Origin of the sequence: Thiorhodococcus drewsii AZ1 (assembly GCF_000224065.1) — a bacterium.
GTDB classification, from domain to species: Bacteria; Pseudomonadota; Gammaproteobacteria; order Chromatiales; family Chromatiaceae; genus Imhoffiella; species Imhoffiella drewsii.
In genome coordinates this window covers 1-50,407 of sequence record NZ_AFWT01000035.1, presented here as the reverse complement: position 1 = coordinate 50,407, position 50,407 = coordinate 1, and the positions used below count along the sequence as shown (strand labels likewise).

At 57.0% G+C, this 50,407-nt stretch carries 40 protein-coding genes and 1 pseudogene; 8 read left to right on the top strand and 33 right to left on the bottom strand.

The features are described from left to right. Positions 1 to 93: 93 nt before the first annotated feature. The 15 genes and pseudogenes from THIDRDRAFT_RS18405 to THIDRDRAFT_RS25795 form a co-directional block, all read right to left on the bottom strand. The gene (locus THIDRDRAFT_RS18405) at positions 94 to 402 is read right to left on the bottom strand and encodes a hypothetical protein (protein WP_007042416.1); all 309 of its coding nucleotides are present in this window, start codon (positions 400 to 402) and stop codon (positions 94 to 96) included. A gap of 55 nt (positions 403 to 457) precedes the next feature. Further along, positions 458 to 2,089, bottom strand: coding sequence for an IS66 family transposase (gene tnpC / locus THIDRDRAFT_RS18400; protein ID WP_245535889.1), 1,632 nt, complete (start codon positions 2,087 to 2,089; stop codon positions 458 to 460). 48 nt (positions 2,090 to 2,137) lie between these two features. Beyond that, a complete protein-coding gene (tnpB, locus tag THIDRDRAFT_RS18395) occupies positions 2,138 to 2,491 on the bottom strand; it encodes an IS66 family insertion sequence element accessory protein TnpB (protein WP_007042414.1) in 354 nt (117 codons plus the stop codon). Further along, positions 2,488 to 2,844 carry an IS66 family insertion sequence element accessory protein TnpA gene (tnpA, locus tag THIDRDRAFT_RS26225; protein WP_007042413.1) on the bottom strand — a complete coding sequence of 119 codons (357 nt, stop codon included), beginning with the start codon at positions 2,842 to 2,844 and terminating at the stop codon, positions 2,488 to 2,490. Before tnpA (THIDRDRAFT_RS26225) ends, tnpB begins: the two co-directional genes overlap by 4 nt. A 131-nt stretch (positions 2,845 to 2,975) precedes the next feature. Continuing rightward, a complete protein-coding gene (gene tnpA / locus THIDRDRAFT_RS24835; RefSeq protein ID WP_007042412.1) occupies positions 2,976 to 3,332 on the bottom strand; it encodes an IS66 family insertion sequence element accessory protein TnpA in 357 nt (118 codons plus the stop codon). Next, a pseudogene (locus THIDRDRAFT_RS26870) lies at positions 3,263 to 3,901 on the bottom strand (methyltransferase domain-containing protein); the annotation flags it as partial. The gene tnpA (THIDRDRAFT_RS24835) and the pseudogene THIDRDRAFT_RS26870, both read right to left, overlap by 70 nt. A 77-nt stretch (positions 3,902 to 3,978) precedes the next feature. Beyond that, on the bottom strand, positions 3,979 to 5,328 hold the full coding sequence (locus tag THIDRDRAFT_RS18375; RefSeq protein WP_139058801.1) for a hypothetical protein: 1,350 nt from the start codon (positions 5,326 to 5,328) through the stop codon (positions 3,979 to 3,981). A 39-nt stretch (positions 5,329 to 5,367) separates the two neighbouring features. Next, complete coding sequence (locus THIDRDRAFT_RS18370; protein ID WP_007042409.1) at positions 5,368 to 5,925, bottom strand: NUDIX hydrolase; 558 nt, start codon at positions 5,923 to 5,925, stop codon at positions 5,368 to 5,370. Between the two features lie 3 nt (positions 5,926 to 5,928). Then, entirely contained in the window at positions 5,929 to 6,627 is a 699-nt protein-coding gene (locus THIDRDRAFT_RS24045) for a phosphoadenosine phosphosulfate reductase domain-containing protein (protein WP_007042408.1), read from the bottom strand. Between the two features lie 3 nt (positions 6,628 to 6,630). Further along, positions 6,631 to 7,860, bottom strand: a complete 1,230-nt coding sequence (locus THIDRDRAFT_RS18360; RefSeq protein ID WP_007042407.1) for an NAD-dependent epimerase/dehydratase family protein — start codon at positions 7,858 to 7,860, stop codon at positions 6,631 to 6,633. A gap of 54 nt (positions 7,861 to 7,914) precedes the next feature. Continuing rightward, positions 7,915 to 8,661 carry an FkbM family methyltransferase gene (locus THIDRDRAFT_RS24830; RefSeq protein WP_007042406.1) on the bottom strand — a complete coding sequence of 249 codons (747 nt, stop codon included), beginning with the start codon at positions 8,659 to 8,661 and terminating at the stop codon, positions 7,915 to 7,917. A gap of 36 nt (positions 8,662 to 8,697) precedes the next feature. After that, positions 8,698 to 9,474: a hypothetical protein gene (locus tag THIDRDRAFT_RS25805; protein WP_216725653.1), complete on the bottom strand. Its 777-nt coding sequence runs from the start codon at positions 9,472 to 9,474 to the stop codon at positions 8,698 to 8,700. A gap of 4 nt (positions 9,475 to 9,478) precedes the next feature. Beyond that, positions 9,479 to 10,555: a GSCFA domain-containing protein gene (locus THIDRDRAFT_RS18355; RefSeq protein WP_007042404.1), complete on the bottom strand. Its 1,077-nt coding sequence runs from the start codon at positions 10,553 to 10,555 to the stop codon at positions 9,479 to 9,481. Further along, the gene (locus THIDRDRAFT_RS25800; RefSeq protein WP_007042403.1) at positions 10,552 to 11,916 is read right to left on the bottom strand and encodes a glycosyltransferase; all 1,365 of its coding nucleotides are present in this window, start codon (positions 11,914 to 11,916) and stop codon (positions 10,552 to 10,554) included. Before THIDRDRAFT_RS25800 ends, THIDRDRAFT_RS18355 begins: the two co-directional genes overlap by 4 nt. A 27-nt stretch (positions 11,917 to 11,943) precedes the next feature. Next, on the bottom strand, positions 11,944 to 12,651 hold the full coding sequence (locus THIDRDRAFT_RS25795; protein ID WP_007042402.1) for a hypothetical protein: 708 nt from the start codon (positions 12,649 to 12,651) through the stop codon (positions 11,944 to 11,946). Between the two features lie 373 nt (positions 12,652 to 13,024). Here THIDRDRAFT_RS25795 and THIDRDRAFT_RS18350 point away from each other — a divergent pair, with 373 nt between their 5' ends. Further along, positions 13,025 to 14,131 carry an ISAzo13 family transposase gene (locus THIDRDRAFT_RS18350; protein WP_007042401.1) on the top strand — a complete coding sequence of 369 codons (1,107 nt, stop codon included), beginning with the start codon at positions 13,025 to 13,027 and terminating at the stop codon, positions 14,129 to 14,131. Between the two features lie 59 nt (positions 14,132 to 14,190). On the opposite strand, the gene THIDRDRAFT_RS18345 is transcribed toward THIDRDRAFT_RS18350, so the two are convergent. The 9 genes from THIDRDRAFT_RS18345 to THIDRDRAFT_RS18305 form a co-directional block, all read right to left on the bottom strand. Further along, positions 14,191 to 16,176, bottom strand: coding sequence for a glycosyltransferase (locus THIDRDRAFT_RS18345; protein ID WP_007042400.1), 1,986 nt, complete (start codon positions 16,174 to 16,176; stop codon positions 14,191 to 14,193). A gap of 77 nt (positions 16,177 to 16,253) precedes the next feature. Next, positions 16,254 to 16,940, bottom strand: coding sequence for an FkbM family methyltransferase (locus THIDRDRAFT_RS25790; RefSeq protein WP_007042399.1), 687 nt, complete (start codon positions 16,938 to 16,940; stop codon positions 16,254 to 16,256). A gap of 39 nt (positions 16,941 to 16,979) precedes the next feature. After that, on the bottom strand, positions 16,980 to 17,945 hold the full coding sequence (gene fcl / locus THIDRDRAFT_RS18335; RefSeq protein WP_007042398.1) for a GDP-L-fucose synthase: 966 nt from the start codon (positions 17,943 to 17,945) through the stop codon (positions 16,980 to 16,982). Between the two features lie 61 nt (positions 17,946 to 18,006). Then, complete coding sequence (locus THIDRDRAFT_RS18330) at positions 18,007 to 18,453, bottom strand: DUF29 domain-containing protein (RefSeq protein ID WP_007042397.1); 447 nt, start codon at positions 18,451 to 18,453, stop codon at positions 18,007 to 18,009. Further along, complete coding sequence (gene gmd / locus THIDRDRAFT_RS18325) at positions 18,450 to 19,580, bottom strand: GDP-mannose 4,6-dehydratase (RefSeq protein WP_007042396.1); 1,131 nt, start codon at positions 19,578 to 19,580, stop codon at positions 18,450 to 18,452. Before gmd ends, THIDRDRAFT_RS18330 begins: the two co-directional genes overlap by 4 nt. A gap of 43 nt (positions 19,581 to 19,623) precedes the next feature. Then, on the bottom strand, positions 19,624 to 23,382 hold the full coding sequence (locus tag THIDRDRAFT_RS18320; protein WP_007042395.1) for a glycosyltransferase: 3,759 nt from the start codon (positions 23,380 to 23,382) through the stop codon (positions 19,624 to 19,626). Positions 23,383 to 23,654: 272 nt separating this feature from the next. Further along, complete coding sequence (locus THIDRDRAFT_RS18315) at positions 23,655 to 24,599, bottom strand: sulfotransferase (protein ID WP_007042394.1); 945 nt, start codon at positions 24,597 to 24,599, stop codon at positions 23,655 to 23,657. Continuing rightward, the gene (locus THIDRDRAFT_RS18310; RefSeq protein ID WP_040845358.1) at positions 24,596 to 26,119 is read right to left on the bottom strand and encodes a hypothetical protein; all 1,524 of its coding nucleotides are present in this window, start codon (positions 26,117 to 26,119) and stop codon (positions 24,596 to 24,598) included. The genes THIDRDRAFT_RS18315 and THIDRDRAFT_RS18310 overlap by 4 nt, the downstream gene beginning before the upstream one ends. A gap of 100 nt (positions 26,120 to 26,219) precedes the next feature. Beyond that, positions 26,220 to 27,782, bottom strand: a complete 1,563-nt coding sequence (locus tag THIDRDRAFT_RS18305) for a hypothetical protein (protein WP_007042392.1) — start codon at positions 27,780 to 27,782, stop codon at positions 26,220 to 26,222. A gap of 193 nt (positions 27,783 to 27,975) precedes the next feature. Between THIDRDRAFT_RS18305 and THIDRDRAFT_RS24040 the strand changes: the two genes are divergently transcribed. After that, positions 27,976 to 30,600, top strand: a complete 2,625-nt coding sequence (locus THIDRDRAFT_RS24040) for a glycosyltransferase family 2 protein (protein WP_050984769.1) — start codon at positions 27,976 to 27,978, stop codon at positions 30,598 to 30,600. Next, positions 30,555 to 32,774, top strand: a complete 2,220-nt coding sequence (locus tag THIDRDRAFT_RS18295; protein WP_245535888.1) for a glycosyltransferase family 2 protein — start codon at positions 30,555 to 30,557, stop codon at positions 32,772 to 32,774. Before THIDRDRAFT_RS24040 ends, THIDRDRAFT_RS18295 begins: the two co-directional genes overlap by 46 nt. On the opposite strand, the gene THIDRDRAFT_RS18290 is transcribed toward THIDRDRAFT_RS18295, so the two are convergent. Further along, positions 32,755 to 33,711, bottom strand: coding sequence for a glycosyltransferase family protein (locus THIDRDRAFT_RS18290; protein WP_040845355.1), 957 nt, complete (start codon positions 33,709 to 33,711; stop codon positions 32,755 to 32,757). The genes THIDRDRAFT_RS18295 and THIDRDRAFT_RS18290 overlap by 20 nt on opposite strands. 101 nt (positions 33,712 to 33,812) lie before the next feature. On the opposite strand from THIDRDRAFT_RS18290, the gene THIDRDRAFT_RS18285 reads away from it, so the two are divergent. Further along, on the top strand, positions 33,813 to 35,804 hold the full coding sequence (locus THIDRDRAFT_RS18285; protein ID WP_007042388.1) for a capsular polysaccharide biosynthesis protein: 1,992 nt from the start codon (positions 33,813 to 33,815) through the stop codon (positions 35,802 to 35,804). Between the two features lie 90 nt (positions 35,805 to 35,894). On the opposite strand, the gene THIDRDRAFT_RS18280 is transcribed toward THIDRDRAFT_RS18285, so the two are convergent. The 5 genes from THIDRDRAFT_RS18280 to THIDRDRAFT_RS24825 are packed head-to-tail and all read right to left on the bottom strand — an operon-like array spanning position 35,895 to position 40,644. Continuing rightward, positions 35,895 to 36,974, bottom strand: coding sequence for a KpsE/RkpR family capsule polysaccharide export protein (locus THIDRDRAFT_RS18280; RefSeq protein ID WP_007042387.1), 1,080 nt, complete (start codon positions 36,972 to 36,974; stop codon positions 35,895 to 35,897). A gap of 3 nt (positions 36,975 to 36,977) precedes the next feature. Beyond that, the gene (locus THIDRDRAFT_RS18275; RefSeq protein WP_007042386.1) at positions 36,978 to 37,682 is read right to left on the bottom strand and encodes an ABC transporter ATP-binding protein; all 705 of its coding nucleotides are present in this window, start codon (positions 37,680 to 37,682) and stop codon (positions 36,978 to 36,980) included. Then, complete coding sequence (locus tag THIDRDRAFT_RS18270; RefSeq protein WP_040845354.1) at positions 37,679 to 38,470, bottom strand: ABC transporter permease; 792 nt, start codon at positions 38,468 to 38,470, stop codon at positions 37,679 to 37,681. Before THIDRDRAFT_RS18270 ends, THIDRDRAFT_RS18275 begins: the two co-directional genes overlap by 4 nt. A gap of 12 nt (positions 38,471 to 38,482) precedes the next feature. Then, a complete protein-coding gene (locus THIDRDRAFT_RS18265) occupies positions 38,483 to 40,165 on the bottom strand; it encodes a polysaccharide biosynthesis/export family protein (protein WP_007042384.1) in 1,683 nt (560 codons plus the stop codon). Then, positions 40,162 to 40,644, bottom strand: coding sequence for a DVU3141 family protein (locus tag THIDRDRAFT_RS24825; protein WP_139058803.1), 483 nt, complete (start codon positions 40,642 to 40,644; stop codon positions 40,162 to 40,164). The genes THIDRDRAFT_RS18265 and THIDRDRAFT_RS24825 overlap by 4 nt, the downstream gene beginning before the upstream one ends. A gap of 265 nt (positions 40,645 to 40,909) precedes the next feature. On the opposite strand from THIDRDRAFT_RS24825, the gene THIDRDRAFT_RS18260 reads away from it, so the two are divergent. After that, positions 40,910 to 41,305 carry a hypothetical protein gene (locus THIDRDRAFT_RS18260; RefSeq protein ID WP_007042382.1) on the top strand — a complete coding sequence of 132 codons (396 nt, stop codon included), beginning with the start codon at positions 40,910 to 40,912 and terminating at the stop codon, positions 41,303 to 41,305. Here the strand turns inward: THIDRDRAFT_RS18260 and THIDRDRAFT_RS18255 are convergent, their stop codons facing one another. The 3 genes from THIDRDRAFT_RS18255 to THIDRDRAFT_RS18245 form a co-directional block, all read right to left on the bottom strand. Further along, positions 41,306 to 42,637, bottom strand: coding sequence for a capsule biosynthesis protein (locus THIDRDRAFT_RS18255; RefSeq protein WP_007042381.1), 1,332 nt, complete (start codon positions 42,635 to 42,637; stop codon positions 41,306 to 41,308). 258 nt (positions 42,638 to 42,895) lie between these two features. Then, on the bottom strand, positions 42,896 to 43,693 hold the full coding sequence (locus tag THIDRDRAFT_RS24035; protein ID WP_083827520.1) for a SapC family protein: 798 nt from the start codon (positions 43,691 to 43,693) through the stop codon (positions 42,896 to 42,898). A gap of 80 nt (positions 43,694 to 43,773) precedes the next feature. After that, the gene (locus tag THIDRDRAFT_RS18245) at positions 43,774 to 48,456 is read right to left on the bottom strand and encodes a beta strand repeat-containing protein (protein WP_007042379.1); all 4,683 of its coding nucleotides are present in this window, start codon (positions 48,454 to 48,456) and stop codon (positions 43,774 to 43,776) included. 910 nt (positions 48,457 to 49,366) lie between these two features. Between THIDRDRAFT_RS18245 and THIDRDRAFT_RS18240 the strand changes: the two genes are divergently transcribed. The 3 genes from THIDRDRAFT_RS18240 to THIDRDRAFT_RS18230 form a co-directional block, all read left to right on the top strand. After that, on the top strand, positions 49,367 to 49,657 hold the full coding sequence (locus tag THIDRDRAFT_RS18240) for a hypothetical protein (protein WP_040845352.1): 291 nt from the start codon (positions 49,367 to 49,369) through the stop codon (positions 49,655 to 49,657). Next, positions 49,638 to 49,880 (top strand): hypothetical protein, encoded by a 243-nt coding sequence (locus THIDRDRAFT_RS18235; RefSeq protein WP_040845351.1) that lies wholly within the window; start codon positions 49,638 to 49,640, stop codon positions 49,878 to 49,880. The genes THIDRDRAFT_RS18240 and THIDRDRAFT_RS18235 overlap by 20 nt, the downstream gene beginning before the upstream one ends. A 10-nt stretch (positions 49,881 to 49,890) precedes the next feature. Beyond that, on the top strand, positions 49,891 to 50,407 hold a 517-nt coding region (locus THIDRDRAFT_RS18230), incomplete at its 3' end, for an ISAs1 family transposase (protein WP_007042377.1).

Sequence of the window (50,407 nt, the reverse complement as noted above, 5' to 3'; positions counted from 1 at the left end):
GATTGCCGCTCGGCGTTCTTCGGAATACCCACTCATCACTCAGTTCCTCACGCCCCCAGATGTGTTAAGAAAGATAGCAGGGGCAGGTGACACTTATCCTGACACTGAGGGTGGGCGAGCACTCAGCAGCCCGATAGCGGGAATCTGGGTCTGGGGATCGATGGCCGCACGAAACCGGGCGAAGCCCCGGACCAGCGTCAAGCGCCGAGCCCCTTCGGCGGGCGAGGTCGTCGGCGACTGCGTCGCCCACTGCAGCGCCAGCTCGCTGGTGATGTGCGCGCTGCCCTGCTGTTCGAGAAAGACCAGGAAGCGCGAAAGTAAGCGCTGCGCGTCATTCATCTTGAACCCGAGCGCGCGGCGTAAGGCCAGATAGTCTTCAAGGGAGTGTGACAAGGTCTTCATTGGGCACCTCCCGGCCAGGGTGGGGCCAGGCGGCGCAACGTAAGCGTCCGGGGAATTACAGGATTGACCCAAGCGGCTTGATGTCGTCCATTGTCAGATTGTGCGGCAACAGTGCCGCGATGGCCTCTGGGGTCTTGGCCGAAGGTAGGTATTCGAAGAGATGGTTGAGGTAGGCCCAGGGCTCGAGGGCGTTGGCCTTGGCCGTCTCGATCAGGCTGTAGAGCAAGGCGCTGGTCTCGGCGCCCTTGGGACTGCCAGCGAACAGCCAGTTCTTGCGTCCGATGACGAAGGGCCGGATGGCGTTCTCGGCGCTGTTGTTGTCGATGGCGAGGCGACCGTCTTCGAGGAAGGTCGTGAGGATCGGCCACTGGCCGAGCGCGTAGTGCACCGCCTTGCCGAGCAGCCCCTTGGGCGGGGTGCGGGTGACGGTAGCCTCGAGCCAGGTCTTGATGGCGTCGAGGATGGGGCGGCTCTGTTGCAGGCGCGCGGTATGGCGCTCGGCGGGCGTGGCCGCGCGCAGGCGTTTCTCGACGGCATAGAGCTGGCCGATGTAGGCGAGCATCTGCTGGGCGGCGGCGCTGTTGCGCCCACTGGCGGCGTCGACGAATTTGCGCCGCACATGGGTCCAGCAGCCGGCATGGCCGATCACCTCGGGGGCATTGGCCACGACGCCGTAGGCACTGTAGCCATCGGATTGCAGATAGAAGGCTGGCGGTGGATCCGTCCCGCCGGCCTGGGCTGGGGTCTCGAGCAAAACGCCCTTGGGCACGCAGGCGGCGCGGCTGTCGGCATAGGCGAACCAGCGCACCGGCTGTCCGGGCGGCCCGCCGCAGAACACCCACATGTAGGAGGTTTGGGTGTTGTCGCGCCCGGGCTCGCGGAGCACCTGAACGGGGGTTTCGTCGACGTGGACCACCGCGCCCTGGCGCAGCAGGGCCTTGAGCGCAGCGGCGATCGGGGTGAGCGGTGCGTTGAGCTGGATCAGCAGCCCGGCCATGGTCTGGCGGCTCAGGTCGATGCCCTCACGCTCGAAGATCTTTTCCTGGCGATACAGCGGCAGGGCATCGACGAACTTGGCGGTGACGATCCCCGCCAGCAGTGAGGCGTGGGCGATCGACTTGGGGATGATCTGTTCGGGACGCGGGGCGATCTTGACCCCGACCTCGGCCCCCGGGACGTCCTGCGTCCGCGCGACGTACTTGGCGCGCTTGTAGACGATGACATAGGTCTGGCGCGGCAGGATGGCCAATTGCTCGGAGGTGTCATAGCCGATGAAGCTCCAGTCCTCCCCCATTGCGGCCTTCTCGTCCTCGCCAAGATCGAGCAGACGCTCGACACGAGGTAGATGGCTTGGCAGGGGACGGCGCACGGGTTGGCGCTTGGTCGGCGTCTCCTTGTCCTTGGCGGTGTCCGGCGCGGCGGGCGCAGGCAGCTCGGCCTCGAGTTCGCCGATGAGTGCCTCGAGCTCGGTTGCGTCGAACAGGCGCAGCTGGCTGTCGGGGACCTGATCGGCGCTGCGTCCGAAACGCTTGCGCTTGAGCAGCTCGATGGTCTCGAGCAACTGCGCGATGCGCTGCTCCTGAGCCCCGCGTTCACGCTCCGCCTCGGCCAATTGCTCGGTCAACTGGGCGATGATCGCACGCAGTTCGGCGGGGGCGTCGGGGAGGGGTTGAGCGGTGCTGGACATGCCCGGCATTATACCAGATTCCCTTGTCAAATCGGCGACTTACGAACGCTAGACGAGGTCGAAATCGGCGCGTTTATGCGCCTGAACCCGGGTCGGATCCAGCCCATCGAGCAACCACTGGAATTCACGCGCCGACAGCTTGACCGGCCCTTCGCTCGCCGACATCGGCCACCAGAAGCGCTCGCGCTCAAGGCGCCGGTACCACAGCCAGAAGCCGTTGTGCTGCCACACCAGGATCTTGAGCTTGTCGCGCCCGCGATTGTAGAACACGAACACCTGGCTCGAGAAGGGGTCGGCCTCGAGCACATCGACCACCAGGGCCGCCAGCCCGTCGATCTGCTTGCGCATGTCGGTCGCCCCGGCGGCCAAATAGACTTGCGTCTGTCCCCCGAGCCTGATCATGCCGCCAGGGGCTCCTGGAGCACCGCCAAGACCCGGCGCAGCGTCCTGGGTTCGAAGTCGGCACCGACCTCCAGGCGCAAGCCATTGGCCAGAACCAGGGTCAATGCTGGACCCGCCACCGGCGCGGGAACCTCGTGCAGCTCGACAGGCACCCAGCGAACCGACCCACCTTCGCCCTGGCGTGTTTCCTGATCACCAGGATCCGCGTCCTGACGCACTTGCTCGCGCCACCGATGGAAGCTCGTCACCGAGATGCCCTGCTGGGCGCAATACTGCGCCTGGGTCAGGCCACTCTTTGGCCAGCCTTCAACAATGGATTGCCACTGCTCGCGTGTGCGCCGTCGATCTGCCATGCTGAAACTCCTGTCGTGATGGAATGGAATTTCATCTTGCAGACTCGATTCTGGGCGGGATAGATGTAATTGGCCGGACGCTTACGTCGCCCCGGCGGCCAAATAGACTTGCGTCTGTCCCCCGAGCCTGATCATGCCGCCAGAGGCTCCTGGAGCACCGCCAAGACCCGGCGCAGCGTCCTGGGTTCGAAGTCGGCACCGACCTCCAGGCGCAAGCCATTGGCCAGAACCAGGGTCAATGCTGGACCCGCCACTGGCTCGGGAATCGCGTGCAGCTCGACAGGCACCCAGCGAACCGACCCACCTTCGCCCTGGCGTGTTTCCTGATCACCAGGATCCGCGTCCTGACGCACTTGCTCGCGCCACCGATGGAAGCTCGTCACCGAGATGCCCTGCTGGGCGCAATACTGCGCCTGGGTCAGGCCACTCTTTGGCCAGCCTTCAACAATGGATTGCCACTGCTCGCGTGTGCGCCGTCGATCTGCCATGCTGAAACTCCTGTCGTGATGGAATGGAATTTCATCTTGCAGACTCGATTCTGGGCGGGATAGATGTAATTGGCCGGACGCTTACCATTCTGCCGATGGTTGATGTTCCGCAGGTTGCACCGATTACGCGCCAGTGCCGTCAGCGCCGGGTCAAAACGGCAACCGCGATCGGTGAACTCGCGCCGCCAGTCCATCTCTTCACGTTCGGCAATATGACCATGACCACCTTGGCCCGGCCGCGCGCCGGAGAACAGGATCCAGCGCGCAGCGCGCGCCACCAGGAAGTCGAACAGGGCTTCGTGGCGATCGCGCGGAATGTGCTCTGCCACCTCAATGGTAAAAACTAGATCGAAGTACCGGTCCAAGACCGAGGGCACGACGGTCTCAAAGATATCGATGTTCAGTAGACGAACGTTGCGAGCGCCGTCAAGGTGCGCGAGAACCTCTGGCTCAATACCGTACGAAGGCCGAAGCGGAAGCATCCCTGCGAGACAGTTCGCCATCGCCCCAAGGCCACATCCAAATTCCAGAAAGTCTGCAGGCCGCAGCTGCTCTGCGATGAACCTCGCGAGCCCATCGTTTAGGTTCGGTCCGTACTACAGGTCAGCGTGGGTGGTGGCATCCCAGGCGCCACCGGCTTCGCCCTTCATGGAGTTCGGCTCCTGCCCTGGGTGATGACATTCTGAATGATCTGATAATCAGAGTTATCCGTGAGCGCCCGCGCGGTCTCTTCGAACAACCCGGCATAACGCCGCACATCCTCACTGATCCTGATCGACTTCAAGGTCAACGGATCGCTGCGCGGTTTGAAGCGCCCGGCGCTGTCGCGCAGAAAGCGCTCAACGTTGGCTTGGGCGTCGGCGCTGAGGTGCGCTTGCAGCGGGCTGAGCAGCTCGCTGAGGTAGGCGTTGATGTCTTCATACCGCAGCAGGCGCCAACCGAGTTCGGAGTGCTCGAGCGCCGGCACCGCCCAGCGGCGGAGGAAGCCGCTGATGTAGGCTTGGCATTGTTGTAGCCACTGACGCAGCGCCTGCCGGTCGATGGGCCGGTAGGCGGCGTCGATCAGGCGCAGCGCCTGGCGGGTGACCTCGGGCTCGTGCAGCAGGTTGACCTTTTTCATGCTGATCCCGTGCGCCTCCAAGACCTGATAGTGCTGTTGCATCTGCTCCAGCTCGAACCAGGAGGTCAGCACAAACAGCGGGTCGCGGATCAGGATCAGGCGGCGGATGTGCGGGGTGAGCGGATAGGCGGGGTCATCCAGGTCGAAGTCGTGCGACTTGAGCAACCGCAGCTTGGCCTGCGGCGGCTGCTGGGCAGCTTCGGCATAGGCAGTCAGCGCGCAGGGCATGCGCTTGCAGCAGCCGGGCTCTTGATACCACTCGCAGAAGGAGAAATGCCCCGGCAGCAAGCGCTCCAGGGTCTGCTTGAGGTAATGCAGGCCGGAGCGCGGCAAGGACTTGGTGTCAATCAGTTGGAAGTGCGCAGCGCCTGTCTGCTGGCTCAGCGCGGCGTACTCGGCATAGGCCTCGGCGGAGAAGCGCGGGCTGTCGCGATAGTCCTCGGGCGTTTTCGGCTTGGCGGTTGACGCTTTGGCGGACGTGGGAGTGGGGCTGGATTCGCGCAGCCACCAGTCGCTGTTGGCGTTGTCTGGCCAGGCGCCGCTGGCCATGGAACGGCGCAACCGAGTGGCCTGCCGCAGCGGGTCTGGATTGAGGCGCGTTGCCAAGGGCCGTTGCAGCGCGCTCAACACCCCGCGGGAAGCGAGATAGGCGGTGATCTCGGGCGCGATCCCCCAGTCGAGGGCGCGCTCCAGGGCCTGCATAGCGTCGGTCGCTTGCTGCTGCTGGGCCAGGCCGACGGCTGCGCAGAGGGCGAGCTTGGCGCGGTGCTCAGCCGAGCTAATCGCATTGACATCAATCTGGCTCAGAGTTGACCAGTTGTGCTGTTGCCAGTGCATGCGAGCCTGGGCGAGCGTGGGTGCGTGAGGATCAGTCATGGTGCGGCTAGTTTCCGGCAACCTGTCCGCCACGTCCAGTCAGATGACAGACAAGTCCGAGCCTCTCAGCCGCTGCCGCGCCCACTCCAACAGCACCGCCCGGCATTGCAGGCAATCGAGCGCCTCCAGCAGCGCTTGCACCCCCTCAACAGTGGCCGGGGCGGTTTGACCGATGTGCTGGGGTGCGATGGGGTAGGCGGGGTCGAGGGTGGCGACGATCCCCCAAAGCCCCTGGTTGGAGAAAGCGCTGTTGATCATCCAGGGCTGCTGGTTGATCGCGCTGACCTGGTGAATGGCGGTGTGGGGTACGCCGAGTTCGCGCTCCAGCAGCAAGGGCGCCATGTCCTCGGGGCGCTTACCGGCGGACAGGCGGCCGCCGGGGAAATCGAGCGTTTCGCGCTGGATGCCGGGGCGGAAGGTGGGGCGCACGCAGATCAGGCGCCCGACCTGAACGGGCAGAACGATGACCGAATCCACCTTCTCGACCCGCCAGTACTCCAGCTCGCGGCCCTGATCGCACAACCAGCGCTCGCCAATCACCCGCACCCAGTCGGAGTCGATGCGGACGATCTCGCTCAGGCGTTTCCAGGCACTCATGGCTTAGCCCTCCGGCTCAGGCGTTGATGTGGCGCTGTGCTGCACGCCGCAGTAGTCGCCGATTAAACATTCGCCGCGTTGATCGCGTCCCTTGGTCGGGTCCCAATGGTCGGCGTTGATCGGCAAGCCGTGGAGCTCAAGGTAGTCCAGCGCATCGGCCTTCTGCCAGTCGAGAATGGGATGCACCTGGTAGACCCCGTTCTTGAACTGGATCGGCGCGGCGGCTTGGCGCTCCGGGGTCTCGTGGCGCATGATGCCGCGTAACCACATGCGCGGTTTCAGTTCGGCAAAGGCGCGGTTGAGCGGCTCGTGCTTGATCTTGCGCACCACCAGGGAGAAGTGCGGGGAGGCGGGATCGCGCCAGCCCGCGTAGTGGCGTTCGATGTCGCCTGGCGCTGGATGACTGCGATAGATGCGCAGGTCGAAGGCTTGCGCGCGAAAGTACTCGACCATGGCGTAGGTCGCGCGGCAATAGAAGCCGTGATCGACAAAGACCAGCGGAAAGTCCTTGCCGATCACCGAGGCCACCAGATGCGGCATCAGCGCCGAGGTCTCGCCGCCGGAGGTGGTCAGCAGCAAACGACCCGCCGCGTCCTGATGGGCTTGGCGGATCATCGCCCGCGCGCTGTCCAGCGTCGGGTGCGCAGGCATCTCGCGGCCTGCGCCGGTTTCGCCCCCCAGGGCGCCACGCACGACGGGCATGGGTCAATCTCCGGCGTCGACTTGCCCGTGTTCATCAAGGTGATAGCGCGCGTTCACCGCCTCGAAGCGATCATGATTCCAGGCCGAGACACAGGGAATGCGGGAATGGTCGCAGCGATCCGCGTACTTGTGCGCAATCTCGGTGACCTCTTCCATCAAGCCCTCGCTCAGGGTGATGGGCTCCAGGCCGAGATTTAGGAAGCGCTTGTTGGTGACGTGAAGCTCGTTCTCGTCGTCTTCCTTGCGCGGGTTGGGCACATGATCGATCGTCACGCCGGTCCGATCCGCGACCATCTTGGCCAGATCACGCACACGATGGGTCTCGGTCATCTGGTTGTAGATGTGCACCTTGTCGCCGGGGTTGGGCGGATTATCGATCGCTAACTGCACGCAGCGCACGGTATCTTGGATATGGATGAAGGCGCGGGTTTGGCCGCCGGTGCCATGCACGGTGAGCGGATACTGAACCGCCGCCTGCATCAGGAAGCGATTGAGCACGGTGCCATAGTCGCCGTCGTAATCGAAGCGATTGATCAAACGCTCGTCACGCTTGGTCTGCGCCGTTTGGGTGCCCCAGACAATGCCTTGGTGCAGGTCGGTGACGCGCACTGCGTCGTTTTTGTTGTAGTAGAAGAAGAAGAGTTGATCCTGCGACTTGGTCAGGTGATAGACGCTGCCGGGATTGGTCGGATACAGGATCTCGGTGTCGATCAGGTTGCCCTCGTCGGTCTGCACCTTGATCGGCAGATAACCTTCGGGGATCTTCATCCCGGCGGTGCCGTAGCCGTAGACGCCCATGGTGCCGAGGTGCACCACATGGATATCCTGGCCGCTTTCGACAATGGCCGCGAGCAGGTTGTTGGTGGCGTTGAGGTTGTTATCGACGGTGTAGCGCTTATGCCAACTGGTCTTCATCGAATAGGGCGCGGCGCGTTGCTCGGCGAAGTGCACCACCGCGTGGGGTTTCCAGTCGTTGAGCAGATCGAGCAGGCGCTGGTAGTTGCGTGCGACATTGATGCGCTGGAAGGCGATCTTTTTGCCGCTCAGGTCGCGCCAGGTGTGCAAGCGCTGGCTGAGCGGGCGAATGGGGGTCAGGGACTCACATTCGAGTTCGACATCGATTTTTCGGCGGGAAAGGTCATCGACGATGGTGATGTCATGGCCGAGATCGGAGAGATGGAGGGCGGTTGGCCAGCCGCAGAAGCCATCGCCGCCTAGGATAATGATGCGCATGGGTTGCCTCTTGTGATTTTTTGCTAAAGAGTCGTCCGCCAAATTTTAAGCCATTTAATTTTTCGATTTTTGCTTATCTGAAATCGACTTGTAATATGCTAGCGACTCTCTAATAGCTTTCTTTCCGCTGGTATACAATTCCCTAGCAGCAAGAGGAAGCTTTGCATTGGCAAAGCACAAATCAATGGAATGCAAACGATCATCATCCGGCCTTCTCAACGGCTGAACTAAGTCATACAAAATAAAGTCATGCGCATAGTAATAATCGATGTAATCTTTAAGCTCTGCTCCACCTCCCCAAGGTCCGTAAACGGGAACTTCCGTAATAACAATATCAATCTCCTTAAGCAATCTCTCCGCTCCTTTTGCTACATCGAGATCATATCCCTGAACATCAGTTTTTAACAAGATAGGATATGTTATTTCTTTATTTAAAAAAAAAGAGTCTAGTGTCGTAACCCCTACTTCGTATTTTGTGTCTTTTGGAACAGTTTTTTCCGTAAAGCAGAAAGTCGATATTTGATGCAAACCTTCATCTTTAGGAATATAAAACTCGGCAATTTCTTCTTTTGAGCCGAGAGCCAATTGTATATGCTCTCCTTTTATCGACTTTAGTATTTCGGAGATTCGTTTTTCAAATGATGGTACCGGTTCAAATAAGTAAAAATATGCAGCAGGGAATTCCTCGTACAACCAAGGCGTACCATTTGCAACGCCCGCATCAATAACGGTTTCTGGTTTAAACCCCAAATCTTTAAGGTTATTAAGTAGCTTATTATAACCAACATAGGCGGCTCTCATTCCAAATTCCTCTTGTTAATCGATGTTAAGTCACTTTCATTCAGAAGGAACACCCTGCAATGCAACAGCATTCGCTATCTGCCTAAGTACCAGCTCACCATATCTTTCAGTAGGGTGCAATCCATCCGAGGCACCCATGAGATCCGGAGGCGAAAAATAGTCCTCGCGCCCAATACCAAGTGGGTAAGACAGAAGCGTCATATTATGTTTTTCGCAAAAATTTTTCATAAATAAATCTCTCTCTTGACAAAAAAATTTATGCGCGCCAAGCACGTCTTCGTACATGCTGTTAAGCGGCCATTCTGGGTGATTTTGTATATCTTTTGACGGCAGAGGAAATGGCTGAACCAGAATATCTTTACAAAAATATTTTCTTAAAATCATCAAGAACTTAATTCCAGGCTGACTCAACAAAGTCCCTTCAATTATTTTTTTATAGCATGGAACTGAAATATATCTGCTTGTTATAGCGTTAGGTTTCGGACAAAAATCAAAAATAATGCCTTGCCTAGTTGCTGGGCTAGGATAATAAAATCCACCATCAATGTAACCCAAAGCACTAACAACAATCAAATCATAATTGTCTAATGGAATAGATGGGGTGTTTTCAGGGTAAGCGCGGGGTGGGAATTTTGGGTTTATTCCCTCCTTTATCAACTCAAGCAAGCCATTGTTTACAGTTAAATACGGACCTGTACCACCCGGTGTAACATAAAAAGATATATCACCAAATTGACCAAGAATTTCTGGCTGAACGTCGTAAGCTTTCTTTAAACAGGCGAGTTGCGAATTTCCCACAAGTAAAATATTCATCATCTCACCTGCTGAACGCATCTAATATCGCTTCTTCACAAACGAGATTTTCAAAATCTTCATCAGGTTCGGATACTTTTTCCGATGAGGAAGATCTTAGCAGCAAATTTTCATTGTTAACGAGACCTTCGTGCTCCAAAAAAAAAGCTTGCATGACAGCATTGACCCCACTCTCTCTAACTGAACGCAAATTTTCCTCAAAAAATTGATAATCTGACCAAGGATTAGAAACAATCTCATAAGATGGGAAATAATCGATATCGTGTTGGTGCATTGATAATTGACCTGCCACCGCTCTCAGTACCGACTTTGAATACGTCGTAGCTAGCATCACATGTTTATCGGATGCCGTCGCTGTAAGTGGAACAGGACTGACAGTCAAAATAAATTTACATTTATTCTTTTTAATCTGCTTTTCATGAATAATTTTTTTAAACGTATTAAAATCATGCCGAACTTCCTCAAATAAAAAGTTCTTAAATTTATACCGAGACGGGTCAAATGTTCCAGCGATTGTGCCTGGCGCAGTAGGAAACACCGTGCCGCTTTCCTTGTGCATCCATGCTTCGGTTAATCCAAGCGTGAATATGAAAAGATCCATTTTCTCAAACAATTCCCGGACTCGACCAAGATGGTACGCACGATGCGCTAAAACCTCTTCTGGAGATCCCAATCCGTCGGGCTCGACTCCCGGGCGAAATGCATCATAATAACGACCGTTTTTTCCCTCCCAAACAATTTCTCCCGGCAGCCATTCACTAAATGCCTCTTTTGCCAGCTGCAACAATTGCCGCACAGTATAAATATTACCATATCGTGCTGAATATATTGAGAAACCAAAGCGTTTTTGATCGGTTATCAGCAGCCCTTGAGGGGGGGGCTCGACATCCATAACGCGGTAAGCATTTTCTCGGAGATGGCGCCCAATATGCTGAGCAAAACAGCTACCAGCCGTCGCAATTTGATCCTTTTTGTCGATTGACCATTTCTTTTTATATAAATTTTGCGGTACAGTTGTTGCCGACTTCGCAACAGCGGCACTCCAAAAAGAGGTTTTCGGTAAATTAGTATATGGATTCATATCTTAAAAGCTTCGAGTGAATCAATCCCGTCGAGGGCAATCATTCGGTGGTGATAACCACCTATCGCATGCAAAATAGCATAGAAAGATCCTTGTGAATGCTGGTATTTTTGCCGCGCCTCAATACGTCGCAGGTAACCGCGCGGATCGTGTAGGTGGCGATTTTCTTTTGTTCGCTCGACTAACTGTTGTTGCCTCGTTTCATCGAATACATTCGTCATATCAAAAAGATATTGTATTTTTACGCTCATGTCTGATGAGACGCAATCGATATTCCGATCAGCATACAGGGCGCAAACGCTATCTGGAGTTGCGATAATCCGACAACCCATCGTCAGTGCTTCAGCCAGTATGCCACTACCCCGAACGCGATACCGCTCGTCATATAACAAAAATATCGCAGCACTTTCCTCCATTTTAGCGTGGTATTCGGCTTCCGCTAATGGTTCATTCCATAAGACAATATCCAAATCGGCTTTTAATGCTTCTAGTTCGTTAATTGCGTTTCTTATCGACGGAGTATACCCGACCTTTTGTGGTACACAGTGAATAAAAAACTGAATATTGGCTTTCGCTTTTTTGACATGATACAAGCTGTCACGATAAGCCCGTAACAACTCGACAACTTTTAGAAAACCTTTCTCCTCGCGGGCAGCACCAAGGTAAGACACAATCGGCTTTTCCGACAGATCAGCGCGGACAACCCTTTCGACTGACAAACGGCAACGAAGAGGGATATGCAGCGGAACATGGTTGACACTTGTCCGAACAGCGTAATGATTCACCAGTGACTTATTTTCCACCCAAAAATACACTTTTCCGTCTTTCAATGCACACTGGCTTGATATCATGGATATTGTTTTGCATAAATCACGCCCTCGAAGATTACCTGGCATGAGATCTTCATTGTAGGGTGTGCATAAATGTATCTCGGGAAGCGTTTTTACTTCTTTCTGATTTAGCCGATTGATTAGCAGAAGCAATCCTGCATAGACCTCGCCAATAGCTGTGTGAAACAAAACGACATCATCGGAAGCTACATGCTCCTCACGGAGAAACTGCAGAAATTCGGAATAGAAATAATCTCCTGGTTCTTTTTGCCCCTTTATTTCATCGACAAAATAGATTGAAGCAGAAAAAAGCGGAAGGAATCGGTAATGAGCGTTCTTGGATAAGGCCTGCTTCCCTCGCTTGTTTGTCAGGATAGCAACCTCGTACCCTGCCTCCGTTCCAGCGTCCGCGATCGTGACTGATAGCCCGTAATGATGTCCTCTCAAATCGTCAAGTGAGGGGTCTGCAACGAATAGTCGTTTCTGTTCATGTGGTTTGGTCTTAAAGCCTGCATATACTTTGAGGTTCATGATACCTGATTCTATCAACGAACGAATTTACACAGAAGCCTGACTGCACGAATCGAAACGCTTTACCGCTTCGAGATAAATATCATAATCTAAATTATCGTCTCGATGGCATTGAAGAAACTCTTTATCATTAAGCAATTCCATGACATTCTCTTTATGGCGCTCTGATTTATTTGTAAAATTTTCCTTGATTAAAAACTTACATTCAAGGAAAGATCCTAAACGGACCGCACTTTCTGAATATCTTTCAGAAAGACCTATAAAAGCATAGCGATCAAGAACTGTTTGAATGTCACTTATCTTTCTAATGTTTAGCATCATAGAAATATAATTTTTATTTTTCAAAACACTTTGTTTTAATTTCTTTAAATCGTTGAACCCCCCCCCTTTTTTTCGACGGATTCCAAAAAAATACATCGAGAAACTCAATTCAAGCGGTTCACGAAGATAAGTAAATACAAAAAAATCTTGCCTATTAAATAAACCTGGATAACGGTTTTGAATTGTATACCGCTCGTCGCCAAGCAGCAAACCCTCCCAATGTCCACAGAGGATTTCTTTTTGGCTAAGTGCCCTGAGATCGCGCAGAGGTCCAAAACCCAACGAATCACGCCCTTTTTTTAATTGAGGAATATCAGTCCTATAGTCATCAATTAATGTAAAATGTTGACGCAGCAATTCATTTCTGACCGCAGAGCCAGCGGTTTTCGGAATATGATGGAAACAATATCGCATTGCACACATTCTCCTAGTTTAATGTCTTAGATATGCCATTCGGCATCTGGATCACGATGTAATATCGCCACAGTGATTACGATGTGTAAGTAACGAGTGAGAAACAAAGTATACGTTGCGCTGAGCGCCTATGAAGTTTGCTAGCGGACATCTACACTCTTCCGCTCACGCAGAGCGAATGGTCTGCTTGCGCCGATCTTGCACCCGACAGAGCACCATGAATCCGTTGCCCGGCTACGACGAAGAACACGAATAGACGATGCGCCTGTATGCCGCTCGCTGCCCGAAGACCACCGTCGCCGCTATGCGGCGGTGGAAGCGCTGAAAATTGGCCATGGCGGCATCGCCTACATCGCCTGCCTGGATGCTGGGCATGAGTCGACGGACGATCTATAGCGGGATTCGTGAACTCGAGGTGATGGGAGCGGATGACTCCGATTCGCCGACGCCTCCCAGCGGGACGGGGCGCACTCGTCGTCGCGGCGGCGGGCGCTCCAAGGTCACCAAACGCCAGCCGGGGCTCGAACACGCGGCCGCCTGCGTGCTCGACGTGCACACCGCAGGGAGTCCGACCGATTCTGAGGTCTATTGGACCCACCTCACGCCTGCGGGCCTGGCCAAGGCGTTGCTGGATTGGGGGTATGAGATCAGCCGCCAAACGGCCGCACGCCTGATGGACTGGGCGGGCTATCGGCGACGGGCGCTGCACAAGACCTTGATCGCTGGCCACGTCGATCCCCAAGAACGCGATCAACAGTTTCAGCTCATCGCCCAGCAGCGCCGCGAGCGACAGGCACGACGGGCTCCTGTGATCTGCGTCGACACCAAGCACAAGGAGCGTCTGGGGTTTCTGCATCGCCCAGGGACGTGGACGTGCTATGGCACGGCGGCGCAACCGGTCTACGATCACGATTATCCGCACCTGGCCACCGGTGTGGTGGTGCCGCATGGCGTCTACGACCCGGTCGATAATGTCGGCTTCCTCACCCTCGGCAACTCGCGCGAGACCAGCGACTTCGTCTGCGATGCTATAGCCTTGGCCTGGGAGCAGCAGTTCCACGCCTGCTATCCGACGGCCACGGAGGTATTCTTGACCTTTGATGCCGGCGGGACCAATGCCGCGCGCTCCTGGCGCTTCAAGGAAGACCTGATCGCCCTCAGTCGGCGCCTCGGCATGCGTTTGCGCATCGCCCACTACCCGCCATACACCTCGAAATGGCATCCCATCGAGCATCGCCTGTCCAGTCAGGTCGAGCACAGCCTGCGCGGACAGATCCTCGATACCCCTGAGACGGTGCTCAAGGCGGTGGAGCGCACCACCACCGACACCGGACTGCGCGTGACGGCCTGCCTCCTTGATCGCGTGTATGAGGCGGGGCGCAAGTGCTCCGAGACCTTTCGCGCCATCAAAGACCAATTCATTCGTCATGATGAGGCGCTCGGAGCATGGAACTATGTTGTCGACGCCAATGGAGTTTGAGCAAACTCATCCATTCAAATGCACCATTTGTTAGTGAATCGTTCCTAAATATAATGAACTCAGAACTTGTTCCAAGCTTCGTCAATAGTAATCAAATTAAATGGCGGATTACGAAACAAATCAAAATCGCCAAAATGTGTTGATGTTTTTCCCATTCCAAAATTATGGATCGTTTGCTCAGGTGTTTTTGCATGTAATAACCCGTCCGCCCCCGTCAAGAGTGCTAGGGTCTCATCCCAAGCAAAAAATTTGAAAAAAGTATGCGATGGCTGGCGTGGCGGTGTAATTTCGATACGTGCCAGCACCTCTGGCGTAGCGATGCGCTTGACGACTTTTAGGTAATCGTCTTCAAGCAACGAGTAAAGATCGACTAAGCGATGCAGATAGGGTGTTAGTTTTTTACTCGTCGTGCCCCAGCCCCAGCCCTGAAAACGTGGAAACTGTTCGCCTTCTTCTGGTACCTGGAAATGATGGCCATAGATTGAAAAAACACGTTCATCGTTAGCGATTGAATTTAGCATTGAACGAAATGTCTCGACAGCTTTTCTTGTTGGAAAACAATCGTCCTCCAAAATAAGAAAGCTATCGTATTTCTGTGTCATATACGCTAAGCCATGCAGCATCGTTTTACGAAACCCATAATTTCCTTTGATTCGCTTTACGGCTGACACACCGTATTCATGGGCAATGCGCTCGGATTCTTCCGTTTCTAGTCGCGTCTTCTCCTTGCCTTGCGCGCCATCAATCCAAACGGTTGTTACATTCGTCGCGTTTTGTTCTTTTAAGCTGCGCAAAACCAAGCGCAAGGCATCGTGCCGAGTGTGCGTGAATAGAATAATCCCGAAAGGATGTTTTTTGGCTGGAGCCTTAGATGGAACCTTGTAAGTCGTGTCACCTTGTAGATAATAAGGGTCTAACCAGACAGAACCATTCTCAATCGCACAATCAATTGAACGCTCCGATACTGCTCGCTCGAAATCCGCGACCGAGAAGAATCTGGTATGCATTTTCTTCGCGATCGTCACAAGGTATCGCCGCACATGTCCACTGCTCTTTACAGAAACCACCTCTGTTGGACGATCTATAAAGCGTTGAAACGCTCGTTTACGTTCATCTTCACTCAGATTTTTTTCGATTTCTTTGTTATATGTTGCTTGCTCTCTGCGTGAGAGCTGATCAGGACTCTGCACGAAGGTTCCGAAGGCTTCGTCATGGACGTAGAGCGTCTTACCAGTCTTCGCTAGTTTCCACCAAAGAAAGTAATCGCCAGCCAATCTGAAGGATGCAAATTCGGCGCTCGGCACGGATCGAAACAGTTCAGCTCGAAAAAAGGTACCTTCCTGCTGGTGGTAGTGAAAATGGTTGCCATCGCATATCCCAGCGCTTAAAAATTTAGAGTTAATCGGAAGTTCAAAGCGAACAAGCCGCCCCTCCATATTTTCAATACTTTTGCAACCGCAGATCCAGTTAATGTTGTGCCAGTCATTAACCTCCTGGGTGCGCAAGATGCAATCGATTGCATTTTCCTCGAGAATATCGCCCGCATTGATCCAGGTAAGCCAGGATGTATTAGGTGGATTCAGTCTTTCGACGCCTTTGACGATGGCCTCGTACATTGATCGATCTTGCTCAGACGCAATTGTCAACGATATTCCTTTCTGGGCAGCCGTCTTCGTCAACCCTTTGACTACTTTAACGGTGCCATCAGATGACAAACCGTCCTGAACATGAATGGTGATTGGTGCTACGGCCTTAAGGCGAAAGATAGATTTTAATGTCCGCTCTATTGCTACTTCACCATTCTTCACAGGGATGACAATAAAAAAACGCTCGTGTTCTTTACCCTGGCGCTGAATCGTAGTCTTGTCTTTGGTCCCTTCGGCACTACGATTGAGTGCTCGTTTAGATAGACCTGAGGCGATGGCACGATCTCGGTCACTCGCTAATCTGGACTGTAGCGCTTTTAATTTATTAAGCGCCGATGATTGCTCGCCAGCATCGGTAAGTTTTCTTATCTCTATAAATTCAAGAGCCAATGACTTCATCGCGTTATCCAATTATCTGCATTTTAATGGTAAATTTTTTCTTAAGAGTTCCGTGACATAAATATTTTGAAAACAAATCAGTCAACTGGTCGCCAAAGATCACGGCGAAATCCGGATTTAATGTTGGGCTTATAATTTTCATCGACGCGTTCAAGACGCACGAAGAAAAGATCAACTTGATAAAGTGCGCTGCCATAGTAAACACGATCACAGATATCAGTTAATAGAAAACCGTTAGCCTGAAGGTAGGCAGCCGTGGGCGCGATTTTCGCTGTAATCGCCTCACAGATCACGACTTCGAAGTTCTTGAGAAAGCTACCAAAGCCCTTGATAACCGGTAGATCGCTCCCATCTGTATCGATCTTCAGAAGTGAGTTATTCGGAACACTGATACCCATGGAATCGAACCGGCAGGAGTTAAACTCCTCACAGCTAACGGTATCTTTACCATCAACAGCTTCTGGTTCTGCTTTAAGCGAAGAATGTGTTGCGACACCATTCTTATGAAGACTGCGTTTCACGAGAAAACCTTGATTTTCCTCATCTGAAAGGGCAACGCGATGTAAGGTGTAATCAATTGAACTGTAGTTCTTTTCAATCGCAGGCAGATGAGTATCATCGGGCTCGAACAGATAATGCTTAATCTTCGGAAAAAGCGCGATGAGTTCTGCAGTCTGACTGTTAACCCCAACATCAAAAACTGCAGCCGGAAGAGATCTGCTATCGTAGTAACGATGCAATGCTGTTGACTTTGTGGATTTCATAATCAGGTGTAATCAAACATCAATAAAGTGGTTATCAACTCACCGCCGAAACTTCCCCAAATGCCCACAAAACCACCCATACGTCTGCCGCAACCCCTCCTCCAGCCCATACGCCGCCCGCCAACCCAGCGCATGCAGCCGCGAGACATCCAATAACTTCCGCAGCGGCCCATCCGGCTTGCTCGGATCAAACCGCAGCGCGCCCCGATAACCGATCACCCGAGCGATGGTCTCGGCCAGCTCGCGAATGGTCACATCCACCCCGGTGCCGACGTTGATATGCGAGCACATCGGCTGGGTGCTGGCCTGATAGGTCGCGAGGTCGAGATTCAGCACATGCAAACAAGCAGCGGCCATATCGTCGACATGCAGGAACTCGCGCTTCGGGGTACCGCTGCCCCAGATGACGACTTCGGGGGCGTTTGCTTGGGTGGCTTCATGAAAACGTCTGAGCAGCGCCGGGATGACGTGGCTGTGCTCGGGATGGAAGTTGTCGCCGGGACCATAGAGGTTGGTCGGCATCACGCTGCGGTAGTCGCGCCCGTATTGGCGATTGTAGCTCTCGCAGAGCTTGATGCCGGCGATCTTAGCGATGGCGTAGGGCTCGTTGGTGGGTTCGAGCGGGCCGGTCAGAAGCGCGTCCTCGGCCATCGGCTGCGGGGCTTCGCGCGGGTAGATGCAGGAGGAACCGAGGAACAGCAGTTGTTGGATGTCGGCCTGATGCGCGGCCTGGATGAGGTTGGCCTCGATCATCAGGTTTTGGTAGATGAACTCGGCCGGCAGACTGTTGTTGGCCTGGATGCCGCCGACCTTGGCGGCGGCGATGATGACTTGGTCGATCTGGTGCTGTTGGAAGAAGGCGTTGACGGCCTGCTGGTTGAGCAAATCGAGTTCAGTGCGGCTGGCGGTGAGCAACTCGATCTCGCCCTTGGCTTGCAGTTGGCGGGCGATGGCGCTGCCGACCATGCCGTGATGGCCGGCGAGGAAGATGGTGGGCTGGCTCATGGCGCATCCTCAAAAGCTGTCCTGATCGGGTCGGTGCAACGCGTTCGAGCGGCGAGTGGAATCATTGTTCTCGCTCCGGAAACCAGTCATCATTAAGCAAGACATCCAGTTCATAAGGGTGCTGGTCTGGAAACTCGCCTCTCGACAACCCGGTTTCTTTCACAGCAAGTGTGACGCCATCTGAGTAAGCCCGCTCGACGGCCTGCGCCAAAAATGGCTGCAAGCTTGGACAGTCGGCCAGTAGATCGCGAATCCGTAACCGCTGCTCCAGGATGGAGCCGCGCCAGGAGATACTTCGATGGGTTGGCTGATAAGCCCACTTCAGCAGGTGCGCTAACAGAATTTTGAGCCGGCTAATGAGCTCTTGCCGATCGCGCCGAGCCATGGCGTCCAACTCCTCGATTAAGTGTTCGACATCAAGCTCTTGAAAGCGACCTTGTTTCAGCAGCTCGGCTGTTTGCCGAGCCCAGGCATGGATGTCCTGCTCATAGAGCACTTCGATACTCATCGCCCGTCCTCCCTCGCAATCGGGATGCGATGCCCATGCGCCTTGAGCAGGGCGAAGCGCCGCGCGCTGTTGAGATCCTCGGCGACCATCTCGGCGACCATCTCTTGAACGGTGATCTCGGGCACCCAGCCGAGACGCTTGCGTGCAAGGGTCGGATCGCCGAGCAGGGTCTCGACCTCAGCGGGGCGGAAGTAGCGCGGGTCGACGCAGACGATGCTGTCACCGACCTTGAGCGCGGGGGCGATCTCTGAGTCGGCGATCGCGGTGACGAAGCCTTGTTCGTTGATGCCTTCGCCTTGGAATTCGAGGCTGATACCAAGCTCGGCGGCGGTCCATTCAACGAATTGGCGCACCGAGTATTGCTTGCCGGTGGCGATGACAAAGTCTTCCGGCTGCTCCTGTTGCAGCATCAGCCATTGCATGCGCACATAGTCTTTGGCATGGCCCCAGTCGCGCAGCGCATCCATATTGCCAAGATAGAGGCACTGCTCCAGACCAAGGGCGATGTTGGCCAGGGCGCGGGTAATCTTGCGGGTAACGAAGGTCTCGCCGCGGCGTGGGCTCTCGTGGTTGAAGAGGATGCCGTTGCATGCGTACATCCCATAGGCTTCGCGGTAGTTGACGGTGATCCAGTAGGCGTAGAGCTTGGCGGCGGCGTAGGGGCTGCGCGGGTAGAAGGGGGTGGTCTCGCGCTGCGGGACTTCTTGGACCTGGCCGAAGAGCTCGGAGGTGGAGGCCTGGTAGAAGCGGGTCTTGTCGGTGAGACCGAGGAAGCGGATCGCCTCGAGCAGGCGCAGGGTGCCGATGGCATCGACGTCGGCGGTGTATTCGGGGGCCTCGAAGCTGACGGCAACGTGGGATTGGGCGCCGAGATTGTAGACCTCATCGGGCTGCACCTGTTGGATGATGCGCGTGAGGTTGGAGGTGTCGGTGAGGTCGCCGTAGTGCAGGACGAACTGCTGGTCGTGCTGGTGCGGGTCTTCGTAGATGTGATCGACGCGCTGGGTGTTAAATGACGAGGCGCGGCGCTTGATGCCGTGAACTTCGTAGCCTTTCTCGAGCAGGAATTCCGCGAGGTAGCTGCCGTCTTGGCCGGTGATGCCGGTGATGAGAGCCTTTTTGGGCATCAGAATGTTGCTCCGTTGTACTTTGTGCGAGGTGCGGCGGTGTTCATCCGACTGCCGCAACCGGAGACTGGATGGACGTTGCCTGGCCAGCGTTACGGTGAAAGCTGGCCGCAGCGGTCACTTGTTCACAGAGGAAGCCAAACAGGGCCTCTGGGTTTGGTTGTAGGTACTGCCGACGAAACTGCCCTGCCCCTTCGGCAAGCGCAGCGGTGCGCTTGGAGTCGGCCAAAATCGCTTGGACGGCTTCGGCGATGTTTGCGGCGTCGGCCGATTCTAACACCCAGGCGTGCTCGCCGTGGCAGGCGCGCAGACCAAGATTGCTGCGCGGCAGGATCACCGGTCGTCCCATGGCGAAGTATTCGGGCAACTTGCTAGGGATGCGCTGGTCGTTGAAAGAACCCGCGCGGCCGGGCTGCACTAGGATGTCGGCGGCGGCCAGCACTTCGGGCAGCTGTTGGCGTGGCACCCAGCCGAGGTGGTGGATGTGCGCACAAAGGTCAGGGTCGATGACCGGGGCGTCGGCCTCGGGGTCGCGCCCGGTACGCAGCAAGTGAGTTGGGCGACCGTGGCGATTGAGCCGCTTGAGGGCGCGGTAGAGTTCGGTGATCTCATCACGGTTGGCGTGATGGAGGTTGCCGGTATAAGCGAGGACACAGTCGTCGTCGGCAATGCCTTGAGCGCGGCGCAGAGTGAGATTGCGCGGACGTGGGTAAAACAGTCGCTCGTCGATCGGGACGCCTATGACGCAGATGGGCCGCTGGGCGAGGTTGAAGTGGGCCAGACTATCGATGATCAGTGTAAGTCCTTGCGCTTGGCGCAGGAAATCGGCGCCGCGCCGGGGGTGGTAGCAGTGGCCAGGGATACGCTGGTCGAGTTCGGCAAGCGGGCATTCGGCGAGTTGCGCGTAGGGCTGGTCGAGGGCAACCTCGGTGAGGTGCTGCTCATTGTCTTCCATGTGGATAACCAGGGCGCAGGGATGGCGCTGGCGCAGTGCCTGGACGCAGCGGCGGACGTTCTCACGCGGGGTCCAGGCGTGGATGACGTCGGGGCCACGACCATCTGCGAAGAGGTGCAGCGGGTTGGCGCGCAGGGCGTCGCTGAAAGCCTGTTGGCGCAGGCCGTCGGGTCGATCCCTGGTGACGTGTTTGTCCTGAACGAGACAGAGAGTGTCAGCACCGCGCGCGCGCAGGTCGCGAGCATGGAGCTGGATGTGGTAGCCACTGTTGCTGTCGAGAGGGCCGTTGAGCACGAAGAGGATGTTGAGCCTGGCGGGCTCAGGCGCGCTTCGCTGTTGCTGTGCTTGGACATGAACCTGAACTTGCGTCTGGGCCAAACTGCGAGCGTGGTTACTCCAAACCTGTTTGAAGTGCGCGTGGTTGCGCTGGATGCGCTCGGCGGTAACGGCCTTATCCCGCCGCCGGGTGATCATGTGCCCATGCTGCAGGCTGAGCCCAGTCAGGCACCAACTCACCTTGCCAAGATCACGGCGCAGACGCAGGCAGAAATCGATATCTTCCAGTCCGTAGTCGTAATCGGTGCTGAAGCCGCCAAGCTGGTCGAAATCGGCCTTACGGCAGAGCAGAAAGGCGCCGGTGACGGCGGACTGCTCGCTGCCTGAGTCGACGGGCATTGGGTGGGCGCTCGCGGCGCAGATCTGCTGCGGCTGATGATAGCCACGGTTTTCGTTCCAGACAAATTCGATGCCTAAGTGCTGCACACTCGGCATCTGGCCTAGGGGCAGGCTCGCGGAGTCGTCGTCGAGTCGGATGCCAACAGCGCCGATGCTGGGGTCTTTGAGCCGTTGCACAGCGGCGGGTAGCGCATCACTGGTGTAAACGATGTCGTTGTTCAGGAACAGCAGGTTGGAGTAGCGGGCGAGCGCGGCAGCCAGATTGCAGGAGTCACTGAAGCTGTAGTTACGCCCGCGCGGCAGGTGCCAGAGGTCGGCCTCTGCCTGGTGCCGGGCGATAACAGCGGCGGTATGGTCGGCGGCGTCGTTTGGGTCGCCGTGATCGACGATGATTAGTTCCACCGGCTGGTGACTGTTGATGGCGAAGAAGCTGCTGAACAGGCGCTCGAGCAGATCGGCGCCGCACAGGCTAAGGATGATGATGCTGACACCGTCGCGGGCGGCGGACTCGCTGCTGAGCAGGGTGCGCGACAGTGGGCCGAGACTGGAAATCGCGGCTAAACGCTCTAAAGGGCGCTGTAAGGATCGCCGCAAGGGGCGACGAGGCGACGACGGCAGCAGGGCGCGCAGGCGCTCGCGGTTGACCTCTAGACTCAGCTCGCGGGTGAAGACCGGATGCGGACCGGGTGGCACCTGCGCAACGCTGGAGCAGGTGCCGCGCAGGCGCGCGAGAGCTGCGGCGAGTTGCGCCGGCAACGTTTCGCGGGTGACCGGGATGAAGGCGCCCTGCTCGGCGAGATCGGCCAGGCCGGGGGTAGGTTCGGCGAGCACGGTGAGACCCATGGCGAGGGCGTCGCTGAGTTTGGCGGGAGTCTGGTCGCGGGCGGCGGCGGAGTCCGGGTCTTGCAGCAGGACGGCGAGATCGGCGGCGGCGAGCAGGTCGGCGATCTTGGCGAAAGGTTGGTCGTCGAGCAGGCGAATGGCGAGCGCGCCGCTGGCGTGCAGGGCTTCGAGGGCCTGTTTGAGGGCTTCGGTGCCGGGCGGGAAGGTCCCGACGATAAGGTAGAGCAGGCCCGACGGCTGCGGGCTGGACCGGTTCAGACTGACCAGAGCTTGGGCGGTCTCGAGCAAGCCTTTGTGCCAACGCGGGGTGCCGAGGAAAAGCACCACCTGTTGCTCGGCGGCGATCTGCCAATGCGTCCGCGCCCAGGCCCGGCGCTGGGCCGATGACTGGCCGACAGGCTGGAATTGGAGCGGATCGCGGGCATGGCGGATAATCTGGCCGCCGTGACACTGTTGCAAGGCGCGGTTGGCGACGCTAACGCCGTCGAAGGCGTGGATCAGGCTCATGGCGAACTCTGTCCATGGGCGCCCAGGCAGATCTTGACAGAGCGGGAGGCCATTGTAGCGCTGCAGCCAGTGCGTCAGGGCCAGCTCGGGCGGATGATTGCTCGGTCCAGGGCTGGAATCATCGGGCGACTCATTGGCCAGCAGGGGCTCGCCGCGCACGAAGGCGAGCTCGTCGTCATCAATATCGACCAGCACGCGTGCGTCCCAAAGGAGCTTGTAGAGCAAGCCGAAGAGAATGTTGGGCATGCGCGGCTTGGACAGATGGACCAAGTCGAAGGGGTGGACGCTGACCAGATTGATGGCTTGGGCCATGAACTGGGCGTCGTCTTCGATGAGGATGCTGTGCACGGGGAGAGCGGTGTCGCGGATCGGCGCCCAGAGCTGGTGGCCGAGGCGGGCAAAATAGCTGCCGATGAGAGCGACGCTCTCAATGCGCACACAGGCTCCTTGCAGAGGCTCGCGGAGCGCTCGGCGGATGGGCGCTTTGGGGGACGCCGAGCTGGTCTGGCTGGAGTGTTGCGCTAGGTCTTGGTAGAGACTGGCAAGGGTGTGGGCGCGCCCAGCGGGGTTTCCCGATAGCGACCAGCTAGCGACAGCAACACGCAGCACACCAGCAGCTTGGCGCTGATGGCGGTAGCGTTTGCGCGCGAGCAGAAGATTGTAGGCAAGTTGGTTGCCGATGGGGCCAAGGGAATGGCTGCGGCCATCGCGTTGGAGATGCCGGGTCTGCAGACCAAGTGCGTAGTGGCGCACGGCTTGGGCGCACTGACCAACGCGTAGGGCAGCATTACCTTGCTGGAGCGAGCTGAGGGCTTCGGACACACTAAAACTTCCTGTTTAATGTCTACATCAGCAAGCAGGTTGCCTGCCTGCTTGGCCGATGGCCGAGCCGTGGCTCGAAGGAGAAAAATTGTATCTGAATTCGACACCCTTGTGAATCGATAGGTACCGATCGCTCCCCAGCGTCAAGATAGAAGCCGTCTCCCATTGGGAGGATATGCACGAGGAAGGGACCACGAGCACCAACTCATGGCAGGAGCCAGTGACCCCATCGACGACGCCATGATGACGAATCTCCACCTCCACCTCGCGCTCTATCTGGTTCCTGTTTCCGCCAGGCTGTATTCGAGCCGGGCAAGCAGGGTCATGAAGGGCTCGGAGTCGCGCGCGTCCTGCTCGATCGTGGGTGGATGGGCGCGGCACGGGCGTGGACTGATGAGATCGCCGCGACGACCGCTGTCGCCAGAGAGCGAGATCGCGGAGAAGGTGTCGGCAAAGTCAGGGCTATAGCGAAGCATCAGGATGTCACAGATGCGCTGCATGAGGGTGGCTGGGTCGGCGACGAAGTCTTCGTAGCGGATGACCTCGCAGTCCTGATAGGTGTCGAGGAATTGATGGTAACGCTGCGCGTATTCGTCCAGGGTAGACGGAGTGAAGTGTTGCACCCAACCGGTATCTTGCAGACTGAGGTAGGAGTCGAGCGGGTGACGCACGGTGACGAGGGATTGCACCGGGTGGGCTCGGCTGACGATCTCGCGCAATGAGGGCCGCTCGGGGACGGCATCGCTGAAGTTGAACTGACCGTGACTGTAGTCACGCAGGATGAGCTGCTGGCCTTGGCGCAGGGCTTCTCCATAGAGCACTCCGAGGCCGACGAGGAAGAGCTGAATCTGGGTCTCGGTGCCGGCCGGGCGCGAGCTGAAGCGGCTGAGGCCGATGAGGTCAGTCGGGAGAAAGCCGCCGGGAACGAAGGGACTCAGCGGGTCGACCTCGCTCAGTAGGTGCGTGTTGGGCTGCGCGGCAATGCAGCGACTGATGAGGGTGCCGCCTGTGCAGGCGAGATGATGAACGGTGCGCACCGGTGGTGGATCCTGATGCACCTCGGCCTCGGCCAACAGCTGCTGACATTGCTCGAGCAGGCTCGGGAGCGGCTGTGCGAGGGCCTTGGAGTCGGAGGCCGTTTCGCCGGCATAGTCGCGCAGGAGATCAAGGGCGCTGTCAATGACCTCGCGGAAGGGCTCGGCACTGCGCGGGCTCATGGCAATTTCCCCAATGGCCACTCGCTACAGCCGGCTTGGCTTTGGGATGGCTGTTGCGGCTCAAGGGATGGGGCGAACTCGGTGTCTTTGGCTGTGCGCTCGGTGAGTTCTTCAGGTGTGCGGGCGTTGCCGTTCGAATGATGCTCGAGCTGATTCAAGTAACTGGAGGCAAGGGTCAGCCGCTCTGTGAGCTGCTTGAGTAGGATCTCTTGCTTGTCTTTTTTCTCAATGACCTCGGCGTAACGCTGCTGGAGATCTCTCAGGTCTGATTCGCGAAGCATCTGTATGCGCAGCGCGAGGGCGTTGTCACGCCGCAGGGCGGAATAGGCTTCATCGCGCTGGGCAAGCTGATCTGCACGCTCGGCGGCGAGTTTGGCCTGCTTTTCGGCTTCAGCCTTGGCGTTGACGGCCAGCTTGGCTTGCTCGTCGCGGGCGGATGCCAGGGCCGTCTTTTCCTGGGCGAGCGCGGCCTTTTCCGCACTCAGCGCCTCGATCCGTTGCTGGCGCTCGGCGGCAAGCTTCGCCTGCTCGTCGCGTGCGATTGTAAACGCCGCCTCGTTCTTAGCGAGCGCATCTTTCTCGGCAGTTAGCTCCTCGAGTCGCTGTTGGCGCTCGGCGGCGAGCCGGGCCTGCTCGTCGCATGCGGTTGTCAGTGCGGCTTTGTCCTTGGCGAACGCGTCCTTCTCGGCGGTTAGCGCCTCAATCCGCTGCTGGCTCTCGGCGGCGAGTTTCATCTGCTCATCGCGCGCGGTTGTAAGCGTCGCCTTGGACTTGGCGAGCGCGTCCTTTTCGGCGGTTAGCGTCTCGATCTGTTGCTGGCGCTCGGCGGCGAGCCGGGCCTGCTCGTCGCGCGCCTCCACTAGGGCGTGCTTGTCGAGCTCGAGAGTTTGTATTCGCTCTTGAAAACGCAGGCAGTCCAACTTGAGTGGATTGAGTCTCAGGGTCCAGCAGGGCCTATCGGGATCACGGCTCTCGTCGCATGCAACCACGTCGAAGCCTTGCCCAGACAGCCAATCCAAGATCGCGCCAGCGCCTTCGCCGCTGGCATACAGAGGCTCATGCCCACAGTGCAATTGCAGATGACGGAAGCCGTGAAGTCGCGAGCCTTCATGCAACGCCTGCAGCACGGCCAATTCTTCCCCGGGAAGATCGACGATGAGCAGATGCTCGGCGTCTGGATTCAGCTCCAGCGAATCGACGAAGGCACAGGGATCCTGTGCCTCCATGGTTAATGTTTGCTGAAACCGGAGACCTGGAAAGAGCGCTTGCAAGCGCGTCGCTTGGTGCAAACTGCCGGCATCGGGCAGATTGTAGCGATGAAAGGTGACAGACCCCGAGGTCGCGGCAATGGCCAGATTACGCACACTGACGTGGTCGTCATCCTGAATAAGAGCGGTCAGCTTCTCGGCTTGACGCGGATCGGCCTCGACCAGGATCAATCGCTTAGGATCCAGCGCCAGATGGGCCTCTAGCTCCTGACAAGGACCCGCGCCCAGATGGATGAGTGTATTGATAGTCATAACAAATTTGACGCGATCTGAGGTTGACATCTCGTGCGGATCTCAGACAGAACGAGAATCCGAATCGGGCTTTCGAGACTCCAGTGTCGACAGGAATCCATTATCCGTTCCAACCAGGGCGAGTTTGGCGATTTTCGGCCTGACCGAAACGATGGTAGTGGACCAGTGGATTCATGATCGAGCCTGCCACATCCGGGTGTCTGGTCATGTAAAAATGGGTATCGAACCAGGAGGATGGATTGCGTCGATCGGCAACACCGTGGCACACGTAGTGCTCGACGGGATCGAAGCCTGCCTCGGCGACATCGGGATATTGGCGCAGATACCATTCCTCATCGAAAAGCCGAGATTCCTTGATGATCGCGATATAACGTTCCAAGCGCTTGCGCTCCTTGCGATTTTTTGCAAACAGCCCACGGAATTTAAGCGCAGGGGGACGCGGACGACGGACTGAGCGCCTTGTTGCGGCGCGAGGAGGCATGACGGCGGACCGCTCTGGCGGCGAGGAACCGGTCGGATCGGACGACTCCGGCACCAATGCCTGATACTTCAGGAAATATTGCTCTAGCTCTTCTTGAACTTGATGCAATTGCAACAACAACAGCTCGTTTTCCTCCTTGATGTCCTTGTGGTCTGCTTCCAGCATGCTCAGACGCCCCCGCGCCTGAGACAACTCGCTGTCTCTCTCTGCTACCCGGCGCGCCTGCTCGTCGCGCGCCTGTATCAAGGACGCTTCCTGCTCCTTTGCCGAAAGGAACTGACTTTCTAGCTCCTCTTGGACTTGATGTAACTGCAACAGCAGCAGCTCGTTTTCCTCCTTGCTATCTTTATAGTCAGCTTCCAGCGTGCTCAGACGCTCCCGCGCCTGGGCCAGCCCCTCCTCCTTCTCGGCAATCAGACGTTCCTGAACGTCACGTTCGGCCGAGCGTTGCGCACGTTCGCGCAGATAGTGCTCCACGAGTTGGGACGGATCCGGATCGGGCTGTGGAGGACGATCGGCGAGCGGTAGCGCGTGCGCTTCGAGCTCCGCTTGCAAGAGAGGCAAATCTGGCTGCATGTCCAACCAGCGTCGCACCAACATGCGTTCGAGAGGCAACTCCACTGAGGGGGCGGACGACTCGCGATCGAAGAGGCTCAACTCCAGTCCCAAACCTCGAACAGCCTCGACCATCCCTTGAGGGTCAAGGCGCGCGGAGTCTGCATCCAACAATAGGGCGCGACGACGATAACGACGCTGAAAACCGATCAGATGGCGTGCCGCCATACGCCAACCAGACAGGAAGTCATCGGGTTGATCGCCACGTAAGAGTGCCTGAATCAGCGCGGTTTCGGGAGCCGTGTAAAACAGCAGGAAGCGAGCTTGCGGACAACGGGCGGCCCAGACATCGAGCAGCCAGAAATCGCGTTCATCGGCGAGAATCAAGGGTCGGGAGTAATCTTGACGCGACAACCATTGGTCCAGAACCTCAAGCATAGAGGCATCCGGATCGATCTCTGACCGCAATTCTAGCGCCTGACCGCAACTCGAGCGCGCCGCCATTTGATCACGCCAGCTGGACAGCTGGTCGGCGTCAACGCCTTCATAGGCATCCAGCGAACAGGCGAAAAGTGCCAAATCCCAGCCGCTTCCAGCATAACCGGTTGTAATGAAAAGACTATCCATCGACAGGCTCAATCCTCAAAAATGACGACATCACTGCCTATGCTAACATGCGCCTCCTTTCAGGCAGCCACACACTCAAAATTCCATGCAGGGATCTCGCGCCAAGACATCCTCGTTGCCCCAGCGCCTCACCTTGACCCCACGTTGGTGGCGTCGAGCGCGAAAACGCGCGAAGTCTCGTCGGGATGCCGCATTGCTCGCGCTAAGTCCTTACTTCGACGCGGCTTACTATCTCGCGCGCTATTCCGATGTCGCCAGGCATCCTCAGTGGGCCAAGCATCCTGCGCTGCATTATTTGCTCTACGGCGGCCTTGAGGGAAGGCGCCCGAGCGAATCGTTCGACTCCGCCTGGTATCTGACCCGATACCCCGACGTGAAGGCGGCGGGCATGAATCCCTTGCTGCATTTTTTGCGTCACGGTTACGGCGAGGCGCGACTGCCGCAGGCATTAAAGTCGGCCCTATTGAACGATCAGCTCTGGGCCGGGGCGGAGGCGACCGCACTGCCCGCGCTTGAAAAACAGTTGGAGACCCCGGGAATCAGTGATCAGGAGATCGCTTGTGCCGCCTGGTCGCTCGGGCGCTGGTATGCCTGGCGAGGAGACTGGCACGCGGTCGCGCGCGTATTGAGACGCTATCGCGCTCTGGCACAGCCCGTGCCCGGACACCTGGCACCACGCCTGCTGGACATCGACGCGGAGATACGCACGGGCGCCCTGGAGACAGCCCAGTGCCTTCTGGACGACCTGCTCCAGCAACATCCGAATCACCCGGATCTGTGTCTCTTGCAGTCGAATCTGATGCTGGCCCAGGAACCACAGAATGAAGCGGCATCAACGACTCAACAGCGACTGGCCTGGATCAATCGCCCCTATCTGGCGCGAGACCTGGAGCCGGTCCGAGTATCCTCGGATCACACTCAGGCACCCGAGGGATTGACGCTGGACGGCATCGACTGTGCACCCATTGCAACCAACAGACAGCAACCACTGAAATTGGCTGCTCCATTGGTGTCGGTGATCGTTCCTGTCTGGAATGCCGCCAACACGCTCGCAACCGCCTTGGAGAGCCTGGCGCGACAGACCTGGCCGGCACTGGAAATCATCGTGGTGGACGATCATTCCTCCGATGACACGGCCGCCTTGGCCGAGGCATTCGCCATACGCGATTCACGCTTTCGTCTATTGCGCCAAACCAGCAACCAGGGCTCCTACGCCGCACGCAATCTCGGATTGTCAGCGGCACGCGGCGCCTTCATCACGACGCACGATAGCGACGACTGGTCTCACCCACGCAAGATCGAGTCGCAGGTCACGGCCTTGCTCGACTCGCCCGATCTGGTCGCAACGGTCTCCCATTGGGTGCGCACGACGACCGATATGCGATTCGGACAATGGAGCACACCCTCCGGCTGGATGGGGTGGGTCCACCGCAATGTCTCTTCGCTACTATTTCGCCGCACCGTCTTTGAGGAGTTGGGATTCTGGGATCGAGTCACCGTAAATGCCGATACCGAATACTACTATCGCATCATCCACGCCTATGGTGCCGATTCGATCCGCGAGGTCTATCCAGGGCTGCCGCTATCGTTCGCACGGCACGCCCCCAACTCACTGACGCAGCGAGCCGAAACGAACCTGAAATCGGTCTTTTCAGGGATGCACAAAGACTATCAGGAGGCCGCCAGACTCTGGCATGAGCAGGCTCGACGACCGAGCGATCTCTATCTGCCGGCCCATCCAGGGCAACGCCCCTTTCCCGCACAGGGCAAGATGTGTCCCAATGGCGACCCGACCGCCCCGCACATCCCGCCGCTACCGCTCGCCCGCAGGGCTGAAGACATCCTCTCCCCTCTCCCACACACCTTGCTGTTCGTGCACATCCCCAAAACGGCCGGGACCAGCTTTCGCAAGGCCGCCGTCGAATATTTCGGCAAGGAGGCCATTCAATGCGATTATGGACTCGACACAGACACCACGCCGCTGATACGTACCTGGTCTTACGATCAGGAAGATTTCTTTCAGCTCGCCAGCCAGTTCGAGCAGACCGGGTGCCGACTGATCTGTGGTCATGTACCGATTGGCCGCTATGCGCCGCTGGTTTCCATCCTCAACACCCTTAGTTTCGTGCGCCACCCGGTGGATCAGGTCATCTCGCATTTCGAGCATCACCGCCGTCGGTTCGGCTATAAAGACACCCTGGAGGCATTCGTCGCTCACCCGGGAAATCAAAACAGACAGAGTCGATTGCTCGCGGGCGTTCCACTTGAGGCCATCGGCTTCATCGGCCTCACGGATCGTTATGAAGAAAGCCTGGCCTTGCTCAACCAGACCTTCGAGACTGGGTTTTCGGTATTGACGCTCAACATCAATCCCCGCAAGGCCGAGGTTGCGAATTATCGACTCGATCCGGAGATCGAACGCCGGATTCTGGAAACCAACCGCTCAGACAGCGTCTTGGTGGAACGCATCGCAAGCCTGCTCAAGGCACGTCTCACGGCCCAGGCATCAGGTCACGCCTTCGTTCATGGCGCCATCCAAGCGGTCAAGGCCAAGACGATTTCCGGATTCGCTTTCACGCGCCAGAGAACCCCCGTAATGGTGCGGCTGGATATCAATGAGGTGCCCGTTGCAACCGTCAGCGCCACGACTCAGAGGCCCGGTTTGCGCAACCTCGGCGCTCCACGTCAGGGATGCGTCGGTTTCGACTTCCATCTCGATACACCCTTGGCGCCCAATGACTGCATCCAGTGCGTTGCCGTACCGAGCGGACAATGTCTGGGCACGCAAGTCTGGCAAGCGCCCGCCAGCAAACCATGACCGAGCGTTCCGCGCCCTCAGGCATCCGTTTGCACGAAGCCAAGGGAGCCAATGTCTTTCGCTCCGGCACAAAAGTCTGGAAGGTCGTCGACACGCCGGCCTGGATCGAATTGACCTGGCCCGGCAGCCTTCCTTCTGAATGGGTGCTGCTGCGCGGGCGCCTGCTGCGTCGAGGACGTGATTTTTCAGCGCGACTGATCGCGGAAACCGAGACGGGCGCCAGCTACACCTATGATCTGCCCATTTCACTCAAGGGCACATTGTTGGAGCTGATTCGGCTTCCCCCGAATACGCGTCACCTGAGACTTCAACCAATGAACTCCATCGGTGAGTGCGAGCTGCATGAGTGGACCGTCCGACCGGTGTCGCGACTCGAACGTATCGCCTATCGCTGGCGACGCGTTCTCCCCGTCTATTCCAAGCTCTCGCGACAACAACGCCAGACGCTTGGACTGAGAGCCATCACCCCGCTCCTAGATCTAAAGAAGGCCTATCGGCTGGCCGGAAATACACGCTTCTATGCCCCATCGCTGTTCTATGAACAATGGTTCGACCTGTTTGGCCGTCTGAAGGAATCCGACCGTCGCCGTATTCGATGGCTGATTCGCAGCTGGCGCAACAGACCGACATTCGACATTCTGATTCCGAATTCCAGCACCGACAGCGACGCCATGCTGCCCCAAACCCTGGAATCATTAGAGCGCCAACTCTATCCTGATTTCGAGATCACCAGCAGCATCAATGAAGCCAATTGGACGCTGATTCTGAAGCCAGGAACGCTCTTATCCGAGCATGCACTCTATTGGCTGGCACACGAGATCAGATCCACCCCCAAGGCGCGCCTCATCTATTGCGACCACGATGACATCCAATCCGATGGATCACATGGGGATCCCTGCTTCAAACCGGATTGGTCACCCGAACTACTGCGCTCCACCGATTACATTGGACTGGCAACCGCGTTCCATGGCGCCGTTCTGAAGGATGCATTAGACAGCGAAGAACCAGCGCATCTAAAGAACATGGACTCCCACGATCTGTTGCTGCGCGTTACCGAGCGATTGAAAGGCGAAGAGATTCGACATCTCGCCGCGCCTCTGTGGCATTTTCCGAAGATGCAGCACAGCACAATCCAGAGAAACGCACAGGACGAGTATTCCGTTCACGCCAATCCTGTACAAGCACATCTCGATCGACTCGGCGTCGAAGCACGCGTCGAACAGACCCCGCGTCGACACTTCCGGGTTCACTATGCGCTGTCGAACCATCAGCCACGCGTCAGCCTGCTGATCCCGACTCGCGACACACTGGACTATCTGCGCCGGTGTATCGAAAGCATTCTGACGCGCACCACATACCGGAACCTCGAAATCCTGCTGATCGACAATGGCAGCGTGGAAAGCGAAACACTCGCCTACCTCGATAGGCTTGGCCGCTCATGCACCGACGAGGATCGACGCACTTCCGCATTCACTGCGAACAGGGGAACGCCTAGGATCCGTGTACTGCGCGACGATCGTCCTTTCAATTTTTCGGCGCTCAACAATCTGGCCGCGCGACATGCCACTGGCGAGGCGATCTGTCTGTTGAACAACGACACCGAGGTCATTACGCCAGACTGGATCGAGGTATTGCTCGGTCACCTCATCCAATCCGGCGTCGGTGTAGTCGGTGCCAAGCTCTATTACAGTGACGGGCGAATCCAGCATGCGGGCGACACCGTCGGTCCTGGCGGATGCGCGCATCACCTGCATGCCTTTCTCGAACGCGAAGAGCCCGGATATGGCGATCGCGCAATCCTGGCTCAGGATCTGTCGGCGGTTACCGCCGCCTGCCTCATGACGTGGCGTAACCTATATCTCGATCTCGGAGGGCTCGACGAACGCAATCTTCCAGTGGCGTTCAACGATGTCGACTATTGCCTGCGCGTCCGCGAGTCTGGCCGGCGGGTGATCTGGACTCCGCATGCCGAGTTGTATCATCACGAATCGGTCTCGCGCGGGAAAGGAGAGAATCCGAAAAAGGTAAAACGGGCGGCACGCGAACTCGCCTATATGCGCAAACGCTGGGGACACGTCATGCAACACGACCCCTTTTACAACCAAAACCTGAGCTATCAACGACCGGATTTCTCACTGAGCCACATGCCATCGGTCACACGCCCATGGCTTTGACCGATGTCTGCTTGCGTATCGCTCCAGCGAGCAACGTTTGACGCAATGACTCATCATGGGCCAGTTTCAGAATGGTCTCGATCCAGGACTGTTGATCCATCGAAGCGACCCAGCCATCCACCGCATGCTCGACCGTTTCGCTGCACACCGCTCCGGGCGCATAGATCCCTACGGCACCAGACCGGGTGATATCGAAGAATTTAGTGCAGGAACGAGCGTGATTGAAAGGTCGATCGAGCAGGGGTGCCAGACCGATATGTCGTCCCGGCATGGCGATGAACGCCTGATAGGCGGGCCAGGACATGGGATGCACGACGCTGGTTCGAGGCAGGCGCCGATATAGCCGATGCACATCGTTCCCGCCGATGATCTCGAAGACCAATCTAGATTCGGCTCCAATGGCAGCCTCAATGACTGGATACAGCCATCGAATCTCCGCGGCGTGCGAGGCGCTCCCGTGATAGAAGACGCGGATGATGTCATTGATACCAGACGCCACCAATGGCAAGGGCGACACCAGAGTCGGTTGCCAGGTCGCGTATTTGCGCTGAAGGTAGGACGTGGACACCCAAAGCCGAGCCTCCTGCTCGCGCAGCCATCCTCGGCGCCAAGTCGCCAACCGCGCGAGTTTGAAGCGATAGCGCCAGGGAAGGCCACGCGCGGCATTGCCATCGAACAGGTCATCGTCCATGAAAAAGATCAGATCTGCCAACCTCGGGCGAACCCGCTCGATCAGCCTCGCCCAATGTTTGGGTACATAGCGCACGAAGACAACCATGGCACCATCGAGTTGATTCGGATCCGGAATTGGCCGAAAACCGCAACGAACGATCCGATATCCGTTGGCCCTCAAGACGGGCAGCACGAAATAATCGGTCGAGGGATTGGCTCGCTCATCAATCAGATAAACGAGCGGTTGATCGGGATGATTCGGCATCTGGAACTCGAGGGTACTCACCAACCTAACGGCTGCATGCGGTTTCGCGATCAGAATACCCTGAAACGAAGCGCCTGCCTCCCATTGCATAGAGGTTCTTGATGATCGGAATCCTTTCGCGCGGAATCCAGAGGATCCCAGCGCTGGAAACATTCCTGGGAGAACCCATTACCTCCCTAAACCCACTCCGCGCCCATCCCGACCTAACCGCCATTGCGGGATGGGGATTGAAATCGACCTCGCGTCGCGCACGAAACTACGCTCACAGGCACGGCCTACCCTATATCGCACTGGAAGACGGCTTTCTCCGTTCCGTCGGACTCGGAAACCAGGATCCACCCCTATCGCTGATCGTCGATGATCTGGGCATCTATTACGACGCGACCCAGCCCTCTCGCTTAGAGTCTCTGATCCCACAGGCATTGTCCGATACCGAACTGGCACGTGCACGGAGCCTGCGCTCGGCTTGGTGCAATGCGCGCGTCTCCAAGTACAACCATCTGCCGGAGGAATGTTTACCGCTGCCCTGCCCTGCCGTGCTGGTGGCAGATCAGACATTCGGCGATCCGGCGATCCAACTCGGTTTGGCCGAACCTGCAAGCTTCCAGCGGATGCTTGTCGCTGCGCTCGACGAGAACCCGGGCGCAACGATTCTGGTGAAGATTCACCCGGATGTCTATGCAGGCCGCAAACGCGGCCATTTCGACCCCCAGGCACTGAGCAAGATCGATCGCGTCCATCTACTGACGCGAGACATCCACCCCGTCTCCGTGCTGGAGCAGGTTGAGACTGTCTATACGGTCACCTCGCAACTGGGTTTCGAGGCGCTCATCTGGGGGCGCCAAGTACGAACCTTCGGGATGCCGTTCTATGCCGGTTGGGGCCTGACCCAGGACGAACAGCCCGCTCCAGAGCGGCGCTCGGTCATCACATTGGAGCAACTGATCCACGCGGCACTGATCGCCTGTCCGCGCTATCTGGATCCAGAGACCAACCAACGCTGTGAGGTGGAACGCGTGCTCGACTGGATGGGCTTGCAACGCCAGTTGCGCGAACGCTTCGCGGAGCCGATTCAAGCGATCGACTTCTCTCCCTGGAAGCGGCCGTTGGTGAAACGCTTCCTGCAAGGCAGCGAACTCGGATTTGGCCGCCAGATCGACCAGGCCTTGCCCGGTGAAACCTTGGCCGTCTGGGGTTTGAGATCCTCTCCAGCCGGACAGAAAACCTTGCGTCTGGAGGATGGCTTTCTGCGGTCGGTCGGACTTGGGGCCGATCTGGTCCAACCGCTGTCGTGGGTGGTGGACTCGCGCGGTCTCTATTATGACGCAAGTCGCCCATCGGACCTGGAGGTCATCCTTCAGAACAGGGATTTCGACCCGGCCCTGCTATCGAGAGCCCGCAAGCTGCGAGAGAAGATCGTCGAATCGGGGCTGACGAAATACAATGTCGGCACTTCCGACTGGCAACCTCCAAGCGGCGCGAAGCGGATCATCCTGGTCGCGGGTCAAGTGGAAACGGATGCCTCGCTCCGATTGGCGACACCCGGTATCCGCCGCAACATGGATCTGTTGCGGCGTGTCAGACACGAAAACCCGGATGCCTACGTCATCTACAAACCTCACCCCGATGTCTTGGCAGGCTTGCGCGCGGGAGGCGAAAACGAGCGCCTCTCGCATGACTGGTGCGACGACCTCGTGACGCAGGCATCCATGGCGACGCTCCTGAATCAGGTCAACGAGGTGCATGTCTTGACCTCCCTGGCCGGATTTGAAGCGCTTTTGCGTGATAAAAGGGTCGTCTGCCATGGTCAGCCCTTCTATTCAGGATGGGGGCTGACATTGGACCGCGAGCCGCTCGCGCGCAGAACCCGCGTGCTGAACATCGACATGCTGGTCGCTGGAACGCTCTTGCTGTATCCGACTTATGTCAGCCGTATCACGAACCGCTACACCACGCCCGAACGCGCCTTGGACGAATTACTGATGTGGAAGGAACAGAGCGCATGCCAGGGAGAACTCACCAGATGGCGTCGGATTCTCAGACCCATTTTGGGCTGGATAGCAGAAGCACGCTCCCAGACAAACCGGGCATAGTCGAAGCAAGATCATCAGATTGACAGTTTTTCTTGCCAAGATGAAAACTTCACGAGCAGCTTGCCTGGAGCACAAAAACGGAACCGCCGATCAATCCTTGTGATCGCGAATGATGGCGAGCAGGAGTTGCACGATGAGACCGGACAGCAAGGCCAAGATGGCAAACACCGTGATGTTGTAAAGCCTTCGCGGCTCCGTCGGATATTCAGGCTCGGTCGGCGCCTGTAGCACCGAGACCTGTTTCAATGCACGCACCGCCTCGACACGCGTGTTTTCGAGTGCAGCCAGAGAACTCGAATACAACTCCTTCGTGAATTGAACCTGCAAACGCAGCAACTCATAATCCGCAGACAAGCGATTGAGCGCACCGCCAGAGGCGCGCGCCAAACGTGCCCGCTCGATCGCGATCTGCTCGCGCATCCCGCGAATATCACTGTTGAGTCGCATCATCTCCGGTGAGCGTTCACTCTGCGAAACGCTGATCGCACCTTTACGTGCTTCGAGCTTGGCCAACTCGCTCTCCAACCCAGAGACTACCGCACTGATACTCTCGACCGTATCCGTCGGGGAAACCAAACCGTGATTATTCTGATAGGTCAACATGCGATCGCTCGCTTCGACCATACGGGCACGAACAGCTTCGACCTGCAACTCGATGAAACGCACCTGCTCCTCGGCGAGACGATGCCCCATGGCATTCATGTGCTCCTCTCCGAATTTCAGCATCAGAGTCACAATCTGCCGCGCGGTTTCCGGATCGTAAGCCTGGGCGCTAACACGCAGCACCTGCGCGTATTCATCCAATTCGACCGAGACACGCCGCAGGAAATAACGATAAAAATCTTCGGTCGGCACATCGGATGACGAAAGCCGCGAAATCCAATCGATATGCTCATTCGAATAGTGCGCGCGCAAATGCAATTCCGCATCGAGCCGAGTAAGCATATCCGTGGAAAGAAGATAATCACGCAACATCAGCAGATCGTTGTTCGAGGTTCCCGAAAGAATCGCCGAGAGACCGACACGCGGCTGAGTAATCTGCGCACTCAGTAAGACGACGTGCGCGCGCGAAACATAGCGATCGGTCGCCATGAAAGACCAGTAAAAAATCGCACCAACAATGGCGCCCAAAATCAACCACCATGTGGGATAGGCACGCAGTATCTTCATTCGCTAACCGGCCTTCTTGAGTGGCGGATTGGCATCTGGAGCCGCCTTGACACTGTCACCATAGGCCTTGAGCGCATCGGCGATATCGTCGAACCAAACTCCTTCACCGTTACGCAGCCACAGACCCGCCTGGCAGAGATCGCGCAGAATCCCCTCGCTGTGCGATACCATGATGATGCTGGCCTTGCCGACACGCTCGTTGAAAGCCTGCTTGGCCTTCGCCTTGAATGAGGCATCACCGGTCGCCGTCGCCTCATCGGACAGATAGAGATCGAAGTCGAATGCCAGGGATAGGCCGAAGGCCAATCGACTGCGCATCCCGCTGGAATAGGTCTTGATCGGCTCGTCGAATGCCTTGCCGATCTGAGCGAAGCGTTGCACTGAATCGATCACTTCCTCGATCCGCTTGGCATTGCCATGAATACGGGCAACGAACTTGACGTTCTGACGGCCCGTCATGGTGCCTTGAAACCCGCCCGCCAGACCGATCGGCCATGAAACCCGACAGCGGCGCACGACACGTCCACGATCAGGATAGTCCATTCCGCCAATCAGACGTAACAGGGTCGATTTACCCGCACCATTGCCTCCGATCACCCCTAGACTCTTACCTTTCGGGAGATGGAAGTTCACGCCACGCAACACCCAATCGGTCGATTGGTGGTTACGGGTGTGATAGCGCTTGTAGACGTTCTCGATTTCGATCATTGTGCCTTCAATCGCGCGGCGAAACGCACATGCAAAGCCAAGCCGAGCGCGAGCATGACCAGAATCCAAGACCAGAGATAGCCGAGACTCACGCCCTGATAGGTTTTGTAACCGGGGAAAAAATCCGACCGTAAGAGCTCAAGTCCGTGCAATACCGGATTGTAGAGCAGATACTGCAGGATCTCGTGCGGCACATTATGTAGAGGAAAAATAGCCCCGGACAGGATGAACATCGGCAACATCATCACACCAATGACGTGCTCGATATCCGGCACCAAACGTGCCGCGACAGAGAGGATCAAGCCGGCACCCAATCCCAGCAACCACATCGACACCCAAATAAACATAGCGCCTAGCGGATCCCCCGGCAGCACATCCTCGCCAAGCAAGCTGGCAATAGCGATTAGGATCATAAAGACGATCGTCTTGAGCACACCTTCCATGACGGTACGTACCAACACCGGATCGATCGGCTTGACTTGACGGTAGGCGAACAGCGCTTGGTTGGCCTCGATCGCTTTCAATGACCGCGTCATGCCTTCGCGGAAGAGGAAAAAGGCGATGATGCCGACGATCAACCAAGGGATGTATTCTGCGCCAGAAATCAATCGCGCACGACCAAGCACGCTGCGAATACCAACCATCACGGCGATAAAGGCAACCGGCTCGCCTAGCATCCAGAACCACCCCAATCGATCACCCATAGTGCGCGCCAATACCTCGCGCATGAAAAGCGCGTGCCAAACGCTCCAGGTGACTTGCCAGTGCGAGCGAACCCCATCCGTCATAACAAGCCCAATTCAGAGATCCAAGGCCACCTTGGTTGCAACCGCAATCTGATAGAGGATCTGCGACAAAGTCTTAACCAACTCGAGATTCTTGCTCGGAATCTCGGGCAACACCAGAATCTCGTCGCCCGGAAGCAAAGCCGCATCACTGGCGGAGACCACCTCGCCACTTTGGCGAGCCAAGAGAACTTTTCGAGTATTGGCCCGATCAGTGAATCCTCCCGCACGGTGGATGTATTCATCGGCATCCTGTCCGCTTTTATAGACCATCGCTTGCGGCACCAGCACCTCACCGCTCACGAAAATCGAATCAGACCGATTTGGGATAGTGATGACATCCCCGTCTTGTAGGCTGGTATTCCGAACCCTCCCACCCTCAGCTACCACCAAGCGACCCGTAGGCTCTAGCTCCCGAGCACGCTTTACAAAATCCTGAATCAACTTGGCCTCTTCGACCCGAATCTTGCTTTCATCGACCGTCGACGAGGATGCCCCCAGATACGCAGTTTCGAGTCGTTTCAGGCTTTCATTGAGGGATTCGCGCTGGCGCTGCGCTACACTTTTGCGCCTAATGGAAACACTCGAAACATCCGAGAGTTTTGGATCGACCGGAATACTATCGAGCAATTCCATCAACTGCGCGTTGCGAGGCACGGTAAAGCGCGAAGGCCCTTTGAAGCTACCTTCCAACTGAACCACGATGGTTTCCTGATGCTGATCCACGGAGAAGAACAACTCGTCTCCGGACTGCAGCCAATGAGAGGCTAGATCGTCGATCGAGATATAGGACGAGAAGGGACCGACATCGCGCACACCAGTTACAAGCACACGTGAGACACCAGGCCGCAATTGAATCCATTGCATCAGATCGGCGACCGACTGAGTCGTCTCCGTCAACTCATAGCGATGCGGTTGGGCAACATCGCCCGATACGGTCACCATCGGACCTTGACGCCCGACCACGATGGTGTCGCCATCCGCGAATTGCGGTCTTGGCAGGCTGCCGTCAAGTAAGAAGGGATAGAGGTCGACCTGTGCGATAAGGCGATGATCGCGCAACACCCGCACGTCGCGAAAACTACCCGAGGCCATGTCGATACCGCCCGCCTGGTCGAGGAAATTCAGCACCGAATCGCTCGGCGTGCCCGAATAGCGTCCGGGTTTCTTGACGAAACCCGTGACGAAGACAGCAACAGGCTGCACACCCTGTAGATTCGTATACACCGAAACGTTGTCGGTATAGATCGACTTGATCGCCTTGGTTACGCGAGCGTTCAGATCGGCCGCGCTGACGTCCTTCACCTGCACCGGCCCCACATCGGGGATGAAGATATTTCCTTGCGTATCGACAGTCAGCACCAAGTCGACCTCAAGAGCACCCCAGGCACGCACCGTCACCTGATCGCCTGGCATGATGATATAGCCAGGGTTCAGATCGGATGTCAGCTTGGACCTGAAGCCACCCGCGAACAGACTGGCTCCAAACGGCTCGATATCATCGACTCTCGATGGACCAAGCAAAACCGAGGAACTCATGTTTGATAGCGGGTTTTGAACACGCTGATCAAGAGGAACATCAACCTGAGCATTGATGCCCTGGGCACCCACGGTCGGCGCCCAGACCGTCAGCATCCAGACAGAGCAAGACAGAATCAGCAGGCGGCACAAGATGCCCGCGCAAACCAGAGACTTCATCTAGATCCACTCCAAACAGGCGTGGCCTCGTCACCAACGCTCAAGAGCGGCCGTCCTCCAATCTGCAAAAGACGCACCGGCACCCAAACCGTCGGGTCATCGGGGTCTTGGCAAGCCAACGCGGGAGTGGCATTCGCATCGGGATCGATCGTCAGCTGGCGACAATTCCGCCCGCTGGCTGCTGCGTACGTCTCATGCAACAAGACTCGAATATTGGTCCCCCAGGGACTACTGGGAAGCACAACTAACGTATTGGCTGGTTCGCGAGTCAGTAATTCTTGAAAGCTGAGGGTCTCGGCAGCGTTGGTACCACCGGATAGGTCGCGCGTCCAACTGGGAGGCCAATGAGCGCATCCCGAAAGCAGTGCGACACAGAAACACAAGGATACTCTGGCGAAAACTGAACGCAAGAGAACACGGGTTCCGAGCAAGCCGACATGGACAAGCAATGACTGATTCCCGTGCTCAAAAACTGACATCGATTTCCTTAACCGTCGAAACATCAAATACCTGAAATCAACGCCATCCCATGCCTTGGGGAACCGCATCTTAACAGCAACCACGTTAGCGAACCAGATCGCGAAGGCTCAACATCCCCGCAGCCACAATCGATTGTCACTAAAATTCACCAAGCGGAATTCGCCTCTCGCGTCAGTCAGGATTATCATCTCGCAACCAAATTTCGTGCCTTGCGCACATCAGAGGATGCCCCTCTCTTAGGGGGGGTTGCTGCGGAATCGATCGATGAAAGAATTTTTTACGGGCCTCGCATTATCGCTGATCCTGCTCCCCTTAGCCCTTTTCGGGCTCGCCTTGCTCGCCTTCTACGGATTAACCGGACGCATCGCGCGCGCGCGCGCTGGCGTCAGGGCGCTAGACCATTTCGTCAACGCCTCGGTGTTCAACGGCTGTTCCTGGGAATCCATCTCATCGCACGCCTGGCGCGAACGCAACAACAAGCGCTGGGCGCGCTTCGTCATCCGTTTCGCAGACCTGTTTCAACAGGACCATTGCAAGCGCGCCAACAAGCGCGAGCAGCATGTCGTCAACTTAGTACTCAGAAAGGAATTACACGCTCAAACCATTGGCAGAAAGAAATCGGCAACGAAAGAGCCGACTCCAGCCAATCAACCTCGCTAGTCAATCCGTACCGGCCTGGGCGACACGCAACTCGATTGGGCTGACCTGACACAAAGAAGCCGCCTGATAAACAGGTTCTGCCGGCTGCGGCTGCGGCTGCGGCTGCGACGCAGTTATCAACCCCAAACTCGGCGGCCAAACCATACCTGTTCGGTTGGATACTGCACTAAGACGCCGATAAAAATTGCCGTTGGCCTGATTCCAGGCCAGCAGCCAGGCGCGGAAATTCAAGTAGAGCTCACGGTCGATTTTACCAGGGGCCGACCAGAAATCATCCAAACGCCCATGAAAGGTCAATCCAGGCATGTGATAGACGGGATCCCCCATGACACACACCGGGGTGTCATGCAGCAGCGATGACAGACCCACCGTACTGTTGATGACGATCGTCCCCAGCGCCTTATCAAGCAGGGTCGGAAGGTGCACATCATGGACATAGTGCACGCGTCCTTCCAGACCGAACGCTAGCGTCATGTCTTTCAAAACACGGCCGTAATCGCGGTAGCCGCGATCGAGGGGATGGTGTTTGAACACCAGATGCACATCCGGCGCAGCCTGTCGCGCGAAAGAACACAACACATCACCGATGAACTCCTCTATCGAGTCGTAATCGGAATGGACGCTGATCTGAGCATCGTTATGCGTCTGCAGAGGCACCAGAAAGAACCGGCCCGAGAGCGGGCCGAACAGTGTGCGGGCCAATCCCGCCTCACGATGGCGAAACCAGATTTTGCGCACCCAGGAGCGAATCCAGTAGAAGGCCTGGCTCAGCGGCTCAAGCGAGCGATGATGCCGATAATGTGGGTAGCGCCACCCGAGCAATGCATTCGCAAGCGCGTAAAGGATCGCAAAAAGGGCCGCGCGCGAAAAGGCATGCTTGACTGGCAGCGGATTGGTCCGCGTGATCGTATGCGGGATTTGAGCCCGATAGACATCGGGGTCCCGAGGAAGGGAGGAGAAATTATTGGTACCGCCGCGCTCGACAGTGATGAAATCCGGCCGAATGTAGCCTTCCTCAAACACATAGACTTGAGCCTGGCGCCTGCGAGCGATCTCCGGCACGCCGATGTGGTAATGACGACAGTCGCCAAAGAGCATAATGATGTCAACGTCATGCTCAATAATGAAATTATCGAGAAAATCGGGCCATACATCAAGAGTACCGCGAAACGCAGTTGCATGACTGGGATAAAAAAGCCGATCCCCTGGACAGAGATTGATCTTAAGAACTTGAGCCCCCGCGTCCTGCAAATCCTGTCTCAGCCGCCAGAAAAAGAGCCCCATCGGACCTTGCAGCAACAGCACGCGTTTCCCACTAAATGCTGACAACACAGACAGCAACCTCCGGATTTGCAATATCTCAAATGGGAGAATTCCGCCACATTCGAGGACTCAGACGAGCCGTCATTTAGCTTGCTTAAGGGGAGAATACCACAAAGATACCCCGGACTTTCTGGGCTCGGCACCCTAGCCGACATCAAAGATAAATACGGGCACAACCTCCCCGCCATCACACCTTTCAGTGAGCACACCAAATCTCGCTTTCATTCAGTGTTTGAGGACGACGACAAACTGAGAAAGTCAGTAACTTTAAAGGAAATCAAAACTGATCGTATCAGATCCGAGAATGTCACTCATCACATCAGGATTTTCGGCCGTAGCTGTAATCGCCAATTGCTTTGCCATCCATCCATCCTTCAGATTGGTCAGAGACAAAAGATGTGCATAAAGCAAATCCAATGCTCCCGACTGCATCAAATCCTGAAGCTCAGTCGAGGGAAGCTGCTTGAGCCTGGATTTATCCACAACACGCACACCCGTAATTTGATACGCGCCCGCATCTCCCGCCGGACGAACCGTAAGATCTCGCTCAACCAATAGCCCAGCCCCGATGAGCTTCGAGACGAGATCAACGGTGCGGCGTCGATCCTGCTCCAAGGCGACCAACACCTTCTGGACCCGCAACAGCACGGGCGATGGATCTCCGGTCTCGGTAAATAAGGGCTCGCCAGTCTGGTCGCTTAGATGAGGAGCAGACTCATCGATCAAGATCCCGGCGCGCACCGTTGAGTCTACGCCTGAGCCCTCCGCTTCAGACATCATCAATTGAAACGGATAGCTACGAATCACGGCAGGTATGTAGCGACCCAACCACTGGCCTTGCCCATTCACATGAAGATTTTCACCCGCCTTAACGCCCAGAAGCGCCATCGGCATAGGGTCATCACCAACCGGGAATACCACAGGGTACTCACGCGCAGCATGTGCAACCTCCGCAGCGACCAAGGTCACCAGCAATCGACTGGAGACGAATTGATAGGATTGATTGTGCGATAACCGCAAGGCGCGATGGCGCTTACGATCTAAAGGCTTCATTTCACGGTCCATGCATCCCCCAAATAAGCCGGGGCCACATCCTAGGATGTGGCCCCGGTGTCTAGCACGAGCTAACTAGTCAAGCACCCCGCTTAAGCAATGCCTGCGAAGTTCTCATCGCTCAGGTCGTTCCAATTAACACCCGTCAGAAGGATTGTGAAGTCCGCACCAGTGTTCGAGGTTACGACAGCGTTGCCGGCGTCGTCCAAAAGCGGATTGGCCGCCAAATCATATTCAGCCTGCTCCGCAGCAGACAAGGAACTCCACCACGTGGCAGCATCTTGAATATCGATATCTGTCGCGCTATCGACACCCAACGCCTGAAGATCGATGATGGAGGCATTACCCAAGTTGACATTACCCTGAACATCGAAGGCCTGGAAGCCGTCGATCTGCCAGACCACCCCAGCCTCATTCGCATCTTCCGTAAAGATGAAGTTGGTCACGAAATCAGACAGAGTCGTCACGATATCGTATGCAGGATCGCCTGTTAATTGAGCGCCAGCAGTTGTCGTAATCGGAACCACAGGGGTGTTCGCGGCGTCGCTCGCACCAACAACCGCATTCGGCATATCACCAGGCAGCGCCGCCGATGCCGTCAGCTGAACAACGCCACCACCACCAGCAGCAATCGCGAAGCCACTCGGCGAATTTGCAGCATCGGCAATGATTGTGGCATTCAGGGCAGCCGCCGCAATCGCCGCATCGGTCTCATTGGTGTAGGTATAGAGGCTACCCGCGAAGGTGATCGACAACGACTCACCGACAGCCAAGTCACCGAAACCGGCGAAATTCAACGTCTGCACTTCAGAGACATCACCCCCAGCAGCAGCACCAAGCGGGACGGAATAGAGAGCGTTATCACCGCCTAGGTCAAATTTGAAGCTATAGCTGTTCACATAGACATCAGCATTGCTTCCCTCAGTGGAATCCCAAGTCGCATCCAGCACTTCACCATCGAAGTTCCGGAAATCGACCGTGGTCAGACTGGTATTGAGTTCAGACTCCAGTTCCAATTTGACATCGACCAAATCGGAGGCATTGCCGCCACTCAAGGTCAGAGTACGCGCCGCATCATCGGTCGCCAGAAGCGCGTGCAAGATTCCATTCGGATCGCCCGCCTCATCGTTTGCGGCATTGATGTCGAATTGGGTGAGCTCACTGAAGTCGAGGTCGACGTTGACGGTTTGGAAGCCCTCGACATTGATAATGCCGGCCGCCGTCCCGTCAAGACCACCGATCGCTGAAGAGGCAAAGTTGCCCGCGTCCAAGGTATCGACGGCATTGAGGTTGAGGGTGTCGGAAGTCCCTGTCGCCACGAAGTTGAACGTCGGAACAGCCCCCCCAGCCAGGTACTGACCATTCCCACCCGTAGCATCGCCGAGATCGACGTTGACCTCGCCAGAAAGACCTTCAAGGGTCAAATCCCCATCGACACGGGCGATCACGTACTTCGCGACATCGTCAACGTTGGTGGCATCGAATGTGCCCTGAGCACCGAGCAACGTGTTTCCACCCTCGATTGCATCTTTCACGTGGTTCGATACAGGACCGCCACGCATACCGAACTGGATCATCTCGAACCCAGAAATATCGGCGTTGGTATCGACACCGTTATAGAGCATCAGCCAATCATCCGTGCCTGCCGTACCAACGAGAACATCTTCATCCTCGTTATCCAGCAAGGTTGCATCCATACCCAGATTCAGATCGCCAGTCAGGGCGGACGCGCTGACATTCATTGCCGGGGAATCGCCACTAACCACCGGAGTGGATGCCAGGTCAGTCACACGAATACCCAGATCCTGAGTGCCGTCCAGGTTCAAGGTCGTGACACGCTCGGCCTGGAGGTCCTTCACCACGTCGCTGCTATCACGCTGACCACCAGAGGTCAGATTGAGGGTCGTCACCGCACTCGGATTAGCGGAAGGCGCAGGCGGCTGATCTTCGATCTGCAAGGAGTCGACGATCAAGCGGCCACCAACACGCGCCGTGTTATCCAGATCGACATCCAGGGTCGTGCCATCCGCCCCTTGGACCTGCAGATCTCCGAAGTACTGGGGGTTGTCGCTCTTGTCGCCCAGCGTCTGGTTCTTGCCCGAGACAGTGATACCGGTTCCACTTGCGACATTAATCAGAGTGGTATTGTCACCACCATACGACGCAATGTCCGCACCAGTAGTGTTATTAACACCAAGAACACCTTTAACAACGTTTGACACACCGTCCGTCGCGATCACGACAGAGGTCACACCGGCCATGCTAGCGAAGTCATGGTCTGTGGCGTCGAACTCGAACTGAGTATCGCCGTTGGTATTTATTCTGTTGTAGCCAGTACCCTCGACCTCATAGGTCTGGAAGTTGGCAAAGCCTTCGAAGGTCGTACTACCCACGCCGTGGCTACCCGAAACGGCGATGATGTTATCCCCTTCACCACCATCGACGGATGCGCTGCTGGCAACCGGCAGATCAAGGTTCAGGCGATCGTCACCCGCGCCAAGATTCACGTCGATCGCGAAATCCGGATCGCCGGAGAGGCCATTATCGACCGAGATGGTGAAGTTATCATTGCCCGCGCTACCTGTATAGGTAAACGGTACCTCTTCAGTCGCCTCGTTGAGATAGCGACCGACGGAGTTCCCCGTCAGAACGATACCCAGATTGAGCGAGTCACCGAGGAAGGCAGTAGTATCGACGGTGCGAACATCCGTCAAACCGTTCTCGACACGACCGTCGAGTTCGCCGGTCTCATCTTCGATCGTGGAGCCGACCGAGAGGTCACCATTCGCTCCGGTACTCGTCAGATTGACCGTCTCCAGATTGCGATCACCACCACCAAGATCGCTGCGGGACTCCATGGAGGTCAACCAACTCGAGCCATCGACAGCGACATCAAACACGGCTACGCCGCCATCGCCCATCGATCCGATATCCAAGCTACCGCCCTGCGAGGTGCGGCCAACGGAGTCGAGCACGACGGAGGTTTCAACCGGCGATTCATCCTGAATGGGTGCGCCAACAACCAAATCCCAATTCAACGTACCGGACGGAGGAACGATGTCGTTGATCCAGCTATACCCCAGCGCCGCAAAAGTACCACCCTCGGAATCCGTGATGGTCAGGCTATTGTCGGGGTTCAACGTGGCCGTCAGCCCAGCAAGCGCCTCATCGGCTGCGAGCCCGGCGTTAACCGCATCAAGCAATGCATCATAGGTGCGCGCAGCGCCCTCGCCCAAATCCAAGGCCAGAGTGTAGGTCTCGCCATTGAAGGTGAAGGAAACGCCGTCGACCGGGAAATTCTCCAGCGACCCAGGAGTGGCGGCATCCTCCAAGCGCAGCGTCAGGCTGGAATCGATAGCGGTCAAGCGGTCATCCGCAACCTGTGCCGGATCGAAGTAGGCCGAAAAGCTCACGCCAGGATCGGTCTCGGTCATGCCGAAGGTGGTCTGTTCCGGTAAGGAGCGAATGTCCTCAACCTGGATATCGGCCCGACTATTGTCAGTCCACCATTCCTGAACCCCGAGCATCTTCTCGGCATCAATGGTAGAAAGATTGACCTCACCATCATCCTGCGGATATTGGGCGCGCAGATGCACAACCTCTACGCCATTCGTCGTCGCCGAAATCGCAGGCCCGGAGGGGACCGAAGATGAGCCCGTGGTGGTCAAGTCGGCAATGAGGGTATCTCGACCACCTTCGCCATTGATGACATCCCCAGTCTCCAAGGTGTTCGCCAAAGCACCCACAACATTCTGAACGACCGGTGCGGTGAACAGGTTGTCTTGGTCATCACCAATCAAGGTATCCTGCCCGAGCGTAAGCGCGGTACCCGAAACGACCGCACCATCCACGATGGTCGTATTGATGACCTCGGTCGTGTCGGCACCGGAGAGGGTGATGCTAAAGGTCTCGGGCAACTCGGCGAGATCATCGTTGGCAATGCCAATCTCGAAGGTGCCGGTGGTTTCACCAGCCAGGATGGTGACGGTGCCGACCGTCGCGGTGCTGAAATCGGAAGGTGTAACGTTGGGGTCGGTGCTGCTCAGGGTATAGGTGAAGGTGGTATCGGCATCGACAGCCTTGGAGGCGGTCACGGTATAGGTGACAGTCGTACCCTCGTTAGCCAAACCAACATCTGCATCCTGAGAAAATTCGAAAGAAAGCGGCGAAATAGCGCCAATCGATGCAGCAACGGCCTCATCAATGTCCGCTTGAGTAGAGGTTGCATCAAGCCCGTCGACCAAGGCTCCGGCGGCAGCCAAAAATGCGTTCTGGTCCGCAGCAGACAGCTGGCTGAAGGGGGTAAGCCCATCCGCAACCTGCTCATTATAGAAGTCGACGCTGGCCTCGACCCAGTTCTGATAGAGCATCTGAGTGGTATCGACAGTGGCCTCGTTCGCCCACATGCCGTCAATCATCTGCATCGCCAGACTGCCAACGCCTTCGCTGTTGTAATCGGTGATGCCCATCTCGGACATGACACCCTGCCAGTAGGTAAAGCCTTCGGTATCGGGCGTATCGACCTTGAAGATGTTGACATAGAGCGCGGCCAGGAAGGCATCGCCGGTCAGCGAATCGCCCGAGCCGTCCTGATAGGAGCTCTGAACGCGCGCCTGATCGAAGAAGCTGTCGGCAACGTCGTCGTAGGTCCATCCCTCATTGTCGATGAGGTTGGTCCAGTAGTCCGCGCCCTCGGCATCAGCGGCGGCGCCCCAGACGCCGGCGTAGATTTCGAGGACCTGCTCCAAGGTTCCATAAGTTGCTGGTCTTGCCATGGTCAAAAACTCCGTTGAGTGGGATAAATGCTGCGAGGTATGCTGAGGGTGCGTGAGCGATTCGATCTCTTAAAAGCCCGCCTAAGAGTACACCACTCGGACGCAGTCGCCAACGCCATGCCCGGCTGAGCGACGCCGATTATTGCAAGGATCCGCAGACCGACGCTTCATGTTGTTTTTAACCATTGTCGCATCTAGCCAACGGACTATTTCAAAGACTACTCGGCACCCTTGGTTTCGTCAACCTTGCCAATGCACCGATTTCATTCAACATAAACACCACAAACAAGTCGCCCAAGACCACCAAAACAAATAAATCAACAGGTTAACCCAACAGCACACCGGTTACACAGCAATCTCACAGTTGACGCGCCGTCGCATCTTAACCGCCACCAGCCTGAAAACGACACTTCTAGGGGGGCTTGGTCATCGATTGGTCCAAGGCTGAGCATCTGGGTAGGTGATTGAGACCGATGAGGGCGTGGCAGGAGCGACGGGGAGGCGTACCCTTGGCAGTGCAAACTGACCGAGGGAAACGCCGTTGCCTGATGCCCCTGCCGCGATTAACTCTACTGCACACTCAGACATCCGACGCCACTGCATGATCGGCGTCATCGAGCCGCGTGTCTCGGCGCGGTGGCGCAGGCACGCAATGACGGACAGAGTCAACGCGCTGCGGCGGCCGGAGCCGGTGTGCCCCGCAGCACGCTGCGTTACTGGAACGAAGCCAAGGGGCGCGGTGCTCCGGCGGTGTTGCTCGCCTTCAGCGAGACGCCCGAGGGCGTGGTGTGGCTGCGCCGGATCCTGGTGGCCGCGCACTGGCGCATCACCGAGATCGGTGGCGCGGGTATCCGCGTGGTCGATGAGTTCCTCGAGCTCAGCGGCCTGTCGGAGCTCATCGCGGCCTCCTATGGCTCGCAGCAGGCAGGCATTCCATGCGCAACTGGAGCAGCACATCGTTACCTGCGCGCGCGAACAGCGGACGCAACTGGCCGCCACCATGCCGCATCGCCGCTTGAGCATTGCCGAAGACGAAACCTGGAAGGATGGGATGCGCCTGGTGGCCATCGAGCCGGTCTCGGGCTTGATCTTGGTCGAGCAGGTGGCCGAGACGCGCTCGGCGGCGGCCTGGACGCACGCGCTCGCTCACGGGCTCGAAGGGCTGAACGTCAGACACCGTCGTGCAGGGCACCAGCGATGAAGCCAAGGGGCTGTTGGCGCATGTCCAGCGCGATCTCGACGCCCATCATTCCACCGATCTCTTTCATGTGCAGCATGCGATCAGCCAGGCCATGAGCCTGTCGTTGGCGTGCGCGCAGCAGCAGGCGGAGACCGACGAGGCCAAGGCCAAGACGCCAGGGCGAGCGCGTATTAACGCTAGATTTGACATGATGTTGCGGCACCCTGTTAGCCAATCGCCTTGAGGAGCCTCGCGTGTCTGCCAGCCTGATCGAGCATTTTGCCAGCCTTGAAGATCCCCGTATTGAGCGTAACAAGCTGTATCCTCTTAAAGAAATTCTGCTGTTGACGGTCTGTGGGGTGCTGAGCGGGGCGGACGGCTGGGAGGCGATCGAGCAGTTTGGAGAGGCGAAGCTGGAGTGGCTGCGTCGCTTTTGTCCGTTCGAGAACGGGATTCCGTCGCATGATCGCATTGCCAACGTGATCTCACGGCTCAATCCCAAGCGGTTTGAAGACTGCTTCATCGATTGGACGCAGACCGTCACCGGGGTGACAGAAGGCGAGGTGATTGCGGTGGACGGCAAGACGGTCCGAGGCTCGCGCGACCGACGCCGGGGACGTGCGGCGCTGCACATGGTCAGTGCTTGGGCCGTATCGAACCGTTTGGTGCTGGGGCAAGAAGCTACGGCGGAGAAATCCAATGAGATCACGGCAATTCCCGAGTTGCTTGAACTCTTGGCGCTCAAGGGCTGTATCGTCACGATCGATGCAA

Excerpts from the sequence above, each read along its gene's own strand:
- THIDRDRAFT_RS18405 (WP_007042416.1), bottom strand. The coding sequence starts at position 402 with ATGAAGACCTTGTCACACTCCCTTGAAGACTATCTGGCCTTACGCCGC.
- tnpC (WP_245535889.1), bottom strand. The coding sequence starts at position 2,089 with ATGTCCAGCACCGCTCAACCCCTCCCCGACGCCCCCGCCGAACTGCGT.
- tnpB (WP_007042414.1), bottom strand. The coding sequence starts at position 2,491 with ATGATCAGGCTCGGGGGACAGACGCAAGTCTATTTGGCCGCCGGGGCG.
- tnpA (WP_007042413.1), bottom strand. The coding sequence starts at position 2,844 with ATGGCAGATCGACGGCGCACACGCGAGCAGTGGCAATCCATTGTTGAA.
- tnpA (WP_007042412.1), bottom strand. The coding sequence starts at position 3,332 with ATGGCAGATCGACGGCGCACACGCGAGCAGTGGCAATCCATTGTTGAA.
- THIDRDRAFT_RS18375 (WP_139058801.1), bottom strand. The coding sequence starts at position 5,328 with ATGACTGATCCTCACGCACCCACGCTCGCCCAGGCTCGCATGCACTGG.
- THIDRDRAFT_RS18370 (WP_007042409.1), bottom strand. The coding sequence starts at position 5,925 with ATGAGTGCCTGGAAACGCCTGAGCGAGATCGTCCGCATCGACTCCGAC.
- THIDRDRAFT_RS24045 (WP_007042408.1), bottom strand. The coding sequence starts at position 6,627 with ATGCCCGTCGTGCGTGGCGCCCTGGGGGGCGAAACCGGCGCAGGCCGC.
- THIDRDRAFT_RS18360 (WP_007042407.1), bottom strand. The coding sequence starts at position 7,860 with ATGCGCATCATTATCCTAGGCGGCGATGGCTTCTGCGGCTGGCCAACC.
- THIDRDRAFT_RS24830 (WP_007042406.1), bottom strand. The coding sequence starts at position 8,661 with ATGAGAGCCGCCTATGTTGGTTATAATAAGCTACTTAATAACCTTAAA.
- THIDRDRAFT_RS25805 (WP_216725653.1), bottom strand. The coding sequence starts at position 9,474 with ATGAATATTTTACTTGTGGGAAATTCGCAACTCGCCTGTTTAAAGAAA.
- THIDRDRAFT_RS18355 (WP_007042404.1), bottom strand. The coding sequence starts at position 10,555 with ATGAATCCATATACTAATTTACCGAAAACCTCTTTTTGGAGTGCCGCT.
- THIDRDRAFT_RS25800 (WP_007042403.1), bottom strand. The coding sequence starts at position 11,916 with ATGAACCTCAAAGTATATGCAGGCTTTAAGACCAAACCACATGAACAG.
- THIDRDRAFT_RS25795 (WP_007042402.1), bottom strand. The coding sequence starts at position 12,651 with ATGCGATATTGTTTCCATCATATTCCGAAAACCGCTGGCTCTGCGGTC.
- THIDRDRAFT_RS18350 (WP_007042401.1), top strand. The coding sequence starts at position 13,025 with ATGAGTCGACGGACGATCTATAGCGGGATTCGTGAACTCGAGGTGATG.
- THIDRDRAFT_RS18345 (WP_007042400.1), bottom strand. The coding sequence starts at position 16,176 with ATGAAGTCATTGGCTCTTGAATTTATAGAGATAAGAAAACTTACCGAT.
- THIDRDRAFT_RS25790 (WP_007042399.1), bottom strand. The coding sequence starts at position 16,940 with ATGAAATCCACAAAGTCAACAGCATTGCATCGTTACTACGATAGCAGA.
- fcl (WP_007042398.1), bottom strand. The coding sequence starts at position 17,945 with ATGAGCCAGCCCACCATCTTCCTCGCCGGCCATCACGGCATGGTCGGC.
- THIDRDRAFT_RS18330 (WP_007042397.1), bottom strand. The coding sequence starts at position 18,453 with ATGAGTATCGAAGTGCTCTATGAGCAGGACATCCATGCCTGGGCTCGG.
- gmd (WP_007042396.1), bottom strand. The coding sequence starts at position 19,580 with ATGCCCAAAAAGGCTCTCATCACCGGCATCACCGGCCAAGACGGCAGC.
- THIDRDRAFT_RS18315 (WP_007042394.1), bottom strand. The coding sequence starts at position 24,599 with ATGAGCCCGCGCAGTGCCGAGCCCTTCCGCGAGGTCATTGACAGCGCC.
- THIDRDRAFT_RS18310 (WP_040845358.1), bottom strand. The coding sequence starts at position 26,119 with ATGACTATCAATACACTCATCCATCTGGGCGCGGGTCCTTGTCAGGAG.
- THIDRDRAFT_RS18305 (WP_007042392.1), bottom strand. The coding sequence starts at position 27,782 with ATGGATAGTCTTTTCATTACAACCGGTTATGCTGGAAGCGGCTGGGAT.
- THIDRDRAFT_RS18295 (WP_245535888.1), top strand. The coding sequence starts at position 30,555 with ATGTCTGGGCACGCAAGTCTGGCAAGCGCCCGCCAGCAAACCATGACC.
- THIDRDRAFT_RS18290 (WP_040845355.1), bottom strand. The coding sequence starts at position 33,711 with ATGCCGAATCATCCCGATCAACCGCTCGTTTATCTGATTGATGAGCGA.
- THIDRDRAFT_RS18285 (WP_007042388.1), top strand. The coding sequence starts at position 33,813 with ATGATCGGAATCCTTTCGCGCGGAATCCAGAGGATCCCAGCGCTGGAA.
- THIDRDRAFT_RS18280 (WP_007042387.1), bottom strand. The coding sequence starts at position 36,974 with ATGAAGATACTGCGTGCCTATCCCACATGGTGGTTGATTTTGGGCGCC.
- THIDRDRAFT_RS18275 (WP_007042386.1), bottom strand. The coding sequence starts at position 37,682 with ATGATCGAAATCGAGAACGTCTACAAGCGCTATCACACCCGTAACCAC.
- THIDRDRAFT_RS18270 (WP_040845354.1), bottom strand. The coding sequence starts at position 38,470 with ATGACGGATGGGGTTCGCTCGCACTGGCAAGTCACCTGGAGCGTTTGG.
- THIDRDRAFT_RS18265 (WP_007042384.1), bottom strand. The coding sequence starts at position 40,165 with ATGAAGTCTCTGGTTTGCGCGGGCATCTTGTGCCGCCTGCTGATTCTG.
- THIDRDRAFT_RS24825 (WP_139058803.1), bottom strand. The coding sequence starts at position 40,644 with ATGTCAGTTTTTGAGCACGGGAATCAGTCATTGCTTGTCCATGTCGGC.
- THIDRDRAFT_RS18260 (WP_007042382.1), top strand. The coding sequence starts at position 40,910 with ATGAAAGAATTTTTTACGGGCCTCGCATTATCGCTGATCCTGCTCCCC.
- THIDRDRAFT_RS24035 (WP_083827520.1), bottom strand. The coding sequence starts at position 43,693 with ATGGACCGTGAAATGAAGCCTTTAGATCGTAAGCGCCATCGCGCCTTG.
- THIDRDRAFT_RS18245 (WP_007042379.1), bottom strand. The coding sequence starts at position 48,456 with ATGGCAAGACCAGCAACTTATGGAACCTTGGAGCAGGTCCTCGAAATC.
- THIDRDRAFT_RS18240 (WP_040845352.1), top strand. The coding sequence starts at position 49,367 with ATGGCTCGCAGCAGGCAGGCATTCCATGCGCAACTGGAGCAGCACATC.